Source organism: Candidatus Neomarinimicrobiota bacterium, assembly GCA_021734025.1.
In the GTDB taxonomy this organism is placed as follows: Bacteria; Fidelibacterota; JAANXI01; order JAANXI01; family JAANXI01; genus JAANXI01.
This window is the reverse complement of sequence record JAIPJS010000023.1, coordinates 1-56,508: the sequence shown is the minus strand read 5'-3', so window position 1 is coordinate 56,508 and position 56,508 is coordinate 1. Positions and strand designations below refer to the sequence as shown.

Below are 56,508 nucleotides of genomic sequence, written 5' to 3'. Positions count from 1 at the left end.
AGACACACCCCCGCCGGGGGGGTGGGGGGGCTTGGCTTTTTTGTATCTCCCCCACATCTACTTCAGAGACTTTACTTCATAAAGACCATCTTCCGGACATCAGTGAATTCAGTTGTCGCAATCCGATAGAAGTAGACTCCGGAGCTCACCGCGTGACCATAGGCATCGCGGCCATCCCAATCCACGGTATACCGTCCCGGTTCAACCGATTTGTTGACCAGAACCGCAACCTGCCGTCCAAGCATATCGTACACGCTGATTCGAACCTGCGTTTTCTGTGGAATATCGTACTGAATCTGCGTGGTGGGATTAAACGGGTTCGGATAGTTCTGTGCCAGGCTGAATTTATCAATGACCAGCGGTTCGTCTGTTGCATCCACTGTTTTGCCATTGAACTCCCGACTGCCGTTTGGTTGATACTTATAGCGGAAATAGAACCGGGAATTATCCTCGGTCTCAACCTGCGTGATTTCCATGACGGCGTAGTGACCTTCTCTGGTATAGACCACCCAGAGTTCGCCTTCGGCAATCGACTGGAAGTTGGTGCCATTGCTTTCCCATGATGTGGCGATCCATGGCGATTGGTTTGTCCATTCCGGAACTGTCTTTACGGTATCCAGCGAACCGTTTACCGCAAGGCGGAGGAGTCTGTTTCCGGGAATAAGCGTCCCTTCGGCCCCGAAGTTGACGCCTTCATTGGCCGTACCGCAGAAGTCTGCCACTCGCGCAGGATGAGTGGTATCTTTCAAAGCGTACCCGGCGCTGAAATCAAAGTACACCGGATCGGACCCAATGTGGACCACCTGGCTATCCAGCCTGATGGTGTCAATCAACGTCTTTATCAAACCGCTGCCGCTTAACATGCTGGTTTGGCCTGCGGCATCGACCGCCCCCAAATAGTATGCATAATGAGAGTCACTGGCTACGGAGGTATCAACATACGCGGTTTGCGAAGATCTGAGTGTAGTCAGTGTATCGGCGGCACTGGTATCGATACTGGTTCCGCGATACAGGATGTAGTGGTCCAGATCGGCTTCCAGGTTGGCTTCCCAGCGAATGGTTACGCTGTCGATATATGTCAACACCCGCGTCAATAGCGGAGCCGCTGGTGGCAGATCCATTTCACCCGGCTCGAATCTTCGGGTACCGTTCGGCTGATACTTGTACCTGAAGCTGAACCAGTCACCGAATCCCGGTGTCCCGGAATCGCTGGAATCCACTTCCGTAATCTCCATCACTGCGTAATGGCCTTCTCTGGTATAGACGACCCAGAGTTCGCCTGGCGATAGCGGCATACCGAGGGTACCGTCCGAGAAATCCCACGAGGTTTCGACCCATGGAGAGGCATTTGTCCACTCCGGAACAACCGAAACCGTGTCCAGGTTTCCGGATGCCGCATACCGGATCAGTCGCCGGCCTGGGATCTTCGAGCCCTCACTACCGAAGTTGACGCCCTCGTTGAACGTCCCATGGAAATCGGGCACATATTCGGCGCCGGACGTATCGGTGGCCACCGAATCCAGCGAAAAATCGAAATATTCGCTGTTGGCTACGGAGAGGGTTACGAATCCGCTCTGGAGGGGGGCGTATGAGGTGTTCGCCGTCACCCACTGTGTCAGTTGACTCTCCTGCCCCGCAGCGTCCACAGCGGATACCCAGTAGTAATAGACCTTTCCTGAGTCCACTGCGAGATCGGTATAGAAGGGAGTCGCTGAAATATCAAGCGAATCGGGAATATCGTTATTCGTACTCCGGTAGATTTTGTAATAAGCCAGATCGGCTTCAATGTTGGGGCTCCAGGAGATCATAACACTGTCCGGTGACGCTCCCGCAATCCTGAGATCCGTTGGCGTGGCCGGGGGGAGATCTTCGGTGCTGCCGCCGCCAAAATCTCTGCCCCCACCGGGGAGGTACTCATATTTAAAGCTAAACCAGTCACCGAATCCCGGTGTCCCGGAATCACTGGAATCCACTTCCGTAATCTCCATCACCGCGTAATGGCCTTCTCTGGTATAGACGACCCAGAGTTCGCCCGCGGCAAGTGGCAGGCCGTTGGTGCCATCGCCCTGCCAGGATACGCCAATCCACGGCGAAGTGTTAGTCCATTGGGGTACGGTGGTTACGGTATCCAGAATACCATTTTCAGCATACCGCAGGATCCGGTTCCCTGGGATCTGGGTACTTTCATTACCAAAGTTCACACCTTCATTCGAAGTGCCACGAAAATCCGGAATATATTCGGCGCCGGACGTATCCGTGGTGGCCGAATCCAGCGAAAAGTCGAAATATTCGGGTTGAGCTACGGAAATAGTCGCCATTCCGGACCGAACATCGAATACGGATGTGTTGACCATGACGCCCATGGAGAATTCGCTCTCCAGTCCGCCGGTATCTCCTGCCAGTACCCAGTAGTAATAGACCTGTCCGGAGTCGATCGAGGCATCGGTATAGGATGTGTCTCCAGTCGTAACGAGCGAAGTAGCCGTATTCAGATCGCCGGTATCACCTCTGTACACCTTGTAGTATCGAAGGTCCGACTCGGTGTTCGCGTCCCAGGTGAGCACGACACTATCGGGTGAGGCAACAGCGGTCAGACCTGTTGGGGGCGCCGGCGGTACCTCTTCTTCAGGGATATTTTCGAAATCCCGGGTACCGTTTGGGTTGTACTTGTAGTTAAACGTAAATGTACCATCGGTACTGCTTACATCGGTGATGATCATAATGGCGTAATGCCCTTCTCTGGTGTAGACCACCCAGAGTTGGCCCACTTCAATGGGTTGCCCGTTTGTGCCGTCACCTTCCCATGAAGTACCGACCCATGGCGATGCATTCGTCCAGTCCGGTACGGTCGTCACCGTATCGATGATGCCTGTGAAGGTGGATTGCTCGTACAAATAGAGCCGTTTGCCTGAGATGAGCGTCCCTTCGCTGCCGAAGTTTACGCCTTCATTGGGTGTTCCGCGGAAGTCCGGGATATACGCCTTACCGCTGGTATCGGTGGCCACAGAATCCAGCGAAAAGTCGAAGTACTCTTCGGTGCTGGCGGAGGCGGAGACAGTCGCTGTACCGACCTGCAACGGAAATAGCGAGGTGTTGGCCATGGCCCATTGGGAACGTTTGCTCTCGTTGCCACCGGCATCCACAGCCGAGACCCAGTAATAGTAAATCTGACCGGAATCCACATTCGTATCTGTAAAGGAGTTTGTTGCGGAGACGTCCAACGCATTCGCGACATCGTTGTTTGTATTCCGGTAAACTTGATAATGATCTAGATCGGTTTCGGAATTGGCGGTCCAGGTGAGTACCACGCTGTCCGGCGTGGCGGCGGAGACCTGGAGTCCCATTGGCACAGCCGGTGGCTGGTCTTCGATATTTCCGCCACCGAAATTCCGGCTGCCGTCCGGGAGGTATTCGTATTTAAATGTAAAATAGTCACCGAAGCCTGCCGATCCCCAGTCGCTGGAATCCACTTCCGTAATTTCCATCACCGCGTAATGGCCTTCTCTGGTATAGACCACCCAGAGTTCGCCGACGGAAATCGGCTGGTAATTTGTTCCGTCGCTTTCCCAGGAGGTTGCCACCCAGGGTGACGCGTTGGTCCACTCCGGCACGGTGCCGACCGTATCTATGACGCCGTTTTCGGAATATCGGAGCAGGCGTTTACCCGGGATGCCGGAGAATTCCTCGCCGAAATTGACGCCCTCGTTACTCGAACCACGAAAATCGGGGACGAATTCTGCACCACTGGTATCGGTGGAAACGGAATCCAGGGAGAAGTCAAAATATTCAACGCTGCTGACATCAATGGTCACCTCGCCTGACTGAATGCCAAAGTCCCGGCTGCCGCTGGCGTTATATTTATAATTGAAGGTGAAGGTGTTGTCAGTGCTGTTGACTTCAGTGATCTCCATCACCGCATAGTTACCTTCCCTGGTATAGACGATCCAGAGTTCGCCGACCGCTATCGGCGATCCGCCGGTGCCGTTTGAAAAATCCCAGGAGGTTGCCACCCAGGGTGCGGCATTGATCCATTCCGGAACGGTGGAAACCGTATCCAGGCTGCCGGATGTGGAGTAGCGGAGGAGGCGCTTGCCTGGAATTTGTGAGCCTTCCGCGCCAAAGTTTACCCCCTCATTATAAGTGCCGTGGAAATCTGGTACATAGTCTGTTCCGGAGGTATCGGTGGTGACGGAGTCCAGCGAAAAATCAAAGTATTCGCCGTCGACACTCCAGTCACCGACGGAAACCGTGGCAGAATCCGTAACCGTCTGACTCAGGATGCTGCCGGGAAGTCCCGCCAGTACCAAAATCATCAGCGCGGAGATAAACCGTTGCATTTGTGTCATAATCATCCCCTTTATGTATGCGTTATTTGCATGTTATACTTAAACCACAATGATTCCACGTGGCTAAAAACTGTAATTTCCAGACCCGATAAAATCATTTTTGCAAGATATCAAAAATAAGACAAACTGTATGCCACCTTTTGGAAGTACTGTGGTTAAGCGGTTTCCTCTGTGTCGTTGGCTCTGGGTGTTGCAAAGTTGCAACAAGGTAAATCCCTATCTGTTGGATATTTACAACACTCCGTTTCTTTTACCCTGTATAATTCATGAGATAGCAGCACATTTTTCGGGAATCCAATTGAATAAATATTCAGGGGGCTTTTCCGAACCAGAGAAAGTATTGGAAATGTTCCAAGAGGAGATGTTCATTTATTCCGATTTATGAATAATTCAGGTGACGAAAACTTCGTGTCTGATCCCGACGGGTCGGGAGAGTTCGAAGTTTTTTCCTTGTACTTTTTTAGAAAAAGTACCAAAAATCCAGCTGGGCCATCCGTTTCAAGTATTTCTACACCGGTCTCCCTACCAAACCCAGAACTCAGTCGCTCCACTCCTTCAGACAGCTGGGTTTGGTGACGGTCCACCGGCAGAAATACTACAAAACGAATGGCAAGGCTGTTAAAAGACCTCAACTTCATTCGGTGAAGATCTTTCTCCGGTTCTTTTTTGAAAACTTCGTGTCTGAGCACCCTTATATAGAGCAATAATCATACTAAATTTTCATCTATGGATTATGAAAGACCATGTTAAAATGTAAGAGTGCGAGTTCGGAGTTTTTCCCAGAGGGATCTCTACGAGGCTTGATTTTTTCTACCCGTTTTTTATCAAGAAAAAACGGGTAAAGGAATGATAGGAAGCACGCCCGGCTCCGGGAGGCTGCCACGGATCAGGAGCGCGTCGTCCTGCAGCGCCGCATCACCGCCACCGACCAGGAGATCGATCAATTGGTATATGACCTGTATGATCTCACTGATCCAGAGATTGGGATTATGGAGGGGAGTGTGGTGTAAAGGAGGGTTTCCTTTTACCCACCGGAGATGAACCATAGTCCGAGTAGCCCGACAAAGAGAAAAAAAGATGCCATCTTTCCGAAAGTTGGCATCTTTGGTGTTCATAGATCCGCCGAAGAGTCCTCCGGGAGGAATATAGGGCGGAGTGGCGGAGAAATGTAAGTATCTCACAACCACCATCCTCCCTGGAAGGGAACAATGCCGGAAGCGAGCTTCCGCCGACGAACGCTAAATGCGTCGTTGGCGGTGCGTTTGTAGACATAAACAACTGCCATCGGCGCTCCAAGCGGCCAATGGCAGCAAGTCCCTCCCGCGGATGACCGCTTCCAGCGTCATTCGCGGTGTATTAAGAATAGTCAAAAATACCGCCGTAGACGGCCGCTTTCAGCGCCGTTTACGGTAAGTATTAATACAACCGCCGTCTACGCTGAAAGCGATAAACGGCGGGCAGTAGCGGTCAATGGCGGTAGACATCAAATTTTCCGCTGGCATTCCCCATCCATTCTCCGCAATTTAACAACCGTTTCAACACCGTTTGATCTGCATGTAAACCGACATCAGGAAAGTGCCTATGGCTCCTCCGGAGAAACTGGAAGCACTCGTCGATCGTTTTCACCGTAACCGTGACGCCTATCGCACCGGTGACTACAACGAAACCCAGGTGCGCCGGGAGTTCATCGACCCGCTCTTTAAATTGTTAGGCTGGGACGTGGACAACGAGCAGGGTTATTCTGAGGCGTACAAAGATGTTGTGCACGAGGACGCCATCAAGATCGGCGGGGCGACCAAGGCGCCGGATTATTCGTTTCGAGTTGGCGGCGCCCGCAAGTTCTTTGTAGAAGCGAAAAAACCGTCCGTGGATATCAAGCACGATATCCATCCCGCGTACCAGCTCCGGCGCTATGCCTGGTCGGCAAAGCTGCCGCTGAGCATCCTGACGGATTTCGAGGAGTTCTCGGTCTACGATTGCAATAACCGTCCGGTGAAAAACGACAAAGCATCCACCGGGCGGATCAAGTATATCAGGTACGACGAGTATGTGGATCGCTGGGATGAACTTGTGGAGATCTTTTCCAGAGATGCCATCCTGAAAGGCGCATTTGACCGGTACGCGGACTCCACCAAGAAGAAGCGCGGCACGGCGGAGGTGGACGACGCCTTCCTGCAGGACATCGAGGGCTGGCGCGACCTGCTGGCGCGGAATATTGCATTGCGGAATGAAAACCTCTCCCAGCGGGAGCTGAACTTTGCCGTCCAGCGCACCATCGACCGAATCATCTTTTTGCGGATCTGCGAGGATCGCGGCGTGGAGGATTACGGGCAGCTCCGCGGACTGCTGAACGGCTCTCACATCTATGGGAGATTATTGAACCTGTATTACCGGGCGGACGAGAAGTACAACTCCGGGCTGTTCCACTTCGAGGACGAAAGCGGGCGCGAGGATGCGCCGGATGAACTGACGCCACAACTGGAGATCGACGACAAGGCGCTAAAGGAGATCATCGGGAATCTCTATTACCCGGACAGTCCGTACGAGTTTTCGGTGCTTCCCGCGGATATCCTGGGACAGGTGTATGAGCAGTTCCTGGGCAAGGTCATCCGGTTGACGGCGGGACACCGCGCCAAGGTGGAGGAAAAGCCGGAGGTCCGCAAAGCCGGCGGCGTGCACTATACGCCGACCTACATCGTGGAGTATATCGTCGAGCAGACCGTCGGACAACTGCTTGAAGGCAGCACGCCGAAAAAAGCCTCGAAATTGCGAATCCTCGATCCGGCGTGCGGCTCGGGTTCGTTTCTCATCGGCGCGTATCAGTATCTGCTGGACTGGCACCGGGACTGGTATACGGAGCACGGCACGGAGAAACACGCGGACGTGCTGTACCAGGGGCAGGCGGGCGACTGGCGGCTGACCACGGCGGAGAAGAAGCGCATCCTGCTGAACAACATCTACGGTGTGGATATCGACGCCCAGGCGGTGGAGGTGACCAAACTCTCCCTCCTGCTAAAGGTGCTGGAGGGTGAGAACGAGGAAACCCTGCACCAGCAGATGAAGTTCTTCCACGAGCGGGCGCTGCCGTCGCTGGATGAGAACATCAAGTGCGGCAACTCGCTGATTGCGCCGGACTATTACGACGGCGAACAGCTGGGACTGATGGATGAGGAGGAGCTCTATCGCATCAACGTGTTCGACTGGGAGGACGAGTTCGCCGGGATTATGGACAACGGCGGCTTCGATGCGGTGATCGGAAATCCGCCGTACGTGCGGCAGGAGATGCTCAGCGAGTTCAAGGAATATTTCAAAGTACATTACAAGGTCTATCACGGCTATGCCGACCTGTACGCCTACTTTATCGAGCAGGGATTGTCGCTGCTGCGGGACGGCGGACTGTTCGGCTACATCGTCGCCAACAAGTGGATGCGCGCCAACTACGGCAAGCCGCTGCGGGAGTTTCTGCAGGAGTTCGCCATCCGGGAGATCGTGGATTTCGATGATTACCAAGTTTTTAAAAATGCCTCGACTTATCCTATGATTATGATTGTTAAAAACCGTAAACCAATTAATGATTTGAAAGCGCTAATTGTCGACGAAAATATTGATACTTATTCTCTCAGAGATTCTTTTATAAAAAACTCAATCGAAGTATTTAAAAATAGTTTAAATCCAACAGGCTGGAATCTCATATCAAAGGAAGAACAAAGTTTAGCAGAAAAAATTAATAACACTGGAAAAAAACTTGTATCTATTGAAAAGTATGAGATCCACTATGGGATTAAAACAGGTAGAAATAAAGCGTTTGTAATTGACACAAAAATTAAAAATAGGCTCGTTGAGGAAGACGAAAATAGTACAGAAGTAATTAAACCATTTGTGGTAGGACGAGATGTAAATCGCTATAAACCTCTATCTCCAGACAAATTTGTAATATTTACTCGGCGGGGAATAAATATTGAGAAATACCCGGCGATCAAATCTTACTTGGAGAATTATAAAGAAATTTTGGAGCCTAAACCTAAGGGATATAAAGGGAAATGGGCTGGTAGAAAAAGCGGTAATTATAAGTGGTATGAGATTCAAGATACAGTTGATTATTACCAGGCATTTGAAAAACAAAAGGTTGTAATACCTACAATAATAAAAGAAGCTTCATTTACATTTGATATAAAAGGGATTTATTCGAATGATAAAACTTCAATTATTGAAAATGGAGACAAATTTTTATTAGGGATTTTAAACTCAAAAATTCTCGAATTTATTATGTCAATTATATCCTCAACTAAACGAGGAGGATATTATGAATATAAACCGATGTATATTGAGCGTTTGCCGATTTATCAGATTAGTGAAAATAATAATTCAGACAAAACTCTGAAGAGTGACATCGAGCAGTTAGCCGACCGGATGCTCGCGCTGCACACCCGTCTCCGGGACGCCGCCACGGATCAGGAGTGCACCGTCCTACAGCGCCGCATCACCGCCACCGACCGGGAGATCGATCAGTTGGTGTATGAATTGTACGATCTTACGGATGATGAGATTGGGATTGTGGAAAAGAATATCGGTTAATCTTTATTGCATTCTTGTTTCTCCTTGTACTTTTTTAGAAAAAGTACCAAAAATCCGGCTGGGAAAACTGGTTTGAAAACGCTTGCGACTCTCTTCGGGTGAGAACCAGAACTCCCTTCGGTCAGACAGCTGGTTCTCACTTACCTCCGTTCGTCGAGCGTTGGAGCAAACCAGTTTTCAAGGCCGATAAACCATTTTATACCTATACGATAAGTATCCTCTCTCGGTTTTTGTTCGAAAACTTCGTGTTTGAGCACTCGAGTAGAAAATTCTTTACACAACTTTATTGTCTCCCCCTTATTGTGAAAGACCATCACTAGGTTTGAGATGTGCGAGTTCGAAGTTTTCTTGATTTTTTCTACCCGTTTTTTATCAAGAAAAAACGGGTAAAGGAATGATAGGAAGCACGCCCGGCTCCGGGAGGCTGCCACGGATCAGGAGCGCGTCGTCCTGCAGCGCCGCATCACCGCCACCGACCGGGAGATCGATCAGGTGGTCTATGAATTGTACGACCTCACGGACGATGAGATTGGGATTGTGGAGGGGAGTATCGGCTAATCTTTACTACATTTTTGTTTCTCCTTGTACTTTTTTAGAAAAAGTACCAAAAATCCAGCTGGGCCATCCGTTTCAAGTATTTCTACACCGGTCTCCCTACCAAACCCGAACTCAGTCGCTCCACTCCTTCAGACAGCTGGGTTTGGTGACGGTCCACCGGCAGAAATACTACAAAACGAATGGCAAGGCTGTTAAAAAACCTCAACTTCACTAAGTGAAGATCTTTCTCCGGTTCTTTTTTGAAAACTTCGTGTCTGAGCACCCCGATAGAAATCTCTTTACAAATCTTGTTTCCTCCCCTTATTGTGAAAGACAGTCACTAGGCTTTCGATGTGCGAGTTCGAAGTTTTTCCCAGAGGGATCTCTACGAGGCTTGATTTTTTCTCCCCGTTTTTCCCCGGAAGGGATCCCTGTGGGATATCAAGAAAAAACGGGTAAAGGAATGATAGGAAGCACGCCCGGCTCCGGGATGCCACCACGGATCAGGAGCGATTCGTCGTAAACGACAGGAACTCTATATCGAATCCCCCGACAAGGAATAACGTGGATTGTCGGGCGGGTACCGAAAATGCATTCTCCTCCACACCCCCCCCTCCTCGGGTACACTCCATGTAAATTATTTTCCCTGCGTTCCCATCGAAGGTGGGCCGGGAAACCAGTTTAATAATTTGTTTAGCGGTTCCGGCTATTGTAAACTTATCGACTGAAACCCTTTCCATTAATGGCAACGGCATGGTCAATTTTAAAATCCAGCGAATTCCGGTCCTGATAACCTTCCTGGTCGCACTGCTCGGTATTTTGCTCATTGTTCCGATTCGGATCTCAACAAATATCAGCGCACCAGGGCGGATTATCCCTGCCTCGGTTTGGGTAGTGGCCAAGCAGCCGGACGGCAGTGTGGGTACTATTTTGAGGGATTACCGGACAGGAAAGTCGGAACTGTTTACAGTCTTTCATGCCGATCGTGGCGGAGTGGTCCGGTTCCGAACGCGTCCGGAATTGAACCATGGTCAGACAATTGCTCAGGGTGATACTTTGGGTACCATCGAGTCCGGTAGCATGGAACAACAATTGGCTGAACTTCGGGGCGATTTGGCCGTCATGCAGGCGACGCTCAATGCAGAGGCGAGCGGCGAGAAGGCGCCGGTAATTGAAGAGGCACGCCGGGAACTGGAACTGGCCGGAGAAGAACTCCGGGTGCAGCAGCAGATCACGGAGCGCCAGCGGGCATTGCATGAAAAAAACCTGGTCTCATCGGAAGAATTTGAGATCGCCAAGGGCCGGGAACGGATCGCCGAACTGGAAGTGGCCGCTGCGGAAGCCTACCTGACTTCAGTCCGGTCTGGTGAGAAGCCGGAAGTACTGGCTGTCAGCCGGGCAGAGATTGCATCACTGCAGGCGCAGATCGACGCGTTGGAACGTCAATTGGAACTGAATGTCCTGCGGACTCCCATCGCTGGGAGATTGTCCTTTCAAACCGGCGGTGACACGTTGATGCTCGTGGAGGAACGCAGCAATATGATCGTGATGGCTATCCGCTGGAAATACCGGCAGGCCGTGGGAGTGGGTGATACGGTCACCGTCGAATTAGCCGAAAATGATCCGGTTTCAGGGACGATTACACGGATTGAAGACCGGATAAACATGGTCGGCAGTGAGCAGGTGTTCCCGGCGTATGTGCAATTGACCGGGGAACGACATTTGCCGAACCGGCTGATTGCCGTGTGCAAAATTGAGGGGGCACGGCTGTCACCGATCGAATATATCCGGCAGGTTATCCGGCACAACCTCACAAGATGAAAGCGTAAATGGGACGTCTCGAGTATAAATATTTAATTCCGGAAAACCGCCTGGACGAAATCCGGGAATATATTCGTCCGTACGTTAAGATCGATCCGTACGCCAAACGCACGGGAGATGACCAGTATACGGTCAAGAGTATCTACTTCGATACCATGAGCCTGGATGCGTATTACAATAAGCTGTCCGGAATTAAGGTGAGGAAAAAATTCCGGATTCGGGGGTACGATGCCGTCCGGGATGATTCGCTGACTTTCCTGGAAATCAAGCGGAAGGACGTGAACGTCATCAGCAAGAACAGAGCGCCGGTGTTACGGGCCAATCTGAAGCCGCTGCTGAACACTGGTGATATAGAGGCGTATGTCTACACGAATAACGGTGTGCAGGATCCCGCCGGGCAGGCGATGCCTTTTTTGTATTACTATACCAGACGGGATCTGCGCCCGGCCATCAAGGTGATATACGACCGGGAGGCGTTTGTCTATAAATTCGATCGGAATCTGCGAATTACCTTTGACAAGGTTCTCCGGAGCTCGCTGGATACGGATATCACTTCGATGGGAGACGAGTCGGGCACGGTCAAAGCCCTTAAAGGGCATTTTATTATGGAGGTCAAAACATTCACCCGGTATCCCACCTGGCTACGTTATCTGATTGCCGAATTGGATATTACCCACGAGGCGCTCTCCAAATATACTATCTGTATCAATAGTCACCGCCGGCTGGGAAAACGAATTCACACCAACGGCGTTCACCTGCGCGACAACAAACTCCGTAAAACAAGCCGAAAGGAGCCCCAGCTATAGACCCGTTAAGCGGCATACAGAACGTATTTCTCCCGTCATTGAGCCTGGAGGAGGTCCTGATGAACCTCTTTGTGGCACTAATTTGTGGGCTGCTGGTGTCCGTTGTGTATAGGCTGAGCTATCAGGGACCGAACTACTCCGCCACCTTTGTCCAGTCCAGTGTCCTGCTTGCCATGATTACGGCGCTGGTCATTATGGTTATCGGGAATAACCTGGCGCGGGCGTTCGGGCTGGTTGGCGCCATGTCCATTATCCGGTTCCGGACCGCGGTGAAGGATACCCAGGATATCGTATTCATCTTTTTTGCGTTGGCCACCGGGATGGCTGCCGGAGTCGGATTTCGGATTGTCGCATTTATCGGGACCCTGTTCATCGGAGTCGTCCTGCTCACTCTGGCCAAGACGAATTACGCCGCACCCAAAAAGCGGGAATTTCTTATCCAATTCCTGTATGATGATACGGATGAGATGTCCGCCTACCTGGATGTCCTTCAAACGCACTGTAAAAAGCACCGGCTAGTCAACATGCAGTCCATCGGGGAGCATCGGTATGAACTCTCGTTCTATGTCACCCTGAGAAACAAGGAGGAGAGCGCTGAACTCATCCGGAGGCTGGATCAATTACCGCAGGTTACCGATATCCGTTTCTTTTTCGACGAAGAGCCGATCAAATGAACCCTGAAAAGTATATCCCCGTTGGTTTGGTGGTATTGGCGGGGCTCCTGGTCTTTAGCGTTCCCAGCGATTTGTTTGCCCAGCAGATTGTCATCAACGAGGTCATGGCATCCAATTCCATCACGCTGGCCGATGAGGACGGCGATTACGGCGATTGGATCGAACTGTTTAACTCCGGCGATGCCGCAGTGAATCTCACGGATTTTTCGCTCTCGGACGATCCGGATGATCTGACCCGGTGGAGGTTTCCAGGGATGACAATCGCCGCTGGAGAGCACCTCGTAATTTTCGCCTCCGGCAAGGACAGGAAGAAATCCTACTCCTGGGATACGGTTGTCGACTGGGGTGATAACTGGCAGTATCGGCTGGGTGATTCGGAACCGCCGTCAGACTGGATAGCCAATGATTTCGACTTTACTGGCTGGAAGACCGGTCCCAGCGGATTTGGCTATGGTGATGGGGATGACGCGACAACTTTATCCTCCACGACGTCGGTTTATATCCGAAAATCGTTTGAGATCAGGGAACCCGGCAACCTGGATTCCGTAATTCTTCACATAGATTACGATGATGGATTCGTAGCTTATCTGAATGGTGTAGAGATCGCCCGGGCGAACGTTGGCACTGAAGGGGTACCAGTTCCATACAACCAGGGCGCCGATGCTCCACGGGAGGCGGAAATGTACGGGGGAGGAGCGCCGGCAGCATTCCCGATAGCAGACATTGCATCGCATCTCAAATCCGGCACTAACGTCCTGGCAATTCAGGGGCAAAATGTGTCCGCCTCCTCGTCGGATATGTCGCTGATCCCGTTTTTAAGTCTCGGTTATGCTGTACCGCCTTCCCACGAAACTTCGCTTTCGGAGCATCTGTCTATGGAAAGCGGGAACCCCCACACGAATTTTAAAATAAACGCCGGCGGAGAGCCGCTTTATCTCGTGTCACCGGAAGGAGCGATCGTCGATGAATTTTCGCCGGATAGCTTGCCGGCCGATGTCTCAAAAGGGCGGTATCCGGATGGAACGGACGCCTGGTTATATTATCCGACGCCCTCACCGGGGACAAGTAATCAGGACGATGGCATCTCCGGTATCTCCGATGCGCCGATTTTTTCGAAGCCGGGCGGTCATTATGATGCCCCGGTCAGTCTCGTCCTTTCCAGCAATGGTTCCGGCGGGCAAATTTATTATACCACAGATGGCGCCGTGCCGGATCCGGAATCCTCAGAATATTCTGCACCGATTACCATTGATGCGACCACGGTCATTCGGGCGCGGATGTACGAAAGCGGGAAATTGCCGGGGAAGGTCGTGACTCATACGTATCTGTTGGACGTCTCAAGCACCCTGTCGATCATTTCTATCGCTACGGCGCCGGAAAATCTATGGGATAATGACAACGGTATCTATGTCCTTGGCGATGAGTACGAAAAAAGGCAACCGTGGCTGGGCGCCAATTTCTGGGAGGACTGGGAGAAATCGGCCCATGTTGAATTATACGAGCCGGACGGTTCCCTGGGATTCACCGCCGGTGCCGGCGTCAAGATTCACGGCGGTTGGAGCCGGGAGCGGGCGCAAAAATCCCTTTCCATTTTTTTCCGGGGCGAATACGGGACCAGTGAACTTGAATATTCTCTGTTTCCCGATTTGGATATCGAAACCTATTCGTCGTTTATCTTGCGCAGCTCCGCCAATGACTGGGAATATACCATGTTCCGCGACGCCCTGATGCAAAGGCTGGTGTGCGACCAGGATATCGACGGACAGGCTTACCGGCCAAGTGTGGTGTATCTGAACGGAGAATATTGGGGGATTCACAATATCCGGGAGAAGCTGAACGAGGATTACCTGGCCAGTCATTACAATGTAGATCCCGATGAGGTGGATATTCTGGAAGCCAATGGGATGGTCGTGGAGGGCAGTTCGGATCACTATAATGCGATGCTGGATTACATTTCCGCTAACGGGGTTCGGGGCTCTGCCGATTATGCCCATATCCGGAGTCAGATGGATATCAGCAATTATATCGATTACCAGATTTCGGAGATTTATTTCGATAACCGGGATTGGCCGGGGAATAATATTAAGTTCTGGCGACCACAAAAATCCTCCGGCAAATGGCGCTGGCTGCTTTACGATACCGATTTTGGATTCGGACTATATAATGGCTGGGGGCAAAATAATAGCAGAGATAATTACGAATTCAATACCCTGGCATTTGCGACCGATCCCGATGTCAAGGAAGATTGGCCAAATCCGCCCTGGTCCACCTTTCTGCTGCGATCTTTACTGGAAAATACCGAATTCAAAATACAATTCATCAATCGGTTTGCCGATCTGCTGAATACGGTGTTTCAGCCGGATGCGGTGCTCAATCAGATCAATTTGATGCAGAACGGGATCCAGGCCGAAATTCCCCGGCATTATAATCAATGGAAGGACTCGCCCTGGTGGACGCCCTACGGCAGCCGGATATATTGGGGTTCCAGTGATGAATGGTATGAGAACGTTGCCGTATTGCGGGTATTCGCGCGGCATCGCGCCACGTATGTGCGGAGTCACATTTCTCAGAAATTCGGCCTTGCGGGGACGTTGTTTATCAACGCGGATGTCGGGGCGCCGGAAAGCGGGCAGGTGCGGATAAATTCGGTGACGTGCAGCACTTATCCCTGGCGTGGGCTGTATTTTAAAAGTGTGCCAGTGAAAATTACCGCTGTCCCGAAGGCCGGATACCGGTTTCTGGAATGGGCAAATCATCCGGAATGGACATCGGAAACTGTCGTCGTGCGCCCGGAAGCCAATATGGATATTACGGCAGTTTTTACGGCCGAAACCACGGATGAAGACGTAATAATTAATGAGATTAATTATAATTCCAGCGATGGGCATAATACGGAAGACTGGATTGAGTTGTATAACCAGGGAGAGGTAGCTATCAATCTGGCCGGATGGAATTTTACGGATGAAGAGGATATTCATCAGTTTATACTTCCTGAGAATACCATCATTTCCGGGAATGGCTATCTGGTGCTCTGCGAGGATTCCGTGGCATTCCGTGCGCACAATCCCGAGACGTCTCCGGTTATCGGTGAGTTCGATTTCGGCCTCTCCGGCGGTGGTGAGCTGATACGGTTATTTAATGCGTCCGGTACGTTAATTGATTCGCTCACGTACGATGACAAATTGCCCTGGCCACCGGATGCCGACGGCAACGGTCCGACACTGGAGCTCATCAATCCATCGCTCGATAACGGACTGCCGGACAGCTGGAGGAGTTCCAATGAATACGGAACACCCGGGGCCCGAAATTCCGCATATCAACCCGTTAAAATAGAGCAAAACCGGACAATGCCCGGTACGTTTGCGCTACGGCAGAATTATCCCAATCCGTTTAACAATACCACCACCATTCCATATGACATTCCCAGCGATTCGCAGATAAGGTTAGCCGTTTATAACATCCGCGGAGAAGTCGTGGAAATTTTGGACCAGGGGATTAGAGATGCCGGGAGATACACCGCTAGATGGGATGCCTCCGCTGAAAGTTCCGGACTCTATTTCATACATCTTGAATCGCCGGACAATACGCAGGTGGTGAAGTGTCTCCTGCTAAAGTAATTTCCAATCACCTCGTCGTACTACATTGCTTTAATTTTCACCATTTGGGTTCCCGCGTTCTCGCCTGGGACAAATAGAATCCCAGAGCGTTAAAAAAGAAAACGCCCCTCCTGCCGGAGCAGAAGAGGCGTTTGTGCGGGGAGAGAACCACTACGGCAATTTATTCAGGAGTCAGAATCGGGTTAGTTCCATGCAGGGTACCACACGGCAGTACGCACCAAATGTTCTCTGCCAGGGCCCATTCCAAAATGCCCTTTAAGCCAACAGATTCTATATTGTTTCGCCTTTGATTTGGTTCTAAGTGTACTTGATACTATCGTTAGAAATATGGATAAAACGAAAAAAGTGTAAAGCCCAGGATTTCTCAGTTCAATTTTCAAGGTATTTATGATTTTCAATTATTTTAAAACAACTCACCAATCCTGTGTGAATTGACAATATATAATCGTTCAAAAATTATGCCGCAGGTGGAATAGGCGGAACCTCTTCCCTGGGAATATGTATGGGCGGCGGTTGCAAATTATGATATAAACAACGATACAGAGTAAACAATAGAAAGAATGGTTGCTTTCCGAGGAAAGTATCAATACAATTATCCTGCTTATCAATTTGATAACATTCTCGCATCACGCTGCAGACATCCACAGTTGTTTACCGATATCTGCTTCTGTATAAATGCGGTTGGTTGTCGTAACCCGTTTGAGATAATTGAGGTGATCGTTTGAGTCGATCGAAATCGGGAAAACGGCTGGACTCCTACAGCCTGATTATTGTGTTTCTTATCATCGGTGTCGCCATTTTCCTTATTATCAATTTCATTCCGTCGCGCCATTTTAATAAAAGTCCGCGGCAGATCACAAAGTTATACTATGCCGACAACATTTCTCCGGCCCATGCGGATATTATTCGGTTATTTAACGAAGAATATGCCGGACAAATTCAAGTGATCCCCATTGATCTCTCTTTTGACCGGTTTACGACCAATGAACGAAAGGAGTTACTCGCCCGCTCACTCCGGAGCCAGAACAGCCGAATCGACGTCTTTGCCGTCGACGTGATCTGGGTGCCACGGTTTACCCGGTGGGCACTACCGCTGGATGAACATCTCGGAGACATTGCGCGCACGCAGATTTTGGATCAGGCCGTTACCACGGCCTATTACGGCGGGGATTTGGTGAGTATTCCCATCTATATTGATATCGGACTGATGTACTATCGCCGGGACTTAATTCGGGCGTTACCGAACGGTGAGGAACTCGAACGAAAGATCCAGGGATCGATTTCCTGGGATGAGCTCATCAGGTTACACGGTTCTATGATGCCCTCCGAGTATATGTATATGTTTCAAGGCGATCAGTACGAGGGGATTGTGTGCCAGTTCCTGGAAATACTGGCGAGCCAGGAAGGCGCAATTTTTAAGGATGGACAATTAGATCTTACCTCAGAGCCAGCAGTCAATAGTTTGCGCTATATGGTAGATCTGATCTATAAATACCAGATGACACCTGCGGATGTGACCGCGTTCCGGGAGCAGGAAAGTTATCGGTATGCAATTCGCAATGATGTCCCCTTTCTGCGGGGTTGGCCTGGTGTGGATCAGTCCCCGGAAGATTACGGCCAGGACTCCACCAAGGTGAAGGAACTCGCCTTGGCGCCGTTTCCCCATTTTGGCGATCATCCATCGGCCGGCGTGTTCGGTGGGTGGAATCTGATGATTTCCAAGCATACGACCAAAGTGGATGCCTCAGTGAAATTTATCCGGTTTTTTCTGTCCGAAGAATCACAACAAATTATGATCGATAAGGGGCTGTACTACCCCGCGAATAAAAACTTTTATGAGAAGGAAAATTATATCCGCGAGTATCCGGTATTACAGTACTATCTGTCGGTATTGAAGCAAGGGGTCCACCGGCCCCAGGTTGAGAATTATACCGAAATATCCGAAGTGCTGGCATACTTCCTGAACCGGGCTCTGAGAAGAGAAATTGACCCGGCCCAGGCGCTGGCGAAGGCGGAGGAAATGATACATTCCAACCGGGTACTGGTCAGGGAATAATAGAAGGGATCCGGAACGCACTATGAGTCTGCTGGGACGACTGAAAAAATACCATTTTGAGATTCGGCATCTCCTGGTGCTGTTTCTCATCCTGATTCTTTTTCAGGTCGTCCTGTATTATGTGCACTCTACGTCGATCAACAGCATGCTCAACAAGACCATGGATCTCTACCGGCTCGATGCGGCGGAGCGACTGGCAAATTTGACTACCACCTCACTCGAATTAGTGCTGGAAATGAGTCTGGCCGATGAGCAGCGAACGCCGGAAGACGTCCAACAGGTAATCCAGGCGTTTGATATTATCCTGACTCAGCAAAAACTGCAGCAGAATGTTGATGATATGTGCATGCTGTTCACCCTGGCGGGAAACACGTATGCCGTCGACAACGGGGAGGATCTGTACAATTTCATCTTTCACTCCCGGATACCTACCCGGCAGCTTTCCGTGATGCACACGGCTGCCATAAGTAACTATTCTTCTGTCAGTACCCGGCTGTCAGAGAATGAAGAGATATACAGCATGGTCAAAGACGGCAGGACATTCCAGGTCTTCGTCCCGTTTGTGCCCAAGGGTGAAATGATCGGCGCCATGTATATGGAAATCAGTCCGGATTTCTCAAAAATTGCAGAAGCTATCACCGTGATGTACGATGAGACCGGGATAATTTTCTCCGTGCTCATTCTGTTCGGATTACTGGCCATGTTTTTTATTACAATGAATACGGTCCGTGAGCGCGATGAGGCCCAACAGGCGTTATTCCAACAGCGGGAAGCCCAGCTCAAGCAGGAGATCGAGCACGAAAAAGAGGCCATGTTCACCAAACGCATCTACCATGCCCACCACAAGGCGGAAAAGATTATGGGCTTTATCAAAGAAGAGATCCGCGCTTTGGAACCCGAGAAGCCCATGGATGAATTTAAGCAGCGCCTGATGAAGTACTCCAATTTCGTCTCCCGCGTCATCTACGATATGAAGACGTATGAGCCCCCGGTCCACGTTATCAGAAATCCGGCATTTCAAACCGACCTGAATGGGGTGATCCGGTTCATCGTAAGGCATATTTTCCAGCGGCACAGCCACGAGAATAGCCTCTATTCCTTTGCACTGGATCTGGACGACAATTTTCCTATCGTGCACATCAATGAGTATGTTATCTGGGAAATAATTGAACCGCTGATCCAGAATAGTTTGGATCATAACACAGAACACCCGGTGACCGTCCGGATCAGCACGGAATACCGCGAGGCTGATCGGACGGGTTTTGTACATATACGGGACGACGGGAAAGGAATAGGCTCCGATCTGCTCCAGACGAATGAGGACGGCGTCAGGAAAATCTTCCTGGAGCACACCTCCACGAAAGACCGAACTCACAATTCCGGTTACGGCTGTTACATCGCCTATGAAATAAGTATCCGCCGGTGCGGTTGGAATATGGATGTGCATAACCTGGAGTCTGAAGGCTGTGAGTTCGTCATCACTATTCCGGACATCTAAAAACAAATGAGTCAACTATGATATCCGATAAAATTAAAATTTTGCTAATTGAGGACGAAGCATTCGATATCCGCCGGATCAAGAATACCCTGCGGCCGTACCAGGAGAACCTGACCATCCTGGATGAGGTCAGTGACGGGAGGACGGCCCTTGATCTGATCAGGAATAACAAAAAAGGGTACGATATCGTCATAATGGATTTTCAGATCGCGGGCGGCCTGCATGGCGAAAGCCTCATCCAGGAAATCAAAGCGATCGATTCCACTATCCAGATTATCGTTATCACCAAGATGACGATTAACCAGACCGACTTTGACTTTGCCAACAGCCTGATGGAAGCCGGCGCGTTCTGGTACGGGACCAAATATCCCGGCGATATCGAGGATTACATCTATCAGCCCACGGATTTTGTACTGAGTATCCAGAATGCCTATCAGCGCCGCAAGCTGGAGTTAGAGCGGAACCGCACCCAGTCCAAACTGGATCAACGGGTGCGTGAAATCTTGCAGGAGAAAAAAATCATCGGCAAATCACCGCCGATTCAGAAACTGCATCAGCAGGTGGAGCGCGTGGGAAAGACGCACGCCAGCGTTTTGATTTACGGTGAATCCGGGACCGGCAAAGAGCTGGTCGCGACAAACCTTCACTACAACAGTCCCCGTCGGTACGAGAACTTCGTTACCGTGAACTGTGGGAGTATGCCGGCAAATCTCATCGAAAGCGAATTGTTCGGCTACGAGCGGGGCGCGTTTACCGGCGCCCAAAAAAATAAATCAGGCCTGTTCGAGCAGGCCGACGGCGGGACGGTCTTCCTGGATGAAGTCTCCGAGCTCCCGCTGAAAGCACAGACAAAACTGCTCCGCGTCCTGCAGGAGGGCGAAATTGATAAAATCGGACGGCACAAGAGCTACCAGGTGGACGTCCGGATTATTGCCGCGACAAACCGCCGTCTCGAAGAACTGGTTAAGCGACGGGAGTTCCGGGAGGATCTCTTTTACCGGATGAATGTCCTGCAGATTGAAGTCCCGGCACTCCGGGAGAGAAGAGAGGATATTCCGGTATTAACCGAGTATTTTATGGAAAAATTTTGTACCAGAATGGGCACACCGCCTTTGCCCTTAAACGACGATGTGATGCAGGTCCTCAGCGAGCACAACTGGCCGGGGAACGTCCGCGAACTCCAGAATGTGATTCAGCGTCTGTTGTTGATTTTCGATAAAAAACCGTCTGTCAGCGATGTGAAATCGGTGCTGGGAATCGTGAACCAGAGCACCAGTGGTAACGGATTCCGTTCGGTTTTCAGAGAGGAAAATATCCAGCCACTGCGGGAAATTGAGGAACGGTTCCGGGCGGAATACGTCACTTTTGTTCGTGAGTTAACAGACACCGATGCGGAAGCTGCCCGCCAACTGGGGCTGGCGCCACCGAATTTTCATCGGATGTGCAAAGACCTTGGGTTAAAATGAGAGATTGGTAAAAAGAAATTCAACCTACAATTATGAAATAGCGAGAATCGGCAGGAATCGCGGACGACAAGCCGACTTCCTTATCACTATGATAACAAATGAATTATCTAAATAATAATTTTCCGGTATTTCAGGAAGGGAAAAAAGTAGTCACACAGAGATAAAGAGTCAGTTAGACGGAAACAGGTAACGAGCCTTCGCCACGGCGGCGCTTGGCGCAATTTTTGAACTAAGCAGTATACCTCTGCACCTGTTATTCAGTGAATTGAATCAATGGTGTAGGAAACCTACTGCATAGACCAGAAGGAGCAAGGTTGTGGATGCCATACGGTTAGCGTTTGTTGACTGGGTAATTATTGCTGTCTATTTCGGATTCGTCCTTGGTATCGGCTATTATCTGAAGCGATTCACCAAAAACGACGAAGATTTTTTCCTGGCCGGCCGTAAAAACAGTTCATGGGTCGCCGGTTTGGCCTTTCTCTCGGCAAATATGGGGGCGTTGGAGCTCCTGGGGATGACCGGGAATACTTTCAAATACGGGATGTACGTGGCGCACTTCTATTGGATTGGCGCTATCCCGGCAATGCTGTTCCTGGCCATCTATATGATGCCGTTTTATTACAGCAGCAAAATCAAATCGATTCCCGGATATCTCAAACTCCGGTTCGATGAAAAGACACGCGTATTAAACGCTATTTCCTTTGGCGTAATGACGCTGCTGGTTTCCGGGATCAACCTGTATGCCATGGCACTGGTGCTCCACACCTTCCTGGGATGGAACTGGGATATTAGCATGTGGGCATCCGCGGCAACCGTTGCAGCGTATGTCACCCTGAGTGGACTGATGTCCGCCATTTTCACTGAAATTGTCCAGTTCTTTCTGATTTGGTTCGGGCTGTTCCTGGTGGTAATTCTCGGTATCGTAGAAATTGGCAGCATGCAGGAAATCTTTGCGCGGGTTCCCGAATCGTTCAATACCCTCTGGTCCACCTCAACCGATCCCACACAAAACGGGATGCTGGTGACCTGGGGGGGGATCGTTCTAGGGTTGGGCTTTGTTCTTTCATTCGGCTATTGGACCACTGATTTTCTGGTGGTGCAGCGTGCCTTTTCTGCCAAAGATTTGCGATCCGCCCGGATGACCCCGATTATCGCGTCGTTTTTCAAGATGGCCCTTCCGTTCATCGTCGTCGTTGGCGGCCTGATTGCACTGGTGTTGTCCAATGATCCGGGCAGCGGATTCCAGCTGTTGCAGGACGGGGGCAGCATTAATTATGATTCCGCACTTCCCATGTTGATTGTCCGGTATTATCCCAACGGGTTGATCGGACTGGGTATCACCGCCCTGCTTGCCGGATTTATGGCCGGACAGGCGGGGAATATCAGCGCGTTTAATACCGTCTGGACCTACGATATCTACAAATCAGTTATAAAAAAGGACGCGTCCAGTGAACACCTTCTCTGGATGGGGCGGGTTGCTACTATTGCAGGGATCATCCTGAGTGTTGTGACTGCGTACTGGGCCAAAAGTATGCCGACCATTATGGATTATATGCAGGCGATCTTTTCCTGGGTGAACGCCCCCCTCTTTGCCACCATGCTGCTGGGTATGTTCGTGAAATGGATTACGCCCAACGGCGCATTCTGGGGACTGCTGGTCGGTATGACGGCGTCTTTCACCATGTGGCTGGGTGTCCGGTTCGGCTGGATAGCAGAGAGCGCCATTACCATGTCCGGCGTTGCCAGTGATATGGCGGCCAACTTCTGGCGCGCCTGGTGGGCCTGGCTGATTTGCTTCTTTGTAACGATCATTATCAGCTTTTTTACCAAAAAGAAGCCACACAGCGAACTGGTCGGTCTCGTGAAGGGACTCACCGAAGAAGCGGAGACAAAGGACGTGAAATATTACCGCAAGCCTGAATTTTACGCGATCATTTCTGTGGTGGTTCTGGTTATTTTGAATATCATTTTCTGGTAAGAGAGGAGTAAGAGATATGGCTGAGGAAAAAGGAATGCGCCCAATCTGGTTTTTTATCGGGCTGATTCTGCTGATTATCGGTGGATTAATCTTTGTCGCAGGTATCTATTACCTGATTTATCCATCCCATAGTACGACCGTACTGCAGGAGGTTCATCCGAACATCTGGTGGGGCGGCATTATGCTCATTGTCGGCGGTGTCTTTCTGTTCCTGAACAGAGGGGTTACTGTCGAGTAGTGCACGACGACTGTGGACAGATACCAACAGAGTGAGCGCTTGTAAATTGATACAGTACTTGTTGGATGCGGGCGTTCACTGTGCTGGTATATTGATCGAAACCTTTAACGGGAGCAATCGGAGAAAATAATCCGGAGCCGATTCCGGATTTACTGTTCAAATATCCATAGAGTATTTCCTTCCAAAGGCGTCCAAAACCCACGTTGGATTGGGGAAAATGATTAATGACCGATTATCTGAAAACGTATGTGCTGTATGTAATTTTATTCCTTCTCGGCGGGACGACTCAGGCAGGAGAGCCGTTGCTAGTCGTCAACCAGGCCGGATACCTCCCGACTGCCGAAAAGTTCGTATACGCTGTCGGCCCTGCCGATAGTTTTATGGTGCATGATGCAACGGACGGAGCAATTGTCTATCGCGGGGAATTGACCAGTTCGGCCGGGGTGGACGAATCGACCGGTTTAGTAATTAATCGCGGTGATTTTGGTCCGGTTAACATAACCGGCATGTACTATATAACTGCGACAGACGGATCAGCCACCGGAAAATTTCGTATTGCCGGATACGTATATTCCGACGTGTTTCGCAAAGCGCTGAAGGGATTTTACTTCCAGAGATGCGGAACAGCGCTGGAGGATCCGGCAGCGGAAGTGTATAAACATTCGGCCTGTCACCAGGATGATGCTACTCCACACGTATCCCTGAGGTCCGATACCCATATAGAATCCACAGGCGGATGGCATGACGCCGGCGACTACGGAAAATATATGGTTCCGGCAGGCATTACAGTCGGGACATTGCTCATGGCGTATGACTATTTCCCGGACGAGTTTGCCAGGGATGACATTGGCATCCCGGAGAGCGGAAACGGTATCCCGGATATCCTGGATGAGATCCGCTGCGAACTCGAATGGACCATAACGATGCAGCGCTCGGATGGCGGAGTGTACCACAAGTTGACGACCCAGCGGTTTACCGGAATGGTGATGCCGGAACCACAGGACAGCCTCCGGTACATTTATGAGGTCGCTTCTGCGGCGACGGCGGATTTTGCGGCATTGACAGCGAGAGCAGCGAGAACTTTGGCGCCCTTTGACCAGGCGTTTTCTGAGCGGCTCCAGCAGAGCGCCATTCGCGCATGGAATTTTTTGGAAGCCAATCCGGATATCGTGCCGAGAGGCGGATTTCACAATCCGGCCGGAACCAATACCGGAGAATACGGTGACAGAGACGACAGCGATGAGCGGATTTGGGCCGCAGCCGAATTATACGAGACCACAGGCGGGAAACGGTATCACCGCTATTTCCTGGACCATTTTGATGACGTTAAGCCCATGGCAAATAATTTTACCTGGAATCAGGTCGGAACACTGGGGCATCTCACGTATCTGTGGACATCCCGTCAAGCAGCCGATCCGGAAGTGAAAGCTACGCTTCAATCCGCACTCAGAGAGCAATGTGATGCTGTAATCGAAATCATCAACCGGAGCGGATTCCGCACGGCAATTGCTCCAGGTGAATTCAACTGGGGCAGTAATTCGCTGGCTATGAACCGGGCCATGCTCCTTCTTATGGGGTATGAAACGTTTGACGATTCCGCTTATTACAACGGTGCGCTGGATCAGCTTAATTATATCCTAGGCACAAATGCTCACGAAATGACATTTCTCACCGGAGTTGGCGAACGGTCACCGATGCATATCCATCACCGGCAATCCGCTGCTGATGGTATAGTCCAACCGGTTCCCGGCCTCCTGGCCGGCGGGCCAAACGAAGATCGGCAGGACCGCGTATTAATGGAAAGATTTACCGAAGACACACCGCCGGCATTGTGTTATGCGGATTCGTTGGACAGTTACGCATCCAACGAGATTGCCATCAACTGGAACGCACCGCTCGTGTTTGTTGCAGGCTATTTTAGTTCACCAAAATGATAGTTGAAACGAGGTCCCCGGATGAAATTCGGTCACTTTAACGATGCCGCCCGCGAATACGTAATCACGGATCCCCGGACACCCTATCCATGGATAAATTATCTGGGCAATCAGGATTTTTTCAGTCTCATCTCGAATACGGCAGGTGGGTACACGTTCTGCAAAGATGCCAAATATCGCCGGCTCACCCGCTACCGCTACAATAATGTCCCAATCGATGACGGCGGAAAATACTTCTACATCAAAGATGGCGAGACCGTCTGGTCTCCTGGCTGGAAGCCGGTGAAAACGCCGCTGGACGATTATAGCTGCCGCCACGGACTGAGTTATTCGATTATTTCGGGAGAAAAAAACGGTATCCGCGCGGAGGTGCTTTATTTTGTTCCGCTGAATTCCTGGGCGGAAGTACAGAAACTGACCCTGAAAAACACGACAGGCCAGACCAAATCGATAAAACTGTTTTCGTTGGTGGAATGGTGTCTCTGGAACGCCGAGGACGATATGACCAATTTCCAGCGAAATTTCTCCACAGGTGAGGTGGAAATCGAGGGCTCAGCGATTTATCACAAGACTGAATACAAAGAGCGCCGGAACCATTACGCGTTTTACTCGGTCAATGCGCCGATTGACGGATATGATACCGACCGGGAAAGTTTCACGGGGCTCTATAACGGATTTGGCGCCCCGGACGCGGTGCTGGAAGGAACGCCACGGAATTCCGAAGCCCACGGCTGGTCGCCCATTGCTTCCCACTATCTGGAACAGACGCTTGCTCCGGGTGAGACGAAAGAGTTAATCTTTCTCCTGGGATACGTGGAAAATGAGCCCGATGATAAATGGGTAAGCAAGGGCGTCATCAATAAACGAAAGGCCAGAGCGCTGATGGAGCGGATCGATTCGGTGAAGAAGGTTGATACCGCCCTGCAGGAACTCAGAAAGTACTGGGATGAGCTGCTCTCGGTTTATACAGTCGACAGCGGCGATGAAAAACTGGATCGGATGGTGAATATCTGGAATCAGTACCAGTGCATGGTCACGTTTAACTTGTCGCGAAGCGCTTCGTTTTTTGAATCCGGCATCGGCCGCGGCATGGGGTTCCGTGATTCCAATCAGGATCTGATCGGGTTTGTCCACCAGGCACCGGCCCGGGCCCGCCAGCGTATCCTGGATATTGCCGCCACACAATTCGAGGACGGTACCGCATATCACCAGTATCAGCCGCTGACCAAGGAAGGCAACCATGATATCGGCGGGAACTTTAACGATGATCCGCTGTGGCTGATTCTCTCGACCACCTCATACATCAAGGAGACCGGCGATTTTTCCATCCTGGAGGAGCAGGTGCCGTTCGATAATGACGAGAGTAAGGCAGAGCCCCATTTTGAGCACCTGAAACGGTCATTCTACCATACTGTGAATAACCTGGGCCCACATGGATTGCCGCTCATCGGCCGGGCAGACTGGAACGACTGCCTGAACCTGAACTGTTTTTCCACCGATCCCAACGAATCGTTCCAGACGACGAATAATAAGATGAGCCGCACCGCTGAATCGCTGATGATTGCCGGACAGTTTGTACTGTATGGTGGGGTCTTTGTTGAACTCTGCCGCCAGATCGGCCGGGATACGGAAGCTGCCGAAGCACAGGAACATGTGGACGCCATGGCGGAGGCAATCAAAGAGCACGGCTGGGACGGCAAATGGTTCTTGCGCGCGTACGATTATTACGGGAATAAAGTGGGCAGCCACCAGAACGACGAAGGGAAAATCTTCATCGAATCCCAGGGGTTCTGCACTATGGCCGGTATCGGCCTGGACGATGGGAAGGCCAGGCGGGCGCTGGATTCGGTAGAGGAGCATCTGGATACCGAATACGGTATCGTCCTGAATCAGCCGGCATTCACGGAGTATTACATCGAGTACGGAGAGATATCCACTTATCCGGCGGGATACAAAGAAAATGCCGGGGTCTTTTGTCATAACAATCCCTGGATTATGATCGGGGAATCGCTGCTCGGACGTGGCGATCGCGCTTTTGAGTATTACCGGAAAATTGCGCCGTCGTATCTCGAGGATATCAGCGATCTGCACAAGGTGGAACCGTACGTATATTGCCAGATGATTGCCGGAAAAGATGCCTACAAACCCGGTGAAGGAAAAAACTCCTGGCTCACCGGCACCGCGGCCTGGAATTACTATGCTATTACGCAGTACATCCTTGGAATCAGGCCCGGGTATGATGGCCTAACCATCGAACCGTGTATTCCCAAAGAGTGGAACGGCTTCCGCGTCACGCGGAAATTCCGTGGCGCCACCTATCATATATCTGTGGTGAACGGGGATAATGTTAGCACCGGGGTAAAGCAGGTTACGATTGACGGTGACCCCGTCGACGGGAATAGGCTTCCGTTGTCCGAATCCGGTAGCGAACACAGAGTTGTTGTATCGCTGGGATAAGTCAATTTGTGAAAAAAGAGGTGTTGAGATGTTGAATATGGTGAGAGACAGACAGGACCACTAACCGGAGAATGGACGAGAATGAGTGACGCCAAATTCAAACTTCCGCTGAAGGAAAAGATTGGGTACGGTCTGGGCGATACTGCCGCAAACCTGGTGTGGCGCGGCGTTTTGGCATTTTTAATGATTTTTTACACTGATGTCTTTGGCATCTCTGCAGCTGCGGCCGGTGTATTATTGCTGGTAGTGCGGCTGTCAGACGGCGTCACCGATGTCATGATGGGTATGATCGCCGACCGGACGGAAACGCGTTGGGGCAAATTCCGCCCGTGGATTCTCTGGTCTGCGCCGGTGCTTGGCCTGTTTATGGTGTTATCGTTTACGACGCCCAACTTTGGCCCCACCGGAAAACTCATCTGGGCGTATGCGACCTATCTCGGGCTCATTTTGGCCTATACGGCGAACAATGTACCATACTCTGCACTCATGGGAGTAATGACTCCGGACCACGAGGAGCGGGCAAGCCTATCCAGCTTCCGCTTTGCCGGAGCGTTCCTCGGCGGAATCATTATGACCGGTTTCTTGCTGGATTTGGTTAAATATTTTGGCCGGGGAGATCAGCAGAAGGGCTACATGTACTCGACGATAATCTACGCTGTGCTACTGGTAATCCTGATGGTAATCACCTTTTTAACCACCAAAGAGCGGGTTGCGCCACAAAAAATCCAAAAAGGCCACATGAAGCGGGATATGATTGATCTCGTGAAAAACATGCCCTTTATTATTCTGCCCCTACTGACGATTTCGGCCTTCGTGTACTATCGGAACGTTACCACCGGGGTGATTCTTGTTGCCGTGTTAGCCGGAGCATATTATTTCATTAATAAACTGATCAATCGCCCGCGGGAGGAGACCAGCGGAACCCAGAAGGATTTGGTGGACGTGATGCAGAATAAGCCGTGGCTCATTCTGCTGTGCATTGGATTTCTGTTTAACATGTTCAATTCGGTGAAGCAGGGAGCGATTGCATACTACTTTAAGCACTTTGCCAATGAGCCTGTGCTTGCCGGGCGATACCTGCTGGTGCTGCTGATCGTGTCTATGGTCGCGGCATTCCTCACCGGATATTTATCCAAAATCTTTGGCAAGAAGCGTCTGTTTATCGGATCGATGGTACTCAGCGGAATTTTCACTGGGTTCATATTTTATATGGGGCCGGATCAGATTACCGCCGTTTTTGTTCTGGGGAGTATATCCGAGTTTTTCGCGGCAATACTGCCGGTACTGTATTTCACTATGCTTGGTGATGGTGCAGATTTTTCCGAATGGCAAAATGGGCGCCGTGCCACAGGTCTCGTCTATTCTGCCGGAACATTTGTCATGAAGGCCAGCGGCGGGTTCGCCGGCGCGGTCATTGGCATAGTTTTGGCAAATTATGGGTATGACGGTCAGGATCCTGCGACAATTTCGGCAACGATTCCCGGGATCAAATTACTGATGAGCTGGATCCCGACTGTTTTTGTCTTTGTGGCAGCGGGCGTATTTATGTTCTATCCGCTAACGTCGGAAAAGATGGCGGAAATCGAGGCTGATTTGGCTCTTCGGAGGGAACGGGCGGATTCTGGGATTGCCTGAGAACTTGTCGGGCCCCGGTAGACTGGAAAATTTTAATTTTAGTTCAATTTGGCTAATCGCATGAAGCGTCTAATATTTCTCACAATTGCCTGCTTAATATCCAGCGGTGGATGTTCGGAAAATCTCGCCGGAACTGAAGACACGGATAGTACCGAATTCATCTGGCCACCAGCCGCCGAAATTAATGCATCCATAGGTCGAGCAATAAATTTAGGCAATGCCCTGGAGGCGCCTGCAGAAGGTGAATGGGGCGTGACTTTGCAGGAAGAATATTTCGAGGTTATCGACAGCGCAGGATTTGATGCCGTACGTATTCCGGTTCGCTGGTCAGCACACGCAAATGTCGATTCCCCGTACGTCATAGATGAGCAATTTTTCCGTCGGGTGGATTGGGCCGTGGAAAACGCAGTGGATCGAAACCTGGTCGCTATTATTAATATCCATCATTTTGAAGAGATTATGACAAATCCGGCCGCGAATAAAGCACGGTTTTTATCACTGTGGAGACAGATAGCCGATCGGTACAGCGATTACTTGCCTCAATTGATATTTGAAATCCTGAATGAGCCGAACGATCAGTTGACTCCGGACCTCTGGAATCGATATCTCCTGGATGCCTATTCGATTATACGGGAGTCTAATCCAAAGCGTGCTTTGATCATCGGGACAGCCAATTGGGGCGGCCTGGGAAGTCTGGAACAACTCGAGATCCCCGAGGAGGATGAATTTATCATTGTAACCTTCCACTACTACGAACCGTTCCCGTTCACCCACCAGGGGGCGGAATGGGTTGAGGGGAGTGATGCCTGGCTAAACACAGAGTGGACTGGGAACTCTGCAGAGATAGAGAAGGTACGCGCCGATTTTGACCGGGCTGCGGAGTGGGCAGATTCCAAAGGTGTATCTTTGTTTATGGGAGAATTCGGGGCGTATAGCCGGGCCGGATTAGTCTCCCGGGTGCGCTGGACCAACTGTATCGCCAGAGAAGCCGAAAGCCGAGGATTCAGCTGGGCCTACTGGGAATTCTGCTCTGGGTTCGGTGTTTACGATTCCGATACCGGCACCTGGAATAAATATCTTCTGGAAGCCTTAATACCTGAGGACCAAACAGAGTAATCATGAATAAACTCACACGATTTATTACGGATATCATTATGAAAAGAACATTGTGTTATATGGCAGTATCGGTCGCTTTTGTTGTAAGTACCGTACCGGCGAACGGGTTTCTCCATACCGAAGGGGCCAAAATTGTAAATACCGAGGGCGAGGAAGTTCTCTTACGGGGCTTCGGCCTCGGTGGATGGCTGGTGCCGGAGGGGTATATGTTAAAGGTCCCCGGATACGGTTCTCCGACTACTATCCGGAACAGGATCATTGACCTTATAGGAGAAGACGGCGCCGAAGAGTTTTACGGAATTTACCGGGAAAACTATGTGGCGAAGCAGGATATCGATACGATCGCTTCGTGGGGCGTAAATTCCATACGGCTCCCGATGCACTATCGATTACTGTCCCCGGAACAAGGAGTCTATAATGAAGCGGGATTTGGGTTTATCGACAGTCTGCTTTCCTGGTGTGAGTCCAACCAATTGTATTTGATACTGGATATGCACTGTGCGCCCGGCGGTCAAAATTCGGATAACATCAGCGATTCCGACGGTGAGGCCAAACTCTGGACGCAGCCGGAGAACCAGGACCATTTGGTGGAATTGTGGCGGACCCTGGCCGATCGATATGCCGGTGAAGAGTGGATAGGCGGGTATGATTTGATCAATGAACCGGTGATGCCGGACGGCTATACCAATTCGGATCTGCGGAAGCTCTATCTCCGGCTCAAGAATGCGGTGCGTGAGGTCGATACAAATCATATGATCTTCATTGAGGGGAACTGGTATGCCACGGATTTCAGTGAGATGACTCCACCGTTCGATGGGAATATGGTGTATGCGTTTCACAAATACTGGAACGAAACAAATACCGCCTCAATATCTCAATATCTGAATATCCGGAAAAAGTGGGGCGTTCCCCTGTGGCTGGGCGAATCCGGAGAGAACTCCAATCCATGGTTTTACCAAACCATTGCACTGATGGAAGAAAACAATATCGGCTGGAACTGGTGGACCCACAAAAAGGTGGATACCCATACCTCGCCGTATTCTGTCCATAGGACAGAGGGTTACAATGATATTCTGGATTATTGGAACGGAAACGCGGAAAAACCAGGTGAATCTGTAGCCCGGCAAGCACTGGTAGAATTTGCACACAAATTCGCGCTGGACAGTTGTGATTTTCGCCCGGATGTGCTGGCTGCGATCGTGAACCGTGAATCGGCAGCAAAACCACAGCCGTACACTAAACTTACTCTCCCGGGAACAATCTCCGGTGTCCACTATGATATCGGGATGCAGGGCAGCGCCTATTACGATACGGAATATATAAAGACCCGGTGGGATGCAGACCAGCCATGGAATAAGGGCTATAATTATCGTAATGACGGCGTCGATATCACCGAGGTGGAGTACGATGATGAGTTGGTGTACGCCATTGGCCATATTGAGGGCGGAGAATGGGTCACATACACCATAGATGTCCCATATGACGGGGAATATGATGTAGCGTGTGTAATCGCGGGTGAATCAGCTGGAGGGCAACTCCAGCTTTTTCTGGATGGGGAGCCGTTGACCTCACAGGTCGATGTTCCGGAGACAGGCGGCTGGGAGGAATGGAAATCGCTTTCGCTGGGAGAGATGGAACTGCCGGCTGGCGAGCATACGATAAAACTGCTTTTTCACCAGGGCGGATTTAATTTTCTCCGCTTCCGGTTCACGGCGAAAGAAAATGATACCTTCGGCGCGGTCGATTCCCATACGCTGATCGGAAATAATTTCCCAAATCCCTTTAATTCCGAGACCAGTATCCCGATATTAGTCTCAAGAGAATCTGATGCTGTGGTGAGGGTGTACGATATTTCAGGCGCTTTGGTCAGTACCGTGTTTCATGGATTATTGGCCGAAGGAGAGCAGACGATTATGTGGGATGGGCAAAACAACGAAGGGGCACCTGCCTCATCCGGAATATATTTTTATGAATTAAATATCAGGGGAGAAAAAAGAGTTCAGGATATGTTATTGGTTCGGTGAAGAGGGAGCAAAGTAAGTAAAATTTATCGGTTGTTAAGTCAATGGTAATTATGTCTCACTCCTGTTTGGACAATTAACCCAATAGAAAATATAAATACTTGTAGCCAGTGAAGGTTGTGAAATGTATTGCCGGGGAATGCCCAAAATTATCATGGTGATAATTCAAGTATTATCGTATTGATAATATAGTTGAAGCCAGAGAAAGCATGATTCGGCTAAAATGCCTTGATAGAGGCCCCTGGCATGTCTCACACGCTATAATTCATCTGACATTATCATCTTGGCCTAGTTTTTGAACTTATATATACCTGATACACATTTTATCTGAAATAAGACCAAGAGATCGCATTAATTCAAAGACAGGCGTATTTGCAACAGACAGGGAGAGCATCCTGATTTTATATCAGCCAGGCCAATATTCTGTGGCCACCATAAACAATTTACAGTGCAACGCTTCCGATAACTGCCTCAGATTCCCTGAATAATGACAGGCATGGTTTTGCGGCAAAGAGAGAGGACGTTTATTCTGCCGATGGTTTTCGGCCGTTTGGTGTCCTCGCGGTATGAGCGTTGGGAATTTAGATTAGCGAAAACTCGCTATCTACTGGAGATAAACACTAACAAAAGGAGAGAACGATGAGAAAGTTGTTACTCATCACCACACTAGTTTTTACGGTGTCAACCGTATTGGGGCAGGTTCCGCTTCTGGATTTCGAGAATCCCCCTGCGTCCGACGACTCGACTTTTTGGATCTACAGCGAGGCTGAAGCCGATACAGGCGATGTAGATTCAAATTACATCGATATCACGTATATCGATACTGAGGTATTTGCGGGTGATACGGCGATGCAGTTTGATTACCGTGTCCACGACAGTCAGGAATGGGGCGGATTTGCCAAAGTCGAACATTTTTATCCGGACTCAAACGGGACTTTCGACTTTTCAGCATTCACGGATTTGACTTTCAGTTACTATGTCCAAACGCCTCAGTCCATTGCAGGTTCAGTGCAGTTACGAATTAATCTCTGGGATGTCAGTAATTCTCAGAACGGTGCAAAGACCTATGACATCAATGATGCTGAATACTGGTACTCCTTTCACCCGGTATTGGATTCCGATCCCGGTTGGAATACCCAGACCATTTCTCTGGAAGGGGTTTTGGGGGCCGATCAGGCCAACAGCGAATTATTTCAGATGACTAACTGGTCGGGTATCACCGGGAATTCGGAGCTGGATCTGGACAAAATAAAGGCGGTTGCTATTGAGCTGTCTATTGCCTCAAGTCAGCCGGAACCAAAATATTCCGAAGGTGTAGTGCTTTTGGACCATTTTGTCCTTGAGGGTGAAGCCGAAATGCCGTTGGTTTTCTTTAACGGGAAAGCCGTGCCCGGCAATATCTCTTCGTTCGGTACAATGTGGAGTGGTTCGGCGACGGTGGAAGAGGAAGCCGGTATCCCGACTGAGGGTGGCCAGGCGACCGCAGCAATCAAGTGGGAAGGTGGCGATCAGTGGGACGGTCCCCGGTTCGAAACGGCCCAGGCAAAAAATATGCTCTACAAATGGTCGACGGATTCCATTCGGTTCGACATTAAAGCCGAAGCCGGATTGGGCCAGTTACGGTTAGACTTTTTTGATACCGATACCGACGGTGATGGCACCGACGATTATCCCTTCGAAGCCCACTACTTTGTCGAAGAGGCAGATGTAGGTTATGACGGCAGCTGGAAGGAAGTCAAAGTTGCCTTAGCTGATTTTAACCGCAATGTAGGCTTTAATAATGGCGAAACTCAGTATGACGGGGTCTTCGATTCTACCCTGACCAAAGGGTTTGTCGTTCGTGCGACCGGCGCCGCAGCCTGGGGAAAAACCATCTATCTCGATAACATCTGGACCGGTACTCCTGTGATCGATAATGAAGCACCGGCACAGGTAACGGAAGTCAGCGCCACACCTAATGCGTCCGAATATTATAACCTGGTGACATGGACAGATGTAGTCGGTGAATCATACGAGACTTATGATGTCTATGCCAGTACGCAGGCCATTCAGGATCTGGAAGCGGAGTCAGTCTATCTGATTGCTGAGGGTGTTGCCGAAGACGTGAGCAGTACGCCACACTATCTCTTCAATCCGTTTGAGGACAAACAGCAGGATTATTATTACGCTGTGGTCTGTAATGACCAGGCCGGAAACCTCGGTCCGGCAGGCACGGGTGGTCCAATCACCGGAACCGCACGGGGGATTGCGACGATTTCCCTGGATGTACCGGCCGAATTTGCTGCCGATGGCGATTTCTCCGAATGGAACGATATTACTCCGATTGAAGTCAAACCATCAGTCAACAACGTCGTAGTGGGCGGCTTTGACGATGATAACGATTTGACAGCTTCGGTTTGGCTGGCGATGGACAGCGATTATCTCTATATCGCTGCTGACGTTATTGATAACTCATACACTTTTGGTACCGGTGATTGGTGGAACCAGGATGCGCTGGAAATGTTTATAGGTCTCTATGACTATAAAGGTGGAGCCAAACACGCCGCTTATCAGCGTGGTGAGGAACCGGATTTTAACCTGAGTATTCGTCCGGACGGTCTGCATCATCAGAACAAGGGGCAGGATGTGATTTCGCTGGAAGAGGAATTCTTCTGGGCGGATGGTGGAGGACAGGATTACTTCATCGAAACGCGAATTGCGATCGACTCTTTGTTGCTGGATAGTGATACCACCAATTTTACCCCGACTAAAGGCATGCGTATCCCGATGGATATCTACATGCATGACAACGACGGTGGAACGGCGGAAGGCAATATCGCATTTTCACCGCACAATAATGATACCGGCTGGCAGAGTCCTAGCGAGTGGACCTACACATGGTTAGGAAAACCGGGTATAGTATCGGTGGAAGACGGAGAGAACATTATCCGGTCTTACCGGTTGTCACAGAACTATCCGAACCCGTTTAATCCAACCACGGCTATCGAATTTGCCCTTCCCGCGGAAGGTAAAGTTTCAATCGCCGTGTACAATGTATTGGGCGAACGGGTGGCTACATTGCTAAATGAGCACAAACCGGCTGGTGAGTACCAGGTGGAATGGAACGCCCGTGGAGTATCCTCCGGCGTATACTTCTACTCTATTAAAGCAGACGGTTTTCACCAGACCAAAAAGATGGTCCTGATGAAATAGTTCACAGTTTATCTAAGGGGGCAGCCAATGAACCGGATGCCCCTTTGGGTAAATCCGGGGGGAGGGTCATTACTACAGCAGATGCCCAGTATCCTGCACGAACCTTATCGTTCTGTATTCGTAGTTGGATTTATCAATACTCCTGGAATTGAAACTGTTAGGAAAATCGAAAGATGCTAAGACTGAACAAATGTAGCACAATACAGGTGAAGGCGGGAATAAAGCGCACTCGCAGGACCTGTACAAAGGAAAATGACTTATGAAAAGACGATGGCTTGTCCTTGTGATACTGTTACTCGCCGGGGGATCGCACGGCCTGCTTGCCCAAACCACAGGCAAGATCGCCGGCACAGTCACCGACGAGGAATCCGGAGAGCCGTTACCCGGGGTCAATTTGATTCTGGAGGGGACTTCCAAAGGCGCGGCGACAAACGCCGATGGATATTACTACATAATTAACATCCCGCCGGGAACGTATACTCTCAGGGCTCAGATGATCGGATACGAAATAGTACGTGTGACGGACGTCCGGGTGTCGGTGAATCTCACATCAAATATTTCTGTGGAAATGAAACAGACAGCTATCGAGGGTGAGGAGGTCATCGTTGAAGCAGAAATAACCTCCAAAAAGAAAAGCCAGACCAGCAGTGTCCGAAATGTGTCTTCCGACCAGATGGATGCGCTTCCGGTTGAAAACGTGGAATCGGTGATTGAGATGCAGGCGGGCGTGGTTGATGGCCACTTTCGGGGCGGCCGCGATACGGAAGTTACATATCTCATCGACGGTATCCAGGTGGATGATTCTTTTGGCGGGACGGTGAGTGCCGTCAATATCGAGACAGAATCTGTAGAAGATCTGGAGGTCATCACCGGGACATTCAATGCGGAGTACGGCCGGGCCATGAGTGGTGTGGTTAACCAGGTAACGAAAAGCGGTTCCAATACATTCCACGGATCGGTTTATGGTGGAATAGCAAATTACTTTACAGCCCATAACGACGTCTTTCTAGGCCTGAATAATTCAGACCTGGCCAGAAATCAGGATCTCAAATTGCACCTGAGCGGGCCGATCATTAAAGATAAAATTACCTTTTTTATGAACTACAGAAATCAAAATAACAAGAATCACCTGAACGGTATCCGAAGGTTCCAGGTGGACGATTACAGCAGTTTTCTCGGGGATTCCACCCAGTGGATTTCAGAGCATACCGGAGACAGTGCATATGTTCCGATGAATCCGAGCAGCAATACGTCCTTTACGGGAAAAGTTGCCTTTAACCTCTTTCAGGATGTGAGACTTTCCTATCTGGGAATCTTCAATGATGATAACTGGCAGGGTTACAATCATCAGTACAAGTACAATCCCGACGGTATGGCCAGTTCCAACAGCAAATCCGCAATGCACGCCATCCAGATGAACCATATGCTGGGCAGTGCAATGTTTTATGACCTGAAAGTCTCGTATCTGAATGACTATTACGGACGATATGTTTTCAAAGATCCCACAGATTCCGGATTTGTACACGACCGATATTCGAACAACGCCGGTCCGGGATTTTTTACCGGGGGGCAAGAAAAATCTCACGAGGAGCGCACCCTGAACGATTACAATGTGAAATTCGATTTGAATTGGCAAATCAATACGAATCACAGCCTGAAGACGGGGATTCTCTATACCCAACATTCTCTTGACCAGGCCTATTCGCAAATCCGAAACGAGTATTACGGCACCGAATTCGAGGACGATCTCTACGAGCCGGTTGTCATGTCGGATTCCTCGATTTATTCGGATCATTATAAAGTGGAGCCGACAGAATTTTCGGGCTACATCCAGGATAAGATGGAGTTCGATGAAATGGTGATTAACCTGGGAATCCGGTACGATTATTTTGAGCCGAACACCGTCTATCCGTCTGACCGGCGGAATCCGGCCAACCAGTTAGACCTGCCGGACAGCCTGATGTCCACTTATCCCTCGGCTGATCCCAAAACCCAGATTAGTCCGCGGTTCGGGTTGGCGTACCAGCTGGCAGAATCGGCCATTCTGCGCTTTAGTTACGGGCATTTCTTCCAGATGCCCCCCATGTATTCGTTGTATCAGAATAACTCGTTTATCGTGGCGCCAACCAGCTATCAGACGACTATGGGGAATGCACAGCTGCATGCCCAGAAGACCGTGATGTACGAGATCGGCCTCTGGCAGGAAATCATGCCTGGTATGGGATTCGAAGTCGCACTCTTTTACCGGGACATCTATGATCTGTTGAGCACCAAGGTCGTTACCACGTACAACCAGATTAAATACGGACTTTACACGAACAAGGATTACGGTAATGTCCGGGGCGTGGAGTTTAAATACGACTTCAACCATCGGAATTTTTCATCCTTCATTAATTATACGCTTCAGTACACCCGGGCCAATGCGGACAACCCGACACAAACCTTTAACCGCGCCGGTGGAAGTATGGACCCGATCAACCGCCTGATTCCCATGGGATGGGATCAGCGGCATACGTTTAATGTCACCGCGTCATATGGGACGGAGAGACTCGGCTCGACTCTGACGTTTTATTATAATTCGGGAACCGCTTATACGTTTGCTCCCATCGGGGAAAGCCGGTTGTCCCGAATTAATCTGTATCCGAACAACGATTATCAGCCCGCACGATACAGCGTCGATCTGACGGGATATTATACTGTTATGCAAGTCGGCATGGTCAATCTGCAGCTGACGTGGGCGGTGTACAATTTATTCGATACTCTGAATCCGGTGGCAGTCAATAGCGAAACCGGACAGGCGTATACCGCGATTATCAGCGAAAGTGAACGGGGAAGCCACCGGAGTAATTTTAACGACTACGAAGACCGGATAGAAAATCCATCCATGTATGCTGCCCCGCGGCTGGTGAAAATTGGATTAACGACCCGGTTCTGATAACACTGACACAACGAGTTGGAATAAAGATTTTCCACAGATATGCCCAAGGACATTCTACTATGATGCGAAACGTAAAACTCATCCTGCTTGGAATCAGCACACTGGTGTTTCTTAATCCTATAAGCGTGTTTGCACAAAGCCGCCCGTATGAGGGACCGGATGACGCGGCCGGTGATATTGCTGCCGAGCGTGAAGGATATATGAACGGCAACCGGATTTTGCTCTATTTCCAGAACAATACCGAACTGGCGTTTTGGTCGTCGGCAACGGCAAACAGCTCTCAGTGGTCCCGCTGGCCGAATAATTACCAGGGAACCCGGATGCTGGACGGCCTCGCGTTGTTAATCGGGGCCCGGGTGTACATTCAGAACGATACCATTCCGGTAGAGGATCCGGACAGTTATACCGGGAGCGCTCCCCTGGATACGCTGTATTATCTCCAGACGAGCTATCGGGAGGAAATGGATACCAATCCTACCGGAAATATTGAGTGGGGACTTTATCCGGTGTTCGGCTACTTTAATGAATTGAGCGATTATCCCGCCATGAGCAACAAGGAAAGTTCGTGGCCGGCTGTGGGATGGCCATCTCCCACCGGTCCCAAATGGCCGGGCGAGTGGAACGGCCGTTTTGGACGCGGTGTAAAATACGCCGATCTGGAAACCTATTTTGTCGCCAATGACGCCCAGGATCAGGAGTATCTCGGCCCGGAGGATCGGGTCAAATATTATCCGCGGCCCGGTGAATTCATTGGAGATCGTGATCCCAGTGTTACGATTCAGAAAGGTGCACCATGGGGCGGACTGGGACTCCGGGTGGAGGTCAGAGGATTCCAGTGGAATAACCCGCAGGCCCGGGATGCCATCTTCTGGGAATATACCATTGCCAATGTTTCCGATTACGATCTGCCGGAAGTGGCGTTTGGCTATTGGGTGGATAACGGGATCGGTGGGGACGCGGCCGATGATGAGTGGGGGTACTTTGATACCCAGCTCGATATGTCATACTCCTGGGATAATAATGCACTCGGCGATGCCGGGCTCACGCCAGGCATTATGGGGTTCGCCTATCTGGAGAGCCCGGGAATGTCCTTCGACGGAATTGATAATGATGAAGACGGGCTTGTCGACGAACAGCGCGATAATGATGTGGGCGGTTTGATAGGGCCGACTGACGGAATCAACAATTTACAGAAGTTTCTGGAGTTCTATAATCTCCAGGAGAGCGACCTCAAGGAACACTATGCCGGTGACGAAGATCAGGACTGGCAGGATGGCCGGGACCTTAATGATGATGGGATCTACCAGATTACCGAATATCCGGGTGATGATGTTGGCCTTGATGGCATTGGGCCGGCCGAACTGAACTATACCGGTCCCGATCAGGGTGAGGGGAACCATATGCCGGACTTTGTGGAAGGCGTCGGTTGTGAGCCGAATTATAACTTTACCGATGTCAGTGAATCCGATATGGTCGGCCTGACCTCGTTCCGCCTGTTTCCGATCCAGAGCCATGCGTCTGATCACTGGTGGTTCCGCGGCGATCGCTCCATGTGGGAACTGGTAGGCCAGGATTCGCTCATTGAATTCAGTGGCAGTATTGCCAATTTGGTAGAGGTGTTCGCCTCAGGTCCGTTTCCGCTTTATAAGGGATTGACGGAACGGATTTCCATGTCCGAACTTCACGCGTTCGATCCCCTGGCCGGCCTGCAGTCGGACAATCACCACGCCCCGGCCCTGTTCCAGCAGAAGCGGATTGTCCAGGTGATTTATGAGCGAGACTATCGCTTTGCCCAACCTCCGGCAATGCCGACATTGACTGCAACGCCAGGTGACGATAAAGTGATTCTTACCTGGGATAATTTCTCGGATCAGATGACGCGGGATCCGTTTATGGGCAATGTCAACGATTTCCAGGGGTACAAACTGTTCCGAGCCACCGATAAAAAGATGTCCGATCCGGAGGTCATTACCGACGGATACGGTACCCCGACACTGAAAAAGCCGATTTTTCAGTGCGACATCATCGATGGCACATCGGGATTTGCAGATTACGGTATGATTAACGGCGTCGGATATTATCTGGGCTCGGATAATGGCCTTACTCACTATTTCGTGGATAATACTGTCCAGAACGGACGAACCTATTATTATGCGATTGTTGGATACGATTCAGGAGCAGCGAGTATCGGCCCCGGTATTTCTCCGTCACAGAACCGGATAATCATCGATGTGAACGAGTCCGAAGAAGTCGTGAGTATCGGACCGAACGTCCAGATCGTGACCCCGCATCAGCCAGCAGCAGGGTTCGTTGAGGATGAGGTGGAGGCCGTGGAAAATCAGCACGTCGTCGGGACGGGAACCGTCGCAGCTGAAATTCTGGCCGAAGGCAGCCTGAAAAAGAACAACATTTACACGGTGAAATTTGACGTGGATACTCTGCAATCTTACAGTGACTATGGACACGGCCTCGAATATACCAACACAGGATTCCGGGTGTATGATGCCACCGCCGGAAACGAACTGGTGTACCAGGAAAATCCGGACAATTTTGCGTTTCAAAATATCGTGTATAACGATACGTCGGATACCTGGCATATCAAGGAAGGCACTTCAATCTATACCGATGTATTTGATGGGTTGCGGCTGGAGATGACCCTGCCGGTCGAAAAGGCGACCTATAATTTTCAGGAATCCGGCTGGATCACCGGGGCCAAAGCTGTCCGGGTAATGCCATCTGTTGGGGAATCACGGTATTTCCCATGGGATTATGTCATCGAGTTCACGGCAGATGAGGCGGTCTATACCGGGAAGACGACCAATGTCATTGGTGTCCGGGACGCACAAGGGAATCGGATTCCTCGTTCAGAATTGTTGGGCGGCGAGGACTTTAGTTTCCGGGTGATTAATACCTCTTTTACGGACTCCACCGGCGGGTATCCACTCATGGATCTCCTGGTGCGTGATATGAACGAAAACGGTGAATACGATCTTCCGGAGGATCGGGTGTTGGTGGGTGCTCATTCATCGAGCAGTGGACGCTGGGGCGGAACAATTTTAGTGCTCGGTTTTGAGAATACCTCCCTCACCGGGATGCCGGAATCGGGGGACAAGTATTTTGCGACCTTCGAGCGCCCGTTTATAGAATCCGATTCCCTGATGTTTAATGTGGTGTCGAACGATTCTCTGGATGAGGCCGGTTTGAAGGAGAGCATGAAGCAGATTAAGGTGGTCCCCAATCCATACGTAGCAACCAATGCCATGGAGTCGGCCGTAGCCAATTCGGCACTAAACCAGCGCCGGCGATTGCTGTTTACCCATATTCCGGCTCAATGCGATATCAAAATATTTACGGTTAGTGGCGTGTTAGTCGATGAAATCCACGTAAACAACGTAGCGGAAAATGGGACGGCTCATTGGGATATGCTTACCAAGGAAGGGTTGGAGATCGCAGGTGGCATGTATCTCTACCACATTAAATCGACAGCTACTGGTGAAGAAAAAACCGGCAAATTCGCGGTCATCAAGTAGGGAATAACTATGGCTGCAGAGAAAATTGACACGAGACTTACGGGTGTAACTATGATAAGAAAATTTCTTCCGGCGATGCTGATGGTAACACTGGTGTGTGGATTCTTGGCAGAGTATTCTCTGGCCCAAAAGCCGTATCGTGTTGGAACAACCACGGCAAATTTCCTGGAGATTGGGATCGGATCGGCCGGCAATGCCATGGGCGAAGCCTATGTCAGCATGGCCAACGATCTCTCGTCAATCTATTGGAATCCTGCGGGCCTGGCCTTTATGCGGCAAAATGAGGCACAGTTCATGTATCAGCCCTGGTTTGTAGATATCAGCACGCAATTTGTGGGAGCAGCGGTGGTAGTGCCACGGGTCGGGACGATTGCGGCCTCCGTGTTTTACATGGATTATGGAGAAATGGATGTGACAACCCTGGAATACCAGGATGGCACGGGAGAAACGTTCACAGCGAGCGATTTTAACGTGAGTCTGGCCTATTCCCGGAAGTTGGCTGACTGGTTTGCGTTCGGCGCTACCGGAAAATTCATTTCCTCCCAGATTTGGCACCTGAGCGCCAGCGCGATGGCTATGGATTTGGGTGTGATCATCAATACCCACTTTTTATCGCCGACCGGAGCACGGGGCGAGGGAATGCGGATCGGTATGAGTATCTCCAACTACGGAAGCCGGATGCAGTATGATGGCATTGATTTGATTACGCCCATTGATATCCGTCCGGACGAAAACGGGAACTACGCCGATGTACCGGGCCAGTATCGGTTGCAGGGCTGGGAACTCCCGCTGATCTTCCGGCTGGGAACTTCCTATGACCTAATTCGGACCTCGAATAACCGGGTTAGCCTCTCCGTGGATGCGCTGCATCCGAATAACAATTCCGAATCCATTAACGTCGGTGCACAATACGAATTGAATATCCCGGCTACCGGACGCTTTTACATCCGTGGCGGATACAAATCGCTGTTTATGGTGGATTCCAACTACGGGATGACCTTTGGCGCGGGTATGGAACTGGACTTTATGGGCAATACCGGTTTAAAACTGGACTATGCTTATAAAGCAATGAACCTGTTTAATGCGCCGCAAAGCTTTACTGTGGGAGTCGTATTTTAACTGAACGGAATTGAACGGACAGGGTTTATCGCAAATCTATAAGAAGAAACAGTTATAAATTTATGTATAAAAGAGTTGTAGAAATATTGGGTGTAATGACTCTCTTGCTGGTAATGAATCACTGCACGGAATCCGTGTCCTATCAGGAGAGTGAACCGGATGAGACCGTACTTGTGCACATCGGCGAAAAGTCGATTTCTGTGAACGAGTTCATCCGCCGGGCTGAATATACCATGCGTCCCGACTATTGTATACGGGACAACTACGTCCATAAGAAGATCGTATTGAATTCATTAATTGCCGAGAAACTGTTCGCCATGGAGGTGGGAGAGGAGAATGAACTGGCAGAGAACGAAGAGTTTCAGGCATTCCTGAAGGGGCGCCGGGAACAGGCCATGCGCCAGTGGCTCCAATATGTCGAAACCGGACAGGATCCGGATGTGGATTCCAGTGAATTCCGGACGGTGTACTCCCAGGCCGGACGAGTCTATTCTGTGCAATACCTGAATATTCCCGGCGAGGAATATAGGGAGACATTGGCTCAGCGAATCAGGAAGAACGGGGAACTCACAGAGGTATATCAGGAATTATTTGGTGGTGCGGAAATTCCGACCAAAGAAGTCTCCTGGCAGGAGGCTTCTGTAAAATCGGTACATCAGGCGTTGTATGGCCAGCCAGTCCAAAGGGGTGATATCGTCGGCCCGGTTAAAATGCAGGAGGGCGTGGTTACGTTCCTGAAGGTGGAGGGCTGGACGGAGCGGAAAGTCATCGACGATCAGGGGATCCGGGATCGGAGAGATTTGGTCAGCCGGCGACTGGAAGGGTATGAAACGGCTGAACGCTTTGATGAGTTTGTCAAAGATATCATGGCTGGGAAGCAACTGGACTTCCAACCGGAAACCTTCTACGCACTGGTCGAGATCTTTGCCCCGGTCTATCTCCGGGATAAGGCAGAAAAGGAAGCGATGGCCAACGCCGTCTTTTGGAACGCCAAACAGGACAAAGAACTCTTCGATTCAGTCAGAGAATCCATAGATAAGTATCTGGATCACCCATTATTCCGTATTGAGGGTGAAGTGTGGACGGTTCGCGATTTTGAGGAGGCCATGAAATCACATCCCCTCGTATTCAGAACTAGGCAACTCAATCAGGAGAATTTCGCTGAACAGTTTCAGCTCGCGATTGTGGATTTGGTGCGCGACCATTATCTCACCCGGGAGGCATACCGGCGCGGATACGATCAGGTGAATATCGTCCGCCGGGATGAAGCCATGTGGGAAGACCAGATGGAATCTCTCTATCACCGCAACCAATACCTGACCAGAGCCGGGTTTTCCGGATCGTTCGGGAATGAATATATGGATGCCATTGAAAACTATTTAAATCCCTACGTGGATGAACTGCAGGAAAAATACGCCAAAGAAATCACAATCAATTTTGATGCATTTGAAAAAATTGAGCTAACCAGCATCGATATGTTTGCCACGCTGGAAAATGTGCCGTATCCGATTGCGGTTCCGAGTTTTCCTGTGTTAACCACCGATCACCAGCTGAATTACGGCAGGAAAGTCCAGTAACATGGCGTACTCCAGTATCACCAATCTGTATCTCAGTAAATTTATAAGGCCCTTTTTCATTATCCTGATTCTTGCCGTCACGCTAGAGGCCAAACCGTACCGTGGTGCAGAATTGCGAACGAATGAGGCATATACATATGGCCGGTTCGCGGTTCGGTACCAATCTGCTCCCGGCGCCGGACAAACCTCGACGTTCTTCACCTATCACGACGGCGGCATCGAATGGAATGAAATTGATATCGAAATCCTCGGGCGATACACAGATGATATTCAGTTTAATGCGATCACTCCAGGACAGACAAATAACGTAAACCATTCCTACACTGAGGATAATCCCCACATTGGGTTCCACACCTATGCCTTTGAGTGGACGCCCGACTATGTGGCCTGGTATATGGATGGCGAAGAGGTTTACCGACAGACCGGTGACCATGTTCAGACTCTGAACCACCCACAGAAGATCATGATGAATATCTGGCCACCCATGTATCCGGGCTGGGTAGGGGAACTGGATCCGGAAATACTGCCGGTATTCGCATATTACGACTGGGTGGAGTATGCCAGTTATACACCGGGAGAAGGCGATATCGGTACTGACAATAATTTTACCCACCAGTGGCACGACGATTTCGATTCCTGGAACCAAACCCGATGGAGTAAAGCCACGCATACCTGGGGTGGAAACAACAGCGATTTTACACCTGACAACGTGGTCTTCAAAGATGGCTACATGATTCTTTGCCTCACGGATGAAACGAATACGGGCTACCAGGATCAAAGTCCTCCAACCATTCTCTGGGCGCGTGGGTACGGTCACCAGGTGACTGCGAAATTTTCGGAGCCGGTGGATTCCACATCGGCTGAGATCGTATCAAATTATTCTATTTCGGGGATCACCGTGTCGGGCGTAGAACTCCAAGCGGACGGGCAAACAGTTGTCTTGTCAACCTCACTTTTGGATGAAACCAGCGACTATAGCTTGGTCTGTTTTAATGTGAAGGATACGCCACCGGGCGATAATAAGTTGCTTGGGGCGAATGTCCCCATTGTGATGAGCGCCGGAATGCAGGCACCGGTCCGAATCAATGTCGGTGGAAATGCACAGGACGAGTTTCTCGGTGATCAGCTCTGGACCCCGGAGGTCGATTATGGGTACGAAGATGGCAGTCCGGCGAGTCTCCCCTCGACATCCGAAATTAGCGGCACCGATCTGGATGCCGTGTATCGGGATGGCCGGCAGGGATTGGTGGCCTACCGAGTTCGGCTTCCCGGAAGGAAGTATACGGTTCGTCTGATGTTTTCGGAGAATCAATACACCGATGCCGCGTGGCGAACGTTTGATGTGTATATCGAAGGAAACCGGGTGGTGGATGACCTTGATTTGATCGAGGCGTCAGCCGCCAAAACGGCATTCGACGTTATCACGGAAGGCGTGACCGTGCGTGATGGGGTGCTGGATATTTTCTTCTCGGATGTTCACCATTCCAAACCTGTGTTGAACGGGATAGAGGTTTTGGAGGAAGAAACATCGGTGAATGGACACTCCCACAACCTCCCGCCAGCGTTTCGGATACAACCGGCGTACCCCAATCCGTTCAATGCGTCAACGACTTTAACCTATTCCCTGGGCTCTGACGGATCCGTGAGTGCTGAAGTGTTTAATCTGCAGGGACAGTCAATGGGAACGGTACTCAATACCCCGGCGGCTCCAGGTGTCCACACTATGCGCTGGAACGCGACGAATCTCGGCAGTGGTATTTACCTGATCCGGATACAGGCAATCGTCGAAAAAAAATTATACTCGAACACTCAAAAGATCGTATTGCTCAAATAGAAATACGTCATTATGTCAACTCCAAATACAGGAAGCACCATGAAGTCACGAAAAATTATGGCAATTGCAGCACTGGCGTTCGCCGTTGCGTTATTATCGTTCACCGGTTGCAGTAACAACGAGGTTATCGGAAAAGATACGGATGACGTTCCGACCTATAAAAATCCGGACGCTTCCGTCAATGATCGCGTTGAGGATCTGCTTGGTCGCATGACGCTGGCAGAAAAAGTCGGGCAAATGGCACAGCCGGATCAGGATTTCCTGGAATCGGACGAGGACATCACAAAGTACTATTTAGGCAGTGTTTTGAGCGGTGGAAGTTCCGATCCACCGAGCAATTCGCCGGAAGCCTGGACAAATATGTACGAACGCTACCAGAAGATGGCCATGAAAACCCGGCTACAGATCCCGCTGGTGTATGGTGTTGATGCGGTTCACGGACATAGTAATGTCATTGGCGCTGTCATTTTTCCGCATAATATCGGGCTGGGCGCAACCCGAAACCCATCTTTGGTAGAAGAAGTTTCGAAGATAACGGCGAGGGAAGTCGCCGGAACCGGAATCACATGGACGTTTGCTCCGTGTGTGGCTGTCCCCAGGGATGAGCGATGGGGGCGGACGTATGAAGGGTATTCGGAAGATCCGGCTCTCGTGGGCGAACTCGGTGCGGCCTCTGTTCGCGGCCTTCAGGGCGATTTTAGTGAAACCGGGAACATTATCTCCTGCACAAAACATTACGTCGGTGATGGCGGAACCGTTGGCGGGCAAGATCAGGGCGATACACAGGTGTCGGAACAGGAACTTCGTGATGTACATCTCGTGCCGTACCGTGATGCAATCGAAGCCGGTACCAAGACTATTATGGCATCGTACAGCAGCTGGAATGGAGAGAAACTTCACGGTCATGCCTATCTCATGAACGACATCCTGAAGGGCGAACTGGGTTTCCAGGGATTTATTATCTCGGATTACCGGGCGATTGACCAGCTGGAGGGCACCTACAAAGAGCAGATCGTCAAATCGATCAACGCCGGCATAGATATGGTGATGATTCCGGACCGGTTTAAAGAATTTATCAGCCTGCTGACCGAATCAGTCGAAGAAGGGGCAATATCCGAAGAGCGGATTGATGATGCTGTTACCCGGATTCTCCGGGTGAAGGTCGAGTCGGGTCTGTTTGAGCACCCGTTTGTTGATCCCTCGCTTTCGGCGGAGATCGGCTCAGATGCTCACCGGCAGGTCGCTCGCCAGGCGGTACGGGAGTCTATGGTCCTGCTGAAAAATGAGGGAGATGTATTACCGCTTTCCAAAGATATCGGCCGTATTCACGTGGCAGGCAAAAATGCCGACGACATTGGAAATCAGTGCGGCGGATGGACGATTGACTGGCAGGGCGGCAGCGGCAATATCACTGTGGGAACCACCATACTGGAAGGGATCCGCCAGGTGGCTGGTGAAGGAACTGAGGTGACATATTCCAGAGATGGTGATGGCGCGGATGGGGCCGATGTTGGTATCGTGGTCATCGGTGAAACGCCGTATGCGGAGGGCGAAGGTGATACACAATCTCTGGCACTGAGTTCGCTGGACGGACAGGCGCTGAACAATGTTCGAAGTGCTGGTATTCCGATGGTGGTAGTTTTGGTATCCGGCCGGCCGATGATTATCGGGCGGGAACTGAACAATTGGGACGCCTTTCTTGCTGCCTGGCTGCCGGGTACCGAAGGCGCCGGAGTCGCCGATGTGATCTTTGGTGACTATAATCCTACGGGAAAACTCTCGTACACCTGGCCACGGACCATGGAGCAGATCCCGATTAATGTAGGCGATGACAATATTAATCCGCTCTTTCCCTACGGATACGGATTAAGCTATTAAGGATTTACCATTGAATATGGGTAACACGCAATCTTCCTGTCAGCATTGGATTGTCCGTGCACAGAGTAAGATTCTGCTGTTCAGCGTGGTGATCATTCTTGCCATCGGATGCAGTAAAAATGGCGTGAGCGCCGAAAATGATGATACGCCAAATGTCGAGTTGGACAATTATGAGCTCATCTGGCAGGATGAATTCTCTGAGGATTTCATCGATCCCCGGAAGTGGAGCCATGAAGTCAACGGGGAAGGCGGCGGTAATAACGAACTCCAATACTACACGGACCGCACCCATAACTCCTATGTAGACAGCGGCGAACTCCACATCGTTGCCCGGCGGGAAACCTATACCGGCGATGATGGAACGCGTTATTTTACCTCAGCCCGGCTGCGTACTATGGGCAAGGGTGACTGGAAATACGGCCGGTTTGAAATCCGGGCAAAACTACCCCAGGGACAGGGGCTCTGGCCGGCTATCTGGATGCTTCCCACCGACTGGGTCTACGGTGGCTGGGCCGCCAGCGGCGAAATTGATATTATGGAGTCGCTCGGTCACGATCCAGACAGGGTCTACGGGACGCTCCACTATGGCGGGCAGTATCCGGATAATGTGCATACCGGAGATTCGTATACGCTCACATCCGGTACGTTTGCCGACAGCTTCCACGTCTTTCGCATGGACTGGGATTCCACGGAAATCCGATGGTATGTGGATGATGAACATTACCAGACCCAAACCCAATGGTATTCCGCGAACGGTGACTATCCCGCCCCGTTTGACAAACGGTTTCACCTGCTGCTGAATGTGGCAGTCGGCGGGGACTGGCCCGGCGATCCGGATGAAAGCACGAATTTTCCCCAGGAAATGGTCGTTGATTACGTTCGGGTCTATAAGCCGTTAGAAGAATAATTTTCTCATTTTACTCCAGAGCAGAACCGGCATTTACTCTCTCCTCTACACCGACAGCCGGTTCTGCCTGTTCGTCTTTTTTGAGAGCTGTTTAGCTACCCGGTTTTTCGTAGACTTCTTTCGCGTCGATCTGAAAAATAGTGCGATCCGGCAAGCTGACGGCACTGAGTCGTTTCCCGTACACACAGCCGGAATCCAACCCGATAACGCCCACCCGCACCAACAACCCTTGTCTCGCCCAGTGACCGAACACAACGAGCTTCTCCGACTCATGCAATTCGTACCATGCCGGATTGTCCGGGTTTTGAAGGTCTTCTCCATATCCGTCCCAGGTCCGGATGTTGGTCAGGATCTCCGGAGATACTTGGGAGGGATGTTTCCCCGGTGGGATCCCCGCATGTACAATGAGCGCGTCTTTCGTTTCGATGTAGAGCGGCAGGTTCCGCATCCAGTCCACCCAGTGTGTGTGTTCAGTTCCGAGTTGGCGTTTGACTTCTCGGAAACCTGATGTCTCCCGATAATTCCCGTCCATGTATTCGATAAATGCCAATTCGTGATTGCCGAGAATGACCTCGGCGCCCATCTCCTGCACATATTTTAGTACACCGAGCGAATCCGGTCCCTTGTTGATGAGATCACCGACGAAAATCAGCCGGTCGTCCGGGGAAGGCGAAATTTTCTCGATCAGACCCCGGAGTTCATCGATGCAGCCGTGGACATCTCCCACGACCACGGTTCTGGCCGATGTTGAATTAATGAAGGTATCTTTTCGGTTCATATCCAGAAATGTACCAACCGAATGCGGGGATGGAAAGCGACCTTCGGGGTTTGAGTTAATCGCTGAACCCGAGATAACCCCGACATCTTTGCGTGAGATTACAATGAATGCGGCCAGTGAAATCCTGCATTCGCAGGATATTTGGCACGCTATCTCGGTTCCGTACCCTCGGCAAATTCTTTGAACAGATCCATGTACTTTTGGGACTGTCTTTTAAATGCCCACGGCATGAGAAAGCCATTATATTTCATCGTGATTTTTAAAGCTGCGTAAACGGAAGATGGGAGCGTATTACTTTAATTTGGATTCAGGAAAAAATGGAGGTGTCTTTCTTCCTATTGATGATGATCCCGCTTCTCCACCTAACGACGGTGACCGTAGCTTTGAAACCTTCTACACAACAAAGGAAATATAGTACGGAGTTGGGAATGCTCTCCATCCAGGCCTGCGTAGAATCCCATCAGGGAGAAATCACAGTGAAGGACTCACCGTTAGAGTGCGGTATAAAATAATGTTGCCGAAGGTAGTGGAACTCGAATAATGAATAGTAAATTTTTTCGCGATTGGCTTTTTTCCTTTTGTTGCCTCAAATCAAAAAGTTGTAAAAATAATTTGCAAAGACTTCTAAGTTTTAATACGATGGTATCGGTACAGTAGTAAAAAAGTAATGCATTTTGTTTTCCAAAAGGGGATTGATAGAGTAAGAGGAGCCCCATGTTTCACTATTAGCTGTCAGTGATTAGTTAACTTTATCCCGCCATCCAGAAAACCACGTGTGTGAACCCGTGGATGAATGGTTTTCTGGGCGGGATTCCGCCCAGACTCCGCCAAATGGCGGAGTCAAAGCAGGAACCCCGGCTGTAAAGCCGGGGGGCTCCATTTACATCATCACATTGGCATAGGTAAAAGGTAACGGCAATTATCACTGAGTGTTGTTTTTAGAAAATAATAGATAGATAATTTGTACACCTCGCTGAGAATTACTATGAATTACCTTGGAATCATTGATTTAATACTAGAATTGTTTCGTTTAATACATACGTATATTTTCAATACTCATATCATTACAAAATCGTCTATTTTTATGTGACTGTAGGCATAAAATGTAAAATTGATTGGCTATTTGTTTTCTATATTTTTTACATAAATAAGGTAGAGGCTATTGAATTTAAATATTTTTAAGATCTGTGCATTGATCATGGTGGTTGTTCAGGGGCTCCTCATTCTTAATTGTAATAATAATCCGGTTGGGCCAAAAGAACAACAACCTGGACGCCGAGATTATGTGTGGGAGATCGATACTTTAGAAACCCCCTATAATTTCATGAAGGATATTTGGGGCGCTGCTCCCACTGATGTGTGGGTCGTGGGAGATGGAGGAAGTCGTACTAATCGGCTTTGGCATTTTGACGGCACGGTTTGGGAAGTGTATAACAAAGAACCCATATGGTGCGTTGGAAGAGCGTTACATAGTTTCAGCGCAGACAATATCTGGATGGGAGGCGGGGCCGGGTGGTTAAGTGAAGGAGCGGGTATTTGGCACTATAATGGAGAGGAGTGGAAAGAATTTGATGTGTATAATGTTGAGGAAGCAAATAATGTTAAAATAAATAGTATTCACGGGAAATCTCCAAGTAATATCTACGCCTGTGGAATCATTGCCTACGACCAAGAGTCAGAGGGGAGAGATTCTTTTCGTGGATTTATCCTGCATTATAATGGAAAAAGATGGGCAGAAGTCTACCGTGCTAGTTGGGAATCGCAGTTTTTAGAAATAATTCAAACAGAGCATGGAGTCTATGTTCATTCGTTTGAGAATTGGGAGACAGATACATTTTATAAATTAGCGGGGAGGAACCTCGACACCATATTATCTCGGTCAAACGCTGCAACAATGAATTTAATTGATGGGACCATCTATTTTATGACGAGCAGTAAGAAGATCTACCAAATTGGAGGAATCAATATCCCGTATAAACTATGGCAGACTTTCAATTTGGAAAATTTTAGGTATGAGGTGTATGGAAGGCACAAGGAGGATCTTTTTCTGCGAATGCTTGACGGGGTCGCACATTATAACGGGACTGATATCCAACAATTATATACATTCCCGGAACAGTCTCAGGCACGTATCATGTATGAACCAATGATTTTTAAAGAGGATGTATTTTTTACAATCAGGGACCCTTCTTTGGGGGTAATATCTAACATGATCCTGCACGGTAAACTACAAGAAGACAAGGAGGACTAAGGCTCGGCAGTAAGAAAAAAATGACCGGGGCATTGATTGGTGCACCGCCCCGGTCGACAGAATAGCCCGTGCAGGTTGGCGCCCTGTCACGAATACAAGAACTACCGTGTAAGTCCCATATAACCGGAGTCAACGCATGTTTCGTAAGATGCAACGCATTTTCTTTTTTCTGCTACTTATGCTCCTTAGTCTAATCTGGAGCTGCAAAGACAACCCCGTCACGCCAAAGGAGTTAGAACCCGGCCGGCGGGACTATATCTGGACGGTGGATACATTGGAGACGCCGTTTAACACCGTTCGGACTGTGTGGGGGAGTTCACCGACAGACGTCTGGGCAGTGGGACCCGGAGGGTCCAGAAAAAACCGGCTGTGGCACTATGATGGCACGGGATGGACGGTGTATAACAAGGAAGAGATTTGGTGTGCCGGCCAAACCCTGCATGGCTTCAGCGCCGATGATATCTGGATGGGGGGGCAGGCCGGCTGGCTGAGTGAGGGCGCGGGTATATGGCATTACGACGGAAGCGAGTGGCAAGAGGACTACGTATTTGATGTAGAAGAAGCATCCATTGTCTTAATATTCGATCTCCATGGAAAATCCCCGAATGACCTGTATGCGTGTGGTGTAATCGGATATGCACAGGAGCAAAAATCAACGAACCGGGGCTTCATTTTACATTACAATGGTAAAAAATGGAAAGAGGTGTATCGAGCGACATGGGAATCTCAGTTTTTAAGAGTTATTCAATCAAAAAATCACGTGTATATCTGGGCGTATGAGCATGGGGACACAGATACCTTTTATGAGATAAAAGAAAGTAAATTGGATACGGTGTTTTCCCGGCGCAATACAATAGCATTCATGAATTTAATTGATGAGAGGGTGTACTTTACGGTACGCCATAAAGTCCATTTAAATATTGACGACACCTTCCAACCGCAATGGACGTTTCCTGATGAAAATTTTGGCTATCAGGTCTGGGGCAGGCATTCCAAAGATGTGTTTGTCAGGATGTTAAATGGCGTTGCACATTATAACGGAGTGGATACCAAACAAATATATACTTTTCCCCCGGAATCCCAGGCACGCCTCTATGAACCGATGATTTTCAAGGATGACGTCTTTTTTCCCATGCGCGACCCTTCCTTAGGGGTAATCTCAAACATGATCCTACACGGAAAACTACAAGAAGACAAGGAGGACTAGGCCCGGCAGAAAGGAAAAAAATGACCGGAGCGGTGATTGGTGCACCGCCCCGGTCGACAGAATAGCCCGTGCAGGTTGGCACCCTACTCGGCAATCCAAACGGATTGCTGCGGCTTTTCTGTATTTAGTGTAAAAAGAAACCGTTCAAAAACAAAGGAGATTTGTCATGAAACGTTTTTGCACAGGAATATTGCTTTCGTTGTTTTTTGTCGGAAGTGCATTTAGTCAGTATTATGTGACAAAAACAACAACCTTGAATCCACCGTTAAAAAGTGCTGCACGGATAATCGACGATGAGGGGACTTCATATACGTATAGTACTGGTACTGGCAACTTAGGAAAGGAATCCGGAGAGAATATAGTATACCGATCATATATCGAATTTAACCTGTTCTTTAGCGACATTCCCGATATCGCTGAAATTGAAGAGGTCACAGTTGTCTACTATATGTATTCCGATACTGATGATCATTCCTTCAGGTTAACTAAACTCCCTGATGCCGAAACCGGACCAGGGGATTTATGGGTATCGGTAGATGATGGAAGCAAATTGGAAGAGACCTTACCGTATATGACGGGTGGTAATGACTCGAAAGTCTCAACATCCATCAGAGATGAGCTGGACAACTTAGTCGATGAAAGTGGGACTTTATACGTAGGTGTGATGTCAAATAATGAGGGCTCCAATAATTCGAAAGTTGTAAACCTGTCAATTTCCCTTGAAGTCGAATACACCTATGACGCCGAACTCAACCTGACCGCCATGAACGATTTTGATGGGCAATACAATGGAGGCGAAATCGGGGTGGGTGTGAATTCCGGGCCAATGACGAGAGAAGATAGTCCATATTATTTTAACGATCGATTAATCAAAGAAGGCGATAGAATCGATTTCAAAGCCTATGACAACCAGGACTGGGACGGGAAAACGTACTTCTTTAATGATACAGAATACGGAGAATATAGTAGTTGGTGGGATAAAGAAAGACCTGGCGGCGCTCCTACGCGCGAAAGTGATTACCAGGCTTACACCACTGACCCGCTCACCTTAGAGGATGACGGGGCAACGTTCACCGCCCATCTGGTCACTACTGACTACACAACCAGTGGTGCAATTACGAGCGACGAAACCTGGTTCACGCCGAATACTCTCACCGGTGATGTGGGAATTGCATCCGGCGCGACACTCACCGTGCTGGGAACCACGGTTGAAGCTCCCAGTGGTGTACAAATAAATGTGAGTGGAACACAAAATTCGGTAGCGAAGTTAAATGCCTTTGATGCAACATTCAGAGCAAGTAGTAGTTCATGGGGCGGTATTAGATTTAACGAGTATAGTGACGGATTAATTGAAGATTGTGAAATTTCTGATGCCAGTAACTCAGCGGTGTCAATCTATGATGCCTCACCAGAAATTGATGGGTGTACAATCGATGGTAGTAATACTGGGATCTTTGTGTCTGGGAGCAACGCCAATCCCCGAATCGAATATAATGATATTACCATGGACGGTGGAGGATCCGTCTATTTTACAAACTATGGAAGCAATTCATATTTTGTAGGGAATGAACTAAGGGCTCCAGATGGTTGGGGAGCCATTACTGTGTTCAATGGTGCCGTCTTGTCAGGTGTACGATATAATTACCTGGTTGATGGTTATTACCAATTATATGTAAATAACTCAAGCACAGCGAATTTACATAATAATTATTGGTGCGAACCCAATGGGTATACTACTGCCAATATCTACGCGGCGGATTACTCTACGGTTGATGCTGACCATAACTATTTTCCAGATAATAATCCGCAGGTGCTATACTACAATTCGACCGTGGATTATTCTTATTATGGTTCGTCGAATTACGTATGTGGAACTTTAGGAAAACGTGCTTTGAACGAGGAGGGTGATGCCACAGAAACTTCTGATTCTGAATCTGTTACGGAATCTGCCGATTTAAATAAAGGCTGGAAGGCATTCAATGAACGGAAATTCCATGAAGCTCTGCAAATCTTTAAAGGTGTGTTAGCTTCATCGAAAAATAAGACAGCCTCAACCCAAGCCATCCAGGGACTAGCCCATGCATTTACAAATACTAAAGATCAGACGGCCCAAAAAATACTCCTCAGATTGGCTGAAAAACCGGGTCCCCTCCAGCCGGCCGCTCTGATGGCTATGGTTCATGTATATCGGGTATTAGGAAACAAAGATGCTGCTCTACGAACTGCCACCAACCTTTATAAAAAGTTCCCGGAAACCACCCAAGCAAATTTTGGGCGCAAAGCGGCTCTCTACCTTCTTTGGGAAATGGGGCGGAACGAGGAGGCGGCAAACCTTTTGAATACCATAGAGGTTGAAAATGAATGGGAAATTGTAGAATTGGCTGGTAATATCTTTTTCTTAGTTGGAATTCGGGGAAAAAGAGAGAGGTTCCTCAACTGCCCATTGGTTACATTTGAATGGGAAAATTCAATCACCAAGTTCAGGAGGAACCTCATGACAAAGATATCTCAAGACGAGTCAA

29 protein-coding genes are annotated in these 56,508 nt (G+C 49.8%); 26 read left to right on the top strand and 3 right to left on the bottom strand.

Annotated elements, in window-relative coordinates:
* Window positions 1–71: 71 nt before the first annotated feature.
* The gene (locus tag K9N57_16250; protein MCF7805737.1) at window positions 72–4,346 is read right to left on the bottom strand and encodes a fibronectin type III domain-containing protein; all 4,275 of its coding nucleotides are present in this window, start codon (window positions 4,344–4,346) and stop codon (window positions 72–74) included.
* A gap of 824 nt (window positions 4,347–5,170) precedes the next feature.
* Window positions 5,171–5,527 (bottom strand): hypothetical protein, encoded by a 357-nt coding sequence (locus K9N57_16245; GenBank protein ID MCF7805736.1) that lies wholly within the window; start codon window positions 5,525–5,527, stop codon window positions 5,171–5,173.
* Between the two features lie 400 nt (window positions 5,528–5,927).
* Between K9N57_16245 and K9N57_16240 the strand changes: the two genes are divergently transcribed.
* From K9N57_16240 to K9N57_16130, 23 genes are all read left to right on the top strand, one after another.
* Complete coding sequence (locus tag K9N57_16240) at window positions 5,928–8,921, top strand: N-6 DNA methylase (protein ID MCF7805735.1); 2,994 nt, start codon at window positions 5,928–5,930, stop codon at window positions 8,919–8,921.
* Window positions 8,922–10,211: 1,290 nt separating this feature from the next.
* Window positions 10,212–11,279: a hypothetical protein gene (locus tag K9N57_16235; GenBank protein MCF7805734.1), complete on the top strand. Its 1,068-nt coding sequence runs from the start codon at window positions 10,212–10,214 to the stop codon at window positions 11,277–11,279.
* Window positions 11,280–11,287: 8 nt separating this feature from the next.
* Window positions 11,288–12,085: a polyphosphate polymerase domain-containing protein gene (locus tag K9N57_16230; protein MCF7805733.1), complete on the top strand. Its 798-nt coding sequence runs from the start codon at window positions 11,288–11,290 to the stop codon at window positions 12,083–12,085.
* Window positions 12,086–12,144: 59 nt separating this feature from the next.
* Entirely contained in the window at window positions 12,145–12,759 is a 615-nt protein-coding gene (locus K9N57_16225) for a DUF4956 domain-containing protein (protein MCF7805732.1), read from the top strand.
* Window positions 12,756–16,376, top strand: coding sequence for a CotH kinase family protein (locus K9N57_16220; GenBank protein ID MCF7805731.1), 3,621 nt, complete (start codon window positions 12,756–12,758; stop codon window positions 16,374–16,376). Before K9N57_16225 ends, K9N57_16220 begins: the two co-directional genes overlap by 4 nt.
* A 721-nt stretch (window positions 16,377–17,097) precedes the next feature.
* On the top strand, window positions 17,098–18,432 hold the full coding sequence (locus K9N57_16215) for an extracellular solute-binding protein (protein MCF7805730.1): 1,335 nt from the start codon (window positions 17,098–17,100) through the stop codon (window positions 18,430–18,432).
* Between the two features lie 22 nt (window positions 18,433–18,454).
* Window positions 18,455–19,930: an ATP-binding protein gene (locus K9N57_16210; protein MCF7805729.1), complete on the top strand. Its 1,476-nt coding sequence runs from the start codon at window positions 18,455–18,457 to the stop codon at window positions 19,928–19,930.
* Window positions 19,931–19,947: 17 nt separating this feature from the next.
* Complete coding sequence (locus tag K9N57_16205) at window positions 19,948–21,396, top strand: sigma-54 dependent transcriptional regulator (GenBank protein ID MCF7805728.1); 1,449 nt, start codon at window positions 19,948–19,950, stop codon at window positions 21,394–21,396.
* Window positions 21,397–21,712: 316 nt separating this feature from the next.
* Entirely contained in the window at window positions 21,713–23,374 is a 1,662-nt protein-coding gene (locus K9N57_16200; GenBank protein ID MCF7805727.1) for a sodium:solute symporter family protein, read from the top strand.
* 34 nt (window positions 23,375–23,408) lie between these two features.
* Window positions 23,409–23,612 carry a hypothetical protein gene (locus tag K9N57_16195; protein MCF7805726.1) on the top strand — a complete coding sequence of 68 codons (204 nt, stop codon included), beginning with the start codon at window positions 23,409–23,411 and terminating at the stop codon, window positions 23,610–23,612.
* Between the two features lie 224 nt (window positions 23,613–23,836).
* A complete protein-coding gene (locus K9N57_16190; GenBank protein ID MCF7805725.1) occupies window positions 23,837–25,546 on the top strand; it encodes a glycoside hydrolase family 9 protein in 1,710 nt (569 codons plus the stop codon).
* 21 nt (window positions 25,547–25,567) lie between these two features.
* Window positions 25,568–28,003, top strand: a complete 2,436-nt coding sequence (locus K9N57_16185; protein ID MCF7805724.1) for a glycosyl transferase — start codon at window positions 25,568–25,570, stop codon at window positions 28,001–28,003.
* 81 nt (window positions 28,004–28,084) lie between these two features.
* The gene (locus tag K9N57_16180) at window positions 28,085–29,638 is read left to right on the top strand and encodes an MFS transporter (protein MCF7805723.1); all 1,554 of its coding nucleotides are present in this window, start codon (window positions 28,085–28,087) and stop codon (window positions 29,636–29,638) included.
* Window positions 29,639–29,698: 60 nt separating this feature from the next.
* Complete coding sequence (locus K9N57_16175; protein MCF7805722.1) at window positions 29,699–30,754, top strand: glycoside hydrolase family 5 protein; 1,056 nt, start codon at window positions 29,699–29,701, stop codon at window positions 30,752–30,754.
* A gap of 2 nt (window positions 30,755–30,756) precedes the next feature.
* A complete protein-coding gene (locus tag K9N57_16170) occupies window positions 30,757–32,778 on the top strand; it encodes a cellulase family glycosylhydrolase (protein MCF7805721.1) in 2,022 nt (673 codons plus the stop codon).
* Window positions 32,779–33,414: 636 nt separating this feature from the next.
* Window positions 33,415–35,967: a T9SS type A sorting domain-containing protein gene (locus tag K9N57_16165; protein ID MCF7805720.1), complete on the top strand. Its 2,553-nt coding sequence runs from the start codon at window positions 33,415–33,417 to the stop codon at window positions 35,965–35,967.
* Between the two features lie 259 nt (window positions 35,968–36,226).
* On the top strand, window positions 36,227–38,902 hold the full coding sequence (locus K9N57_16160) for a TonB-dependent receptor (GenBank protein MCF7805719.1): 2,676 nt from the start codon (window positions 36,227–36,229) through the stop codon (window positions 38,900–38,902).
* Window positions 38,903–38,967: 65 nt separating this feature from the next.
* Window positions 38,968–42,435, top strand: coding sequence for a hypothetical protein (locus tag K9N57_16155; GenBank protein ID MCF7805718.1), 3,468 nt, complete (start codon window positions 38,968–38,970; stop codon window positions 42,433–42,435).
* Window positions 42,436–42,510: 75 nt separating this feature from the next.
* Window positions 42,511–43,554, top strand: a complete 1,044-nt coding sequence (locus K9N57_16150; GenBank protein ID MCF7805717.1) for a PorV/PorQ family protein — start codon at window positions 42,511–42,513, stop codon at window positions 43,552–43,554.
* A 62-nt stretch (window positions 43,555–43,616) separates the two neighbouring features.
* Window positions 43,617–45,131, top strand: a complete 1,515-nt coding sequence (locus tag K9N57_16145; protein MCF7805716.1) for a hypothetical protein — start codon at window positions 43,617–43,619, stop codon at window positions 45,129–45,131.
* A 1-nt stretch (window position 45,132) separates the two neighbouring features.
* Window positions 45,133–46,965: a family 16 glycosylhydrolase gene (locus K9N57_16140; GenBank protein MCF7805715.1), complete on the top strand. Its 1,833-nt coding sequence runs from the start codon at window positions 45,133–45,135 to the stop codon at window positions 46,963–46,965.
* Window positions 46,966–47,022: 57 nt separating this feature from the next.
* Window positions 47,023–48,843: a glycoside hydrolase family 3 C-terminal domain-containing protein gene (locus tag K9N57_16135; GenBank protein MCF7805714.1), complete on the top strand. Its 1,821-nt coding sequence runs from the start codon at window positions 47,023–47,025 to the stop codon at window positions 48,841–48,843.
* Between the two features lie 16 nt (window positions 48,844–48,859).
* On the top strand, window positions 48,860–49,750 hold the full coding sequence (locus K9N57_16130; GenBank protein MCF7805713.1) for a glycoside hydrolase family 16 protein: 891 nt from the start codon (window positions 48,860–48,862) through the stop codon (window positions 49,748–49,750).
* Between the two features lie 91 nt (window positions 49,751–49,841).
* On the opposite strand, the gene K9N57_16125 is transcribed toward K9N57_16130, so the two are convergent.
* Window positions 49,842–50,528 carry a metallophosphoesterase gene (locus K9N57_16125; protein MCF7805712.1) on the bottom strand — a complete coding sequence of 229 codons (687 nt, stop codon included), beginning with the start codon at window positions 50,526–50,528 and terminating at the stop codon, window positions 49,842–49,844.
* 1,162 nt (window positions 50,529–51,690) lie between these two features.
* Between K9N57_16125 and K9N57_16120 the strand changes: the two genes are divergently transcribed.
* The 3 genes from K9N57_16120 to K9N57_16110 all read left to right on the top strand — a co-directional run.
* Window positions 51,691–52,779 (top strand): hypothetical protein, encoded by a 1,089-nt coding sequence (locus K9N57_16120; protein MCF7805711.1) that lies wholly within the window; start codon window positions 51,691–51,693, stop codon window positions 52,777–52,779.
* 136 nt (window positions 52,780–52,915) lie between these two features.
* On the top strand, window positions 52,916–53,986 hold the full coding sequence (locus K9N57_16115) for a hypothetical protein (protein ID MCF7805710.1): 1,071 nt from the start codon (window positions 52,916–52,918) through the stop codon (window positions 53,984–53,986).
* A gap of 166 nt (window positions 53,987–54,152) precedes the next feature.
* Window positions 54,153–56,508 (top strand): right-handed parallel beta-helix repeat-containing protein (locus K9N57_16110; protein ID MCF7805709.1); only part of this gene is annotated, 2,356 nt, incomplete at its 3' end.

Coding starts and splice junctions, on each gene's coding strand:
- K9N57_16140 (MCF7805715.1), top strand. CDS start 45,133: ATGGCGTACTCCAGTATCACCAATCTGTATCTCAGTAAATTTATAAGG.
- K9N57_16235 (MCF7805734.1), top strand. CDS start 10,212: ATGGTCAATTTTAAAATCCAGCGAATTCCGGTCCTGATAACCTTCCTG.
- K9N57_16180 (MCF7805723.1), top strand. CDS start 28,085: ATGAGTGACGCCAAATTCAAACTTCCGCTGAAGGAAAAGATTGGGTAC.
- K9N57_16130 (MCF7805713.1), top strand. CDS start 48,860: ATGGGTAACACGCAATCTTCCTGTCAGCATTGGATTGTCCGTGCACAG.
- K9N57_16125 (MCF7805712.1), bottom strand. CDS start 50,528: ATGAACCGAAAAGATACCTTCATTAATTCAACATCGGCCAGAACCGTG.
- K9N57_16225 (MCF7805732.1), top strand. CDS start 12,145: ATGAACCTCTTTGTGGCACTAATTTGTGGGCTGCTGGTGTCCGTTGTG.
- K9N57_16250 (MCF7805737.1), bottom strand. CDS start 4,346: ATGACACAAATGCAACGGTTTATCTCCGCGCTGATGATTTTGGTACTG.
- K9N57_16155 (MCF7805718.1), top strand. CDS start 38,968: ATGCGAAACGTAAAACTCATCCTGCTTGGAATCAGCACACTGGTGTTT.
- K9N57_16240 (MCF7805735.1), top strand. CDS start 5,928: ATGGCTCCTCCGGAGAAACTGGAAGCACTCGTCGATCGTTTTCACCGT.
- K9N57_16190 (MCF7805725.1), top strand. CDS start 23,837: ATGACCGATTATCTGAAAACGTATGTGCTGTATGTAATTTTATTCCTT.
- K9N57_16150 (MCF7805717.1), top strand. CDS start 42,511: ATGCTGATGGTAACACTGGTGTGTGGATTCTTGGCAGAGTATTCTCTG.
- K9N57_16210 (MCF7805729.1), top strand. CDS start 18,455: ATGAGTCTGCTGGGACGACTGAAAAAATACCATTTTGAGATTCGGCAT.
- K9N57_16220 (MCF7805731.1), top strand. CDS start 12,756: ATGAACCCTGAAAAGTATATCCCCGTTGGTTTGGTGGTATTGGCGGGG.
- K9N57_16170 (MCF7805721.1), top strand. CDS start 30,757: ATGAATAAACTCACACGATTTATTACGGATATCATTATGAAAAGAACA.
- K9N57_16160 (MCF7805719.1), top strand. CDS start 36,227: ATGAAAAGACGATGGCTTGTCCTTGTGATACTGTTACTCGCCGGGGGA.
- K9N57_16175 (MCF7805722.1), top strand. CDS start 29,699: ATGAAGCGTCTAATATTTCTCACAATTGCCTGCTTAATATCCAGCGGT.
- K9N57_16185 (MCF7805724.1), top strand. CDS start 25,568: ATGAAATTCGGTCACTTTAACGATGCCGCCCGCGAATACGTAATCACG.
- K9N57_16135 (MCF7805714.1), top strand. CDS start 47,023: ATGGCAATTGCAGCACTGGCGTTCGCCGTTGCGTTATTATCGTTCACC.
- K9N57_16115 (MCF7805710.1), top strand. CDS start 52,916: ATGTTTCGTAAGATGCAACGCATTTTCTTTTTTCTGCTACTTATGCTC.
- K9N57_16205 (MCF7805728.1), top strand. CDS start 19,948: ATGATATCCGATAAAATTAAAATTTTGCTAATTGAGGACGAAGCATTC.
- K9N57_16165 (MCF7805720.1), top strand. CDS start 33,415: ATGAGAAAGTTGTTACTCATCACCACACTAGTTTTTACGGTGTCAACC.
- K9N57_16145 (MCF7805716.1), top strand. CDS start 43,617: ATGTATAAAAGAGTTGTAGAAATATTGGGTGTAATGACTCTCTTGCTG.
- K9N57_16195 (MCF7805726.1), top strand. CDS start 23,409: ATGCGCCCAATCTGGTTTTTTATCGGGCTGATTCTGCTGATTATCGGT.
- K9N57_16230 (MCF7805733.1), top strand. CDS start 11,288: ATGGGACGTCTCGAGTATAAATATTTAATTCCGGAAAACCGCCTGGAC.